Source organism: Nocardia asteroides (assembly GCF_021183625.1).
Taxonomy (GTDB): Bacteria; Actinomycetota; Actinomycetes; order Mycobacteriales; family Mycobacteriaceae; genus Nocardia; species Nocardia asteroides_A.
Genome location: NZ_CP089214.1, coordinates 4005840 through 4063510 on the forward strand (window position 1 = coordinate 4005840; position 57671 = coordinate 4063510).

At 71.3% G+C, this 57671-nt stretch carries 50 protein-coding genes and 1 tRNA gene (2 of these 51 cut by a window edge); 29 read left to right on the top strand and 22 right to left on the bottom strand.

Going from position 1 to position 57671, the window contains the following annotated elements:
- A protein-coding gene (locus LTT61_RS19005; RefSeq protein WP_233015438.1) for a histidine phosphatase family protein crosses the window boundary here: on the top strand, positions 1 to 19 show its 3' end. 644 nt of this gene lie to the left of the window's left edge; only the last 19 of its 663 coding nucleotides appear in the window; its start codon lies off the left edge, out of view; the stop codon is at positions 17 to 19.
- A 5-nt stretch (positions 20 to 24) separates the two neighbouring features.
- On the opposite strand, the gene LTT61_RS19010 is transcribed toward LTT61_RS19005, so the two are convergent.
- The 5 genes from LTT61_RS19010 to LTT61_RS19030 all read right to left on the bottom strand — a co-directional run bounded on the left by LTT61_RS19010 (position 25) and on the right by LTT61_RS19030 (position 3946).
- On the bottom strand, positions 25 to 843 hold the full coding sequence (locus LTT61_RS19010) for an ESX secretion-associated protein EspG (RefSeq protein WP_233015439.1): 819 nt from the start codon (positions 841 to 843) through the stop codon (positions 25 to 27).
- Entirely contained in the window at positions 840 to 2015 is a 1176-nt protein-coding gene (locus LTT61_RS19015) for a PPE domain-containing protein (RefSeq protein ID WP_233015440.1), read from the bottom strand. The genes LTT61_RS19010 and LTT61_RS19015 overlap by 4 nt, the downstream gene beginning before the upstream one ends.
- A gap of 34 nt (positions 2016 to 2049) precedes the next feature.
- Complete coding sequence (locus tag LTT61_RS19020) at positions 2050 to 2361, bottom strand: PE domain-containing protein (protein ID WP_233015441.1); 312 nt, start codon at positions 2359 to 2361, stop codon at positions 2050 to 2052.
- 146 nt (positions 2362 to 2507) lie between these two features.
- Complete coding sequence (locus LTT61_RS19025; protein ID WP_420094820.1) at positions 2508 to 2846, bottom strand: metallopeptidase family protein; 339 nt, start codon at positions 2844 to 2846, stop codon at positions 2508 to 2510.
- A gap of 8 nt (positions 2847 to 2854) precedes the next feature.
- A complete protein-coding gene (locus tag LTT61_RS19030) occupies positions 2855 to 3946 on the bottom strand; it encodes a septum formation family protein (protein ID WP_233015443.1) in 1092 nt (363 codons plus the stop codon).
- An 89-nt stretch (positions 3947 to 4035) separates the two neighbouring features.
- On the opposite strand from LTT61_RS19030, the gene serS reads away from it, so the two are divergent.
- From serS to LTT61_RS19060, 6 genes are all read left to right on the top strand, one after another.
- Positions 4036 to 5310, top strand: coding sequence for a serine--tRNA ligase (gene serS / locus LTT61_RS19035; RefSeq protein WP_233015444.1), 1275 nt, complete (start codon positions 4036 to 4038; stop codon positions 5308 to 5310).
- 121 nt (positions 5311 to 5431) lie between these two features.
- A complete protein-coding gene (locus LTT61_RS19040) occupies positions 5432 to 7249 on the top strand; it encodes a putative bifunctional diguanylate cyclase/phosphodiesterase (protein WP_233015445.1) in 1818 nt (605 codons plus the stop codon).
- Positions 7250 to 7326: 77 nt separating this feature from the next.
- Positions 7327 to 8682 (top strand): MFS transporter, encoded by a 1356-nt coding sequence (locus LTT61_RS19045; RefSeq protein WP_233015446.1) that lies wholly within the window; start codon positions 7327 to 7329, stop codon positions 8680 to 8682.
- Positions 8683 to 8691: 9 nt separating this feature from the next.
- Positions 8692 to 9642 (top strand): DMT family transporter, encoded by a 951-nt coding sequence (locus LTT61_RS19050; RefSeq protein WP_233015447.1) that lies wholly within the window; start codon positions 8692 to 8694, stop codon positions 9640 to 9642.
- Positions 9643 to 9695: 53 nt separating this feature from the next.
- Positions 9696 to 10688 (top strand): peroxiredoxin family protein, encoded by a 993-nt coding sequence (locus LTT61_RS19055; protein WP_233015448.1) that lies wholly within the window; start codon positions 9696 to 9698, stop codon positions 10686 to 10688.
- Between the two features lie 127 nt (positions 10689 to 10815).
- The gene (locus tag LTT61_RS19060; protein ID WP_233015449.1) at positions 10816 to 11166 is read left to right on the top strand and encodes a calmodulin; all 351 of its coding nucleotides are present in this window, start codon (positions 10816 to 10818) and stop codon (positions 11164 to 11166) included.
- Positions 11167 to 11217: 51 nt separating this feature from the next.
- Here LTT61_RS19060 and LTT61_RS19065 read toward each other — a convergent pair whose 3' ends face one another.
- Together LTT61_RS19065 and LTT61_RS19070 are read right to left on the bottom strand one after the other, a co-directional pair.
- Positions 11218 to 12774 carry a Rieske 2Fe-2S domain-containing protein gene (locus LTT61_RS19065; RefSeq protein WP_233015450.1) on the bottom strand — a complete coding sequence of 519 codons (1557 nt, stop codon included), beginning with the start codon at positions 12772 to 12774 and terminating at the stop codon, positions 11218 to 11220.
- A gap of 59 nt (positions 12775 to 12833) precedes the next feature.
- A complete protein-coding gene (locus tag LTT61_RS19070; RefSeq protein WP_233015451.1) occupies positions 12834 to 13685 on the bottom strand; it encodes a hypothetical protein in 852 nt (283 codons plus the stop codon).
- Between the two features lie 140 nt (positions 13686 to 13825).
- Between LTT61_RS19070 and LTT61_RS19075 the strand changes: the two genes are divergently transcribed.
- The 3 genes from LTT61_RS19075 (at position 13826) to LTT61_RS19085 (ending at position 16289) form a co-directional block, all read left to right on the top strand.
- Positions 13826 to 14614 (top strand): lysophospholipid acyltransferase family protein, encoded by a 789-nt coding sequence (locus LTT61_RS19075; protein ID WP_233015452.1) that lies wholly within the window; start codon positions 13826 to 13828, stop codon positions 14612 to 14614.
- A gap of 28 nt (positions 14615 to 14642) precedes the next feature.
- A tRNA-Gly gene (locus tag LTT61_RS19080) sits at positions 14643 to 14715 on the top strand.
- Positions 14716 to 15065: 350 nt separating this feature from the next.
- Complete coding sequence (locus tag LTT61_RS19085) at positions 15066 to 16289, top strand: hypothetical protein (RefSeq protein ID WP_233015453.1); 1224 nt, start codon at positions 15066 to 15068, stop codon at positions 16287 to 16289.
- Here LTT61_RS19085 and LTT61_RS19090 read toward each other — a convergent pair.
- From LTT61_RS19090 to LTT61_RS19130, 9 genes are read right to left on the bottom strand one after another with little or no spacing between them, the layout of a single operon-like run.
- Positions 16286 to 18514 carry a heavy metal translocating P-type ATPase gene (locus tag LTT61_RS19090; RefSeq protein ID WP_233015454.1) on the bottom strand — a complete coding sequence of 743 codons (2229 nt, stop codon included), beginning with the start codon at positions 18512 to 18514 and terminating at the stop codon, positions 16286 to 16288. The genes LTT61_RS19085 and LTT61_RS19090 overlap by 4 nt on opposite strands.
- A gap of 42 nt (positions 18515 to 18556) precedes the next feature.
- Entirely contained in the window at positions 18557 to 19228 is a 672-nt protein-coding gene (locus tag LTT61_RS19095; protein ID WP_233015455.1) for a sterol desaturase family protein, read from the bottom strand.
- Complete coding sequence (locus tag LTT61_RS19100) at positions 19225 to 20094, bottom strand: FadR/GntR family transcriptional regulator (protein ID WP_233015456.1); 870 nt, start codon at positions 20092 to 20094, stop codon at positions 19225 to 19227. The genes LTT61_RS19095 and LTT61_RS19100 overlap by 4 nt, the downstream gene beginning before the upstream one ends.
- Positions 20095 to 20142: 48 nt before the next feature.
- The gene (locus tag LTT61_RS19105) at positions 20143 to 20751 is read right to left on the bottom strand and encodes a hypothetical protein (RefSeq protein ID WP_420094662.1); all 609 of its coding nucleotides are present in this window, start codon (positions 20749 to 20751) and stop codon (positions 20143 to 20145) included.
- A 35-nt stretch (positions 20752 to 20786) separates the two neighbouring features.
- The gene (locus LTT61_RS19110) at positions 20787 to 22466 is read right to left on the bottom strand and encodes an ABC transporter family substrate-binding protein (RefSeq protein WP_233015457.1); all 1680 of its coding nucleotides are present in this window, start codon (positions 22464 to 22466) and stop codon (positions 20787 to 20789) included.
- Positions 22467 to 22495: 29 nt separating this feature from the next.
- Complete coding sequence (locus tag LTT61_RS19115) at positions 22496 to 24163, bottom strand: ABC transporter family substrate-binding protein (RefSeq protein ID WP_233015458.1); 1668 nt, start codon at positions 24161 to 24163, stop codon at positions 22496 to 22498.
- Between the two features lie 10 nt (positions 24164 to 24173).
- Positions 24174 to 26012 carry an ABC transporter ATP-binding protein gene (locus LTT61_RS19120; RefSeq protein ID WP_233015459.1) on the bottom strand — a complete coding sequence of 613 codons (1839 nt, stop codon included), beginning with the start codon at positions 26010 to 26012 and terminating at the stop codon, positions 24174 to 24176.
- Positions 26009 to 26935, bottom strand: coding sequence for an ABC transporter permease (locus LTT61_RS19125; RefSeq protein ID WP_233015460.1), 927 nt, complete (start codon positions 26933 to 26935; stop codon positions 26009 to 26011). Before LTT61_RS19125 ends, LTT61_RS19120 begins: the two co-directional genes overlap by 4 nt.
- A complete protein-coding gene (locus LTT61_RS19130) occupies positions 26932 to 27909 on the bottom strand; it encodes an ABC transporter permease (protein ID WP_233015461.1) in 978 nt (325 codons plus the stop codon). The genes LTT61_RS19125 and LTT61_RS19130 overlap by 4 nt, the downstream gene beginning before the upstream one ends.
- A 119-nt stretch (positions 27910 to 28028) precedes the next feature.
- Between LTT61_RS19130 and LTT61_RS19135 the strand changes: the two genes are divergently transcribed.
- Entirely contained in the window at positions 28029 to 28859 is an 831-nt protein-coding gene (locus tag LTT61_RS19135) for an HAD family hydrolase (protein ID WP_233015462.1), read from the top strand.
- A 37-nt stretch (positions 28860 to 28896) separates the two neighbouring features.
- On the opposite strand, the gene LTT61_RS19140 is transcribed toward LTT61_RS19135, so the two are convergent.
- Entirely contained in the window at positions 28897 to 30765 is a 1869-nt protein-coding gene (locus tag LTT61_RS19140; RefSeq protein ID WP_420094663.1) for an N-acetylmuramoyl-L-alanine amidase, read from the bottom strand.
- Positions 30766 to 31016: 251 nt separating this feature from the next.
- Here LTT61_RS19140 and LTT61_RS19145 point away from each other — a divergent pair, with 251 nt between their 5' ends.
- On the top strand, positions 31017 to 32246 hold the full coding sequence (locus LTT61_RS19145; RefSeq protein ID WP_233015464.1) for a SpoIID/LytB domain-containing protein: 1230 nt from the start codon (positions 31017 to 31019) through the stop codon (positions 32244 to 32246).
- A 76-nt stretch (positions 32247 to 32322) separates the two neighbouring features.
- A complete protein-coding gene (locus LTT61_RS19150) occupies positions 32323 to 32760 on the top strand; it encodes a hypothetical protein (protein ID WP_233015465.1) in 438 nt (145 codons plus the stop codon).
- Here the strand turns inward: LTT61_RS19150 and LTT61_RS32975 are convergent.
- From LTT61_RS32975 to LTT61_RS19160, 3 genes are all read right to left on the bottom strand, one after another.
- On the bottom strand, positions 32697 to 33023 hold the full coding sequence (locus tag LTT61_RS32975) for a hypothetical protein (protein ID WP_420094664.1): 327 nt from the start codon (positions 33021 to 33023) through the stop codon (positions 32697 to 32699). The two genes, LTT61_RS19150 and LTT61_RS32975, sit on opposite strands and share 64 nt — an antisense overlap.
- Positions 33024 to 33042: 19 nt before the next feature.
- On the bottom strand, positions 33043 to 33348 hold the full coding sequence (locus LTT61_RS19155) for a Mur ligase domain-containing protein (protein WP_420094665.1): 306 nt from the start codon (positions 33346 to 33348) through the stop codon (positions 33043 to 33045).
- 80 nt (positions 33349 to 33428) lie between these two features.
- On the bottom strand, positions 33429 to 33572 hold the full coding sequence (locus tag LTT61_RS19160; protein ID WP_233015466.1) for a hypothetical protein: 144 nt from the start codon (positions 33570 to 33572) through the stop codon (positions 33429 to 33431).
- A gap of 765 nt (positions 33573 to 34337) precedes the next feature.
- Here LTT61_RS19160 and LTT61_RS19165 point away from each other — a divergent pair.
- The gene (locus LTT61_RS19165) at positions 34338 to 35189 is read left to right on the top strand and encodes a hypothetical protein (protein WP_233015467.1); all 852 of its coding nucleotides are present in this window, start codon (positions 34338 to 34340) and stop codon (positions 35187 to 35189) included.
- Positions 35190 to 35530: 341 nt separating this feature from the next.
- On the opposite strand, the gene cutA is transcribed toward LTT61_RS19165, so the two are convergent.
- A complete protein-coding gene (gene cutA, locus LTT61_RS19170; RefSeq protein ID WP_233015468.1) occupies positions 35531 to 35863 on the bottom strand; it encodes a divalent-cation tolerance protein CutA in 333 nt (110 codons plus the stop codon).
- Between the two features lie 144 nt (positions 35864 to 36007).
- The gene (locus LTT61_RS19175; RefSeq protein WP_233015469.1) at positions 36008 to 36652 is read right to left on the bottom strand and encodes a TetR/AcrR family transcriptional regulator; all 645 of its coding nucleotides are present in this window, start codon (positions 36650 to 36652) and stop codon (positions 36008 to 36010) included.
- Between the two features lie 97 nt (positions 36653 to 36749).
- On the opposite strand from LTT61_RS19175, the gene LTT61_RS19180 reads away from it, so the two are divergent.
- The 15 genes from LTT61_RS19180 to pks13 form a co-directional block, all read left to right on the top strand.
- Positions 36750 to 37460, top strand: coding sequence for an SDR family NAD(P)-dependent oxidoreductase (locus LTT61_RS19180; protein WP_233015470.1), 711 nt, complete (start codon positions 36750 to 36752; stop codon positions 37458 to 37460).
- Positions 37461 to 37536: 76 nt separating this feature from the next.
- A complete protein-coding gene (glf, locus tag LTT61_RS19185) occupies positions 37537 to 38757 on the top strand; it encodes a UDP-galactopyranose mutase (RefSeq protein WP_233015471.1) in 1221 nt (406 codons plus the stop codon).
- Positions 38758 to 40686, top strand: a complete 1929-nt coding sequence (locus LTT61_RS19190) for a glycosyltransferase (protein WP_233015472.1) — start codon at positions 38758 to 38760, stop codon at positions 40684 to 40686.
- A 104-nt stretch (positions 40687 to 40790) separates the two neighbouring features.
- A complete protein-coding gene (locus tag LTT61_RS19195; RefSeq protein WP_233015473.1) occupies positions 40791 to 41315 on the top strand; it encodes a phosphatase PAP2 family protein in 525 nt (174 codons plus the stop codon).
- A gap of 16 nt (positions 41316 to 41331) precedes the next feature.
- Positions 41332 to 42258 carry a decaprenyl-phosphate phosphoribosyltransferase gene (locus tag LTT61_RS19200; RefSeq protein ID WP_233015474.1) on the top strand — a complete coding sequence of 309 codons (927 nt, stop codon included), beginning with the start codon at positions 41332 to 41334 and terminating at the stop codon, positions 42256 to 42258.
- A 7-nt stretch (positions 42259 to 42265) separates the two neighbouring features.
- Entirely contained in the window at positions 42266 to 44197 is a 1932-nt protein-coding gene (gene zomB / locus LTT61_RS19205; protein ID WP_269821761.1) for a flagellar motor control protein ZomB, read from the top strand.
- A 205-nt stretch (positions 44198 to 44402) separates the two neighbouring features.
- Positions 44403 to 45446, top strand: a complete 1044-nt coding sequence (locus tag LTT61_RS19210) for an alpha/beta hydrolase (protein ID WP_233015475.1) — start codon at positions 44403 to 44405, stop codon at positions 45444 to 45446.
- A 310-nt stretch (positions 45447 to 45756) separates the two neighbouring features.
- Complete coding sequence (locus tag LTT61_RS19215) at positions 45757 to 46815, top strand: alpha/beta hydrolase (protein ID WP_269821762.1); 1059 nt, start codon at positions 45757 to 45759, stop codon at positions 46813 to 46815.
- 451 nt (positions 46816 to 47266) lie between these two features.
- Positions 47267 to 48277, top strand: a complete 1011-nt coding sequence (locus LTT61_RS19220; RefSeq protein WP_233015476.1) for an alpha/beta hydrolase — start codon at positions 47267 to 47269, stop codon at positions 48275 to 48277.
- Positions 48278 to 48449: 172 nt separating this feature from the next.
- Positions 48450 to 50333 carry an alpha/beta hydrolase-fold protein gene (locus tag LTT61_RS19225; RefSeq protein ID WP_420094666.1) on the top strand — a complete coding sequence of 628 codons (1884 nt, stop codon included), beginning with the start codon at positions 48450 to 48452 and terminating at the stop codon, positions 50331 to 50333.
- 72 nt (positions 50334 to 50405) lie between these two features.
- Positions 50406 to 50936, top strand: a complete 531-nt coding sequence (locus tag LTT61_RS19230; RefSeq protein ID WP_233015477.1) for a DUF732 domain-containing protein — start codon at positions 50406 to 50408, stop codon at positions 50934 to 50936.
- On the top strand, positions 50933 to 51916 hold the full coding sequence (locus LTT61_RS19235; RefSeq protein WP_233015478.1) for a cutinase family protein: 984 nt from the start codon (positions 50933 to 50935) through the stop codon (positions 51914 to 51916). The genes LTT61_RS19230 and LTT61_RS19235 overlap by 4 nt, the downstream gene beginning before the upstream one ends.
- A 128-nt stretch (positions 51917 to 52044) precedes the next feature.
- On the top strand, positions 52045 to 53088 hold the full coding sequence (locus LTT61_RS19240; RefSeq protein WP_233015479.1) for an LLM class F420-dependent oxidoreductase: 1044 nt from the start codon (positions 52045 to 52047) through the stop codon (positions 53086 to 53088).
- 192 nt (positions 53089 to 53280) lie between these two features.
- The gene (gene fadD32, locus LTT61_RS19245; protein ID WP_233015480.1) at positions 53281 to 55194 is read left to right on the top strand and encodes a long-chain-fatty-acid--AMP ligase FadD32; all 1914 of its coding nucleotides are present in this window, start codon (positions 53281 to 53283) and stop codon (positions 55192 to 55194) included.
- 122 nt (positions 55195 to 55316) lie between these two features.
- A protein-coding gene (gene pks13 / locus LTT61_RS19250) for a polyketide synthase Pks13 (RefSeq protein WP_233015481.1) crosses the window boundary here: on the top strand, positions 55317 to 57671 show its 5' portion. The gene runs 3066 nt beyond the window's last position; 2355 of the gene's 5421 nt are visible here — the first part of the coding sequence; it begins with the start codon at positions 55317 to 55319; its stop codon lies off the right edge, out of view.

Genomic DNA, 57671 nt, shown 5'->3' on the forward strand with positions numbered 1-57671 from the left:
GGACGACCCGATGGGCTGACCACCCTACCGGACCGGGAACTCGTCGCGCTCGGGCAGACCGTTCACCAGGTCGAGCAGCGCGGCGCGCAGCCGGGCGGGCGTGCCGCTGCTCAGCGAGGTCCACTTGCTGCCGTCGTCGGCCCGGCTGGCGGTGGCGAGGAAGCGGCCGTTGCGGGTGTCGAAGACGGCGATGTGGTTGTCCGCGTACTCGCGGCTGCCGTCGCGGTAGGCGACCCCGACGATCTCCGCGTGCGCCTCCAGGTGCACCAGCGCCGAGGCCAGCGCCTGCGCGTCCCGATCCGGGGTGCCGACGGCGGCGAGCCGCCGCGCGGTGGCGGCGGCATCGCCGAGCTCGCCGAAGATCGGCACCAGGTCGTCGGTGTAGGCGTTCAGGCCGGTGAGGTCGAGCGGCTCGGCCGGGCCGAGCGCGGCGAGCAGCGGGGCGGGCAGGTCGTCGTCGACCTCGTCCAGGACGTAGGAGTTCGGCCCGCGGAGGGCGACGGTCACCAGGTCGTCGCCCTTCGCGAGGCAGAGCCTGCTCACCCGGCCGTCGACCACCAGCCGCAGCGCGACCACCCAGTGCGGGCGGTTCAGCGTGCGCAGGCGGTCGGCGAGCGCGGGGTGCACCTCGCCGCCGGCCAGCAGGGCGCGCTCGGTGAGCGACCCGGCGGCCGCGGCGAGCGCGGCGTCGTGCTCGGCGACGTTGTCGTACCGGCCGATCGCGTCAAGCACGACCGGGACGTCATCGATCTGCAGCTCCTCCAGGAGGAACTGCATCTCGTCGAGGGAGAGCACCACCGACTCGAGGGCCGCGGGACCGCGGCCCGCACCGAGCACGGTCACCGAGTGGTGCCGGCGTCCGCGCCGATCACGCCGTCGGTGGCCCAGCGGCCGTCGTGGAATGGCTCGTCGCTGCGCAGGTAGTCGGCAGCGTCGTGCTCGCCCTCGTCGTCCTGGCCGGTGCCGCGGGCGTTGCCGAGCAGCGGGCTCTGGCCGCTGCCGGTGGTGCGCACCGGAGCGGCGTCCACCCGGGCGACCACGGAGTCACCGACCGCGGCGGCGGCGGGCATGCCCGCGCCGAGCGCAGCGCCCGCGCCCCAGCCCTCGGGGAGCGTGAGCTTGCCGTTGCCGTTCGCCGAGCCGCCCGCGCCGACGCCGGAGAGCGCCGCCGACCGGGTGCTCGCGGCCGCCGCGCCTGCCGCGCCAGCCACCCCGAGCCCCATCGGCGCGACCGCGGCGGGGGCCGTGGTGCCTGCGGAGGTGAGCGCGGAGATGGCGGCGCCACCGAGGTTGCCCGCGGTGGTGACGCCGGTGCCGACCACCGAGCCGGCCACGTTGGCGGCCTGGGTCGCGGCGCTGACCACCGCCGGGTTCTGCACGAAGGCGGCGGCCGCGGCGACCGCGCTCTGGACCGGGTCGCCCTGGAAGGCCGTCTCGGCCGACTGCTCCGACGCGCCCTCCGCCGTGCCCGCGCCGTTGGCGATGGCCGGCGGCCGGGCGAACTCACCGGGCGTGGTGACGAGCGCGCTGGTCGCGGCCTCGTAGGTCTCCATGACGAGGGCGGCGCGGATATCCATCGCGTTCTTGGCGACTTCGGCCACCTCGAAGGCGCCGGAGAGCGCGCCGGGCGGGTTCGCCGAGGCGACGACGGCCGCGTTCACGGCGACGATCTCCGGCAGGCTCGGCATGGCCAGCGAGGCGACGGTGTACGCCGTCGCGTTGGCCGCCGTTTTGGTGGCCATGGCGGCCGCCATCACGCCCTGCTGCTCGGCCCAGCCCATGAAGCCGGTGAGCCGGGAGAGCGCGGCGATGCCGTTGATGCCCTGCATGCCGACGCCGAGCTCGGCCATCACCCGCGCGACGGTGGCGGTCGCGTCCACCCACACCCCGGTGAGCGCACCCCACGCGGTCGCCGCGGCGGAGATGGGAACGGCGTGCGCGCCCGAGTTCAGCGCGACCGAATTCACCTCGGCCATGCGCGGCAGCCAGAAAACCCCGGTGATCCCTGCGGTCATTCTCGTTTCTCCCCTGTTCGAATTCGCTCGCGGATCAGGCGCCGATCGCGCCGAGCGCGGCGGCCTGGACGACGTCCTGGCCGAGCTGTGCGGCCAGCTGGCTGCGCAACACGGCGGCGGCGTGGTGCAGCTCGAGGATCCCCTGCGCGACCGCGTGGTCGTGCGTGCCCGCCGCGCTGTTGAAGTGGTTCGCCGCGAGCAGCGAGACCTCTTCGGTGCCGGACGGCAGCACGTGCGTGGCGGGCGCGGTGACGGTGGCGGCGGTGGCGAGCCGCTCGGCGAGCAGATCGAGCTCGGCCGCGGCCAGAAGCACGGCCTCCGGCGACATGAGTACGTGGCCAACCATGACTCGACTCCTTCTAGTGGCTATGGGGCGGAACCACGAGAATTCCCCCTACGAGTTCTAGGACGCGACGGCGACACCATCGGTTCCCTCGAGTCCTCGAGTTCCCTGAGACTAACGCACTTCCGGCCGTTGGCCGCAGGGAAAACTCAACCCCAGCCGAGCTCGTGCAGCCGTTCGTCGTCGATGCCGAAGTAGTGCGCGATCTCGTGGATCACGGTGACCGCCACCTCCTCGACCACCTGGGCCTCGTCCCCGCAGATGTCGAGGATGGCGTCCCGATAGACGGTGATGGTGTCCGGCAGCGAGCCGCCGTAGTGGCTGTCCCGCTCGGTCAGCGCGATGCCGTGGTAGAGCCCGAGCAGATGTGGGTCTTCCGGATTGCGTGGCTCGATCAGCACGACCACGTTGTCGATGGCCCGCGCCAGCTCCGCCGGGACGAGATCCAGTGCGTCGCCGACCAATTCCTCGAACCGGGCGGCGGGCATCGCGACGGTCACCGGGGCGCGGGCTGCGGCGGCAGCGGGGCCGCGCCGGGCAGCGGGGCCGGGGTGGAGCGGCCGCTGTTCGGCGGCGGCACCGGGGCCTGCCCGTTGATCAGGATGTCACCGCGCGCCGAGCCCTGGATCGGCGCGAAACCCTCGCGGTCGGCGCCCTTTCCGACCATGCAGTCCAGCCTGCGGCTGCCCGCCAGCCAGCTGCGCGCGTCCAGGTAGTCGAAGAAGAGCGTGAGCGTCTTGTTCCGGATGGCGTCCGGGCTGCCCAGGTAGTCCGTCGAGGTGCGGGTGCACTCCTGCTCCATGAACTTGTCCTGGTCGTCCTTGGTCGGCAGGCCGCTGGTGAAGTGCGAGCCGAGGTCGATCGTGGAGACGATCTCGACCGCGTGCTGCTGGGCGCACTCCACCGGGTCCGACGGCAGGTTCTGGTTGATGCCGAGGCAGACGCCGGGCTCGTAGACCCGGGACTGGTCCTGCTTCGCGGCGCTGCCGACGGTGCTCGGGGTCCCGGTCGCGGCGGCGACCTGCAGCCCGCAGCGCAGCGTGCGGTCGCCCGCCTGCCAGCCGTCCGCGCTCGGGTACATCAGCCCGACCACGTAGCGGCCGCGCGGATCGAACCGCCCGTCCATGTACTTCTGCACCGCGGGAACGCAGTGCTCCTCCTTGAGCTCGGTGAGCCGCAGCGAGTCCGGGAAGCGCGAGCCGGGGGCGAACTCGCGGCCAGGGTAGCGGCTCATGTCCACCTCGGCGGCGACCTCGAACAGGTGCTTGCCGTCGCAGCTCACCTTCACCAGGTCGCTGCGGTCGGTGGTGCTCCAGGTCAGGCAGTCGCCCGCGGCCGCGGTGCCGAAGGCGGCGTCGCGCACGCCGGCCGGGGCGGCGGGGTTGTGCGCCTCCAGCCCGGTCTCGTTGTCGAATCCGGTAACGAAGAGCGTCACCATGGCGGCCGCGACCGCGCCGACCGCGACCGCGAGCAGGGAAAGGCGCAGCGTGCGGGCGGACAGGTGCAGCCCGCGCTTGGCGGCGCGCGGCTCGCCGTCGCCCTTTTTTCCTCGGGCGCGGTCGCGGGGGTTCGGCTCGTCGGGAGACATCGCGATCCATCATGGCAGCGCCACTGCCCGGCGTGCCACGTTCGGGTGTATCGGCGGGGGTTCAGCGGGGTCGATTACGCTGGTCGCCCATGATCGACCTCCGATTCCTGCGGGAGAATTCCGACGCCGTCCGGGCCTCCCAGCGCGCCCGCGGCGAGGACCCGGCGCTCGTCGACGCGCTGCTGGAGGCCGACTCCGCGCGCCGCTCCGCGGTGGCGAAGGCGGACAACCTGCGCGCCGAGCACAAGGCCATGGGCAAGCGGGTCGGCAAGGCCGGCCCGGACGAGCGCCCCGAGCTGCTCGCCCGCGCCCAGGAGATGTCCGCGCAGGTGAAGGCGGCCGAGGTGGACGAGCACGCCGCCGACGCCGCGCTGGACACCGCGCAGCGGGCGATCTCCAATGTGGTCCAGGATGGTGTGCCCGCCGGCGGCGAGGACGACTACGTGGTGCTGGAGACCGTCGGCACCCCGCCGGAGTTCGACTTCGAGCCGAAGGACCACCTTGAGCTCGGCGAGGCGCTCGGGCTGATCGACATGGAGCGCGGGGCGAAGGTCTCCGGCGCACGCTTCTACTTCCTCACCGGGTACGGCGCGCTGCTGCAGCTCGGGCTGCTGCAGCTGGCCACCCAGCGGGCGGTGGCGAACGGCTTCACCATGATGATCCCGCCGGTGCTCGTCCGGCCGGAGATCATGGCAGGCACCGGCTTCCTCGGGCAGCACGCGGCCGAGGTGTACCACCTGGAGGAGGACGACCTCTACCTGGTCGGCACCTCCGAGGTGCCGCTGGCCGGCTACCACTCCGGCGAGATCATCGACCTGAGCGCCGGGCCGAAGCGGTACGCGGGCTGGTCGTCCTGCTTCCGCCGGGAGGCGGGCAGCTACGGCAAGGACACCAGGGGCATCATCCGGGTGCACCAGTTCGACAAGATCGAGATGTTCGTCTACTGCGACCCGGCCGAGGCGGACGCCGAGCACCGGCGGCTGCTGGCCTGGGAGCGCGAGATGCTGGCCGCCATCGAGGTGCCCTACCGGATCATCGACGTCGCCGCGGGCGACCTGGGCAGCTCGGCCGCGCGGAAGTTCGACTGCGAGGCGTGGGTGCCGACCCAGGGCGCCTACCGGGAGCTCACCTCCACCTCGAACTGCACCACCTTCCAGGGCCGCAGGCTCTCCACGCGATTCCGCGACGCGGACGGGAAACCGCAGATCGCGGCCACCCTGAACGGCACGCTGGCGACCACCCGCTGGATCGTCGCGATCCTGGAGAACAACCAGCGGGCCGACGGCTCGGTGCGGGTGCCGGCGGCGCTGGTCCCGTTCGTCGGTACCGACGTGCTGCCGCCGCAAACCAGGACAACGGCCTGACGTCGCGATAGCCGGGAGTTCGCCGGGGATCGAAAACAGGGATCGGGCTGCCGTCCGGGTGGGTTGCCTCTACCCTGTTGTCGTGCGAGGAATCGGGTCTCGCGGCGATACCCGAACCCGGGTGCGGGCCGCGTCAGCGCTGGCGACGGCCATGGTCATGTCCAGGACCACCGGCGCCTTCTATGTCATGGGCGGTGCCCTCGGGCTGCTGCTCACCGCGATCGCGCCGGGCGACGAGGGCAACCGGATGCTGGTCGGCAGCGCGGCGGCGGTCGCGCTGCTGCTCGGGTTGAGCCTGCTCGGCTGGGGTCCGCGGATGCCGCACAACGTGCACCACGGCTACGTCGCCCTCGCGACCGTGCTGGTGACGGTGGCGGTGCACTCCTTCCCGAACACCGTCGGCGCGATCAGCCTCGCCGCCTTCTACGTCTTCGTCGCCTGTGACGCCGCGCTCTTCTTCGCCTGGCCGCTCGCGGTCGCGCACATCGGCTTCGCCATGGTGATGTGCCTGTGGGCGCTGCCGACCCGGGATCTGCCCGGCTGGTCCGGCGTGATCCCGGCCGGCGTGACGTTCGGCGTCGGCGTCGTGGTCGGGATCCTGACCAGGATGGCCTCCGAGGCCGATATCGACACCCTGACCGGGCTGCTCAACCGGCGCGGCTTCGACCGGTTGCTGAACGCCGCGATCGAGCAGGCCGGGCGCACCGGCCAGGGGCTCGCCCTGGTCCTGGTCGACCTGGACCGCTTCCGCAAGATCAACGACCACCTCGGGCACCGGGCAGGCGACGCCGTGCTGCAGCGGGTCGCCGATGCCTGGACCGAGCTGCTCGCGCCGGACCAGCGACTGGCCCGCTACGGCGGCGACGCCTTCGCGCTGCTGCTGCCGAACACCACCGAGCAGGCCGCGATCCTGCTCACCGAGCGGCTGCGCGCCGCCGTCACCACCGGCTGCTCGGCGGGCGTCACCTCGTGGCAGCAGGGCGAGTCCGGCTCGCTGCTGGTCAGCCGCGCCGACGTCGGACTGTACCGGGCCAAGCAGGGCGGCCGGAACCGGACGGTGCTCGAGTCCTCGCGGCAGCAGCCGCTGGCGGTGGAGCTGCGCGACGCCATCGACCGCGGCGCGCTCGACGTGCACTACCAGCCGATCGTCAGCCTGACCGAGGGCGGCGGCAAGGCGGTCGGCGTCGAGGCGCTGCTGCGCTGGTCGCCCGCGGCCCAGCCGGACGTCACCACCGAGGGGCTGATCCGGGTCGCCGAGGAGTACGACCTCATCTCCGACCTGGACGAGCTGGTGCTGCGCAAGGCCTGCGCCGACGCGGCCCGGCTGCAGGAGACCTTCGCCCAGCTCGACCTGACGCTGAACGTCAATGTCAGCGGCCTCGAGCTGGCCGAGACCGAGTACGCGGACCGGGTGGCAGGCATCCTGGAGAACACCGGCTGGCCCGCCGACCAGCTGGTGCTCGAGGTGACAGAGAGCGAGCTCGCGGCGGAGTCGCAGACCGCCATCGCGAACCTGCACACGCTGCGCGAGCGCGGGGTCCGGATCGCCATCGACGACTTCGGCACCGGCTACTCCTCGCTGAGCAGGCTGGCCACGCTGCCGAGCGACATCATCAAGGTCGACCAGTCCTTCGTCGCCGCCATCCGCTCGGATTCGCCCGCCCCGCCGCTGCTCGGCGTGATCGCGGCGCTGAGCAACGCGCTCGACCTGCAGGTGATCGCGGAGGGGGTGGAGACCGAGTACCAGGCCGCCGTCCTCACCGAGCTCGGCTTCGCGCTGGCGCAGGGGTACCACTACAGCGACTCGCACCCGGTCGCCGAGCTGATCACCGACCTGAACGGCGGGCGAGGGGAGCTCACCGCCGAGCCGGTCGCGCCGCCGCGCACCGGGGACGACGACACGCACGAGACCGCCGACGGGTGGCTCCCGCTCGGCTGAGCGGAAATCCCGTTGACCGGCCGACGGCACGGGCGCAGGATGGGCGCATGCACCTGCTGATCTACGCCTGTTGAGTTGTGCTCGGCCGCGCTGAGCGCGGCCGCACCGAGGCGGGGCTCGCGCTCCGCGCGGTGCTCTACGTCGGCACGCGCGAATTCGTGCCGTACTACGCGCTGTACGCGGTCTTCTTCGCCGATCACGGGCTGAGCACCGCGCAGATCTCGTCGCTGCTCGCGCTCTGGTCGGGGACGGCGTTCCTGCTCGAGGTGCCATCCGGCGCCTGGGCCGACGCCTACTCGCGGCGGGCGCTGCTGATCCTGAGCGGGCTGCTGCTGGTCACCGGGTTCGGGGTCTGGACGGTGTGGCCGGGGTACCTCGGCTTCGCCGTCGGGTTCGTGGTGTGGGGTGCGGCGGGGGCGCTCTCCTCCGGGACCTTCGAGGCGCTGCTCTACGACGAGCTCACCGCGCTCGGGGCGGCCGGGCGGTACCCGGTCGTCCTCGGCCGGACCAGGGCGGCCGGTGAGTTCGCCGTCGTCCTGGCGATCCTCGCGGCCGCGCCGCTGTACGCCTGGGGTGGGTACGCGCTGGTCGGGTGGGTGAGCGCCGGGCTCGCCGCGGTGCACACGCTGGCCGCCTGCGCGCTGCCGGCGGCGCCGCGGGTGGTCGGGGTCGGTGCTGTCCCCGAGGACGGGGACGAGATCGAGCCCGTCGGGCCGGGCGTGCCCGCTACGGACACACCCGGTGCCGATCGGGAGCCGCTCGGCACGCGGGGCGCTGCGGCCGAGTCCGCCCTGGGTACCGATGGCACGCCCGAGTCGACGGGTCTGCGGCGCTGGCTCGCCATGCTGCGCAGCGGGCTCGGCGAGGCGCTCAGGCATCGGAAGGTGCGGCGCGGCGTGCTGCTGGGGGCGGCGCTGTACGGCATCACCTCCTACGACGAGTACTTCGGGCTGCTGGCCGAGGCGGGCGGCGCGGCGACCGCGGTGGTTCCGCTGCTGGTCGGGGTGACGGTGGTCGGCTCGCTGCTCGGCGCACTGGCCGCAGGCCGCACCGAGAACCTCTCCGGCCGGGTGCTCGGCGCGCTGGTCGGCGCGGGCGCGCTGCTGCTCGCGGCCGGCTCGGTGCTGGCGGGCAGCGTCGGCGGCGGGGCGGCGGTGCTCGGCGGGTTCCTCGCCATCGCCGTCGGGTACGGCGTCGGGGTGAACGCGGAGGTGGTCGCCGACGCCAGGCTGCAGGAGGCGATCGACGGCCCGGCCCGCGCCACCGTCACCTCGGTCTCCGGCCTGCTCTCCGAGGTGGTGGCGCTCGCGGTGTTCGGCTTCGTGGCACTGGCGACGGCGGTGCTCTCGCTGGCCGCCACCATGGCGCTGCTCGGGCTCGCGGTGCTCGCCATCGCGGCGGTCACCCCGCGCTGGCTGCCGCCCCGGCGGTAACGTGCCGGGGTGACCGGACGCACGCGCATGGGGGTGCTGCTCGGCTTCGGGATCGGCGCCGGGGTCGCCGTGCAGGCCAGGATCAACGGCGCGCTCGGCGCCCGGCTGCAGGACGGCATCGCCGCCGCGACGGTGAGCTTCCTGGTCGGGCTGGTGGCGCTGCTGCTCGCGGCGCTGCTCGACCGCCGGGTGCGCGCCGGGGTGCGCCGGGTGCGCGCCGGCGTCGCCGACCGGTCGCTGCGGCCCTGGCAGCTGCTCGGGGGCCTCTGTGGCGCCTTCTTCGTCGCCGGGCAGGGGCTCACCGTGGCGGCCATCGGGGTCACCGCCTTCACCACGGCGGCGGTTGCGGGGCAACTCGTCAGCAGCCTGGTGGTGGACCGGCTCGGGCTCGCGCCGAGCGGCCACACCCCGGTGACCCCGCGGCGGTTGGCGGGCGCGGTGCTCGGCATCGGCGCGGTCGCGCTCGCCGCCTTCGGCCAGCACGGCACACCTGCGGGCGCGGTGCCGCTGCTGCCTGCCGTCCCGCCGGTGCTGCTGGTGCTGCTGCCCGCGCTGGCCGGGGTCGGGCTGGCCTGGCAGCAGGCCGTGAACGGGCGGGTCGCCGCGGTCGGCGGCCCGCCCGCCGCCGCCCTGGTGAACTTCGTCGTCGGGCTGGTACTGCTGGTCCCGCTCGCGGCGCTGGTCGCGGCGGTGCGCGGCCTGCCTGCCGCACCGCCCACCGAGCCCTGGCTCTACCTCGGCGGGCTGATCGGCGTCGTCTTCATCGCGGTCGCCGCGCTCGCCGTCCGCTGGATCGGCGTCCTGCTCCTCGGCCTCACCTCGGTGGCGGGCCAGCTCACCGCAGCCGTCCTGCTCGACCTCTGCACCCCCACCGGCCCCGGCCTCTCCGCCCCCGCCGTGGCCGGTTGTCTGCTGACGCTCGCCGCAGTCCTCGCCGCCACCCGAAACCCGCAATCCTGACCGGTTCTCCGCAACCGACCAGCGAACGCGGGGCTGTGTGGTTGGGTGCCAGCATGCTGATCGAATACGGGGTGTGGGTGTCGCGGTTGCTGCTCGGCATGGTGTTCGGGCTCGCCGCGGCGGGGAAGTTGCTGGACGCGCCGGCGACGCGGAAGGCGGTGGGGGAGTTCGGGGTACCGGTCCGCGCGGTGCCCGCCGTCGCCGCCGCACTTCCCTGGCTGGAGGCGGTGATCGCGGCCGGGGTGCTGGTCCGGCCGGTGGCCGGGCTCGCGGCGGGCGCCGCGGTGCTGACGCTGCTGATCTTCACCGGCGCGGTGCTGCGGCTGCTGCGCGCGGGCAAACACCCGGCCTGCGCCTGCTTCGGCGCGAGCGAGCGGCCCATCGGCGGAACAACGCTCGCGCGCAATGGAATCCTGCTGGCGCTGGCCGCGATCGTGCTGGCGGGCGCGCTGCGCTACCCCGAGGTCCCCGGGATCCTCCCCGCGGACAACACCTTCGGGCTCACCCTCTTCGCGCTCCTCGCCGCGGTGCTGCTGTGGCTGGCGGGCGAGCTGCTCGCGGTGCGCCGCAGGCTGGACCAGCAGGCGCTGACCACGCTCGGTGCCGAGGGTTTGCCCGCCGGTGCCGTGGCACCGGAATTCGAGCTGCGCCCGGCCGATCCCGGTGCGACCCCGGTGACGCTGGCCGACCTGCTGGCCGACGGCCGCGGCGTGCTGCTCGTCTTCGTGCACCCGGGCTGCGAGATGTGCGCGGCGCTGGCCAGGGAGCTGCCGCGCTGGCAGCGCCGGGTCGCGGAGACGCTCACCATCGTCACGGTCGGCAACGGCGACCCGGCGGAACATGCCGCGTGGGGGGCGGAGCAGCGGCTCGGCGATATCCCGGTCCTGGTGCAGCAGGGAAACGAGGCGGCGCTGCGCTATCGGGTCCGCGGAACCCCGTCGGCGGTCCTGATCGACCGGGAAGGCCGGATCGCCGCCCCGGTCGGCCGCGGTGCGATGGCCATCAGGGACCTGATCGTGCACCCGAAGGTGGCCGCGCCTCGGTAACGCGGACGGTTCCGGGGAGTGTGCCCGAAATTTGCTGCAACTCAATCATTTTCGCGCGATGAAATGTCAAGCCCTATTACGATCAGCTCCGCAAGGCTCCATCGCCCGACGACTCTCGAGGTGACATATGGCTGACTTCGCGTTCACGGACTACTCCGGCAAGGAATTCATCATCCGGCTCGACAACGACCAGCGGATCGAGGAGGCCAGGCGCATCCTGTCCGGGGAGGAGACGATGTCGGTCCACGTCATGGGCCGCATCCGGAAGCAGCGGGTGGACTACAACCCGCACTGGAGCTTCCACCTGGACCCGGACACCATCACCTTCTTCACCATGGCGATCGAGGTGTGCGACTCCTCCATCACCTACACCGAGGACCACCTGGACGAGGCCTGCGGCGCCTTCCTGCCCGGCTGCTTCTGGTGCCCCTGGTCCTCCAAGCTGACCAGGGAGGTCGGCGCGCGCGTCAGCGCCTGACCGCTGCGCTCCGCCGGTCGGCCCGCTGCGGGGCAGGCCGGCGGAGCACCGTCAGTGCGTCTCCAGCTTCTTCGACCGCAGCTCGTGGCCCTTGGAGGTCTTGCAGCGCCCGCTCGTTAGATCCCACTGCCAGCCGTGCAGGTTGCAGGTCAGCGTGCTGCCCTCGATCACCCCGAACCGGGAGAGGTCGGCCTTGAGGTGCGGGCAGCGGCGCTGGATCTCCCAGCCGGCCAGCTCGACCGAGGCGGAATCGTCGTGTGCCTCGGAGAACCAGCCGTCGGCGTAGGCGATCCGCTCGTCGGTGAGGCACTTGAAGAAGGTGTAGAGGAACTCGTTGTAGCCGCCGATGCGCCAGGTCTGGAACCGGGTGGAGAGGAAGATGGTGTTCACCCAGTCCGGCTCGTCGTCGCGCAGCACGGTGCGGACCAGCTCGGGCGCGATGCGGAAGCCGTAGCGGTACTTGCCCTCGCCCTCGATGGGCGCGCGGACCACCCGCTTGGGGAAGTCGAGCACCACCGTCTCGTCGCCCATGACCAGCCCGACCGCGTACCCGATGCCGTCGCAGATGAGGTCGCTCTGGGCCATGATCGGCTCGAACTTGGCGCGCAGCGGCTCCAGCAGCGGGCCGTCGCCGTAGGCCCAGGTGGCCTTCTGCGCGGCGATGACCGGGGCCAGCCGGGTGGCCATCTCCTCGATGTAGGCGGCCTTGTCGCCGTAGATGGTCGCCGGGTCGACCGGGTGGGTGAGCTCGAGCTCCTTGCCGTGCAGCTCGGCCACCGAGCCGGGGATCATCAGGATCCCGCCGGAGTTGCCGTTGATCCGCATCTGCTCCAGGAAGGTCTCCTGGTCGGGGAAGATATTGCTGTTCTCCGGGGAGAAGCGGTCCTCGGTGTCGTTGAGGTAGCGCAGCTCGTCGTCGAGGAAGACCGGCGGCCCGGCCGACGGCACCACCCAGGTCGCGCCGACCTGCTCGATGTAGGAGCGGGCCCGGTCCATCCCGCGCTGCCGCTTCTGCCTGGCGAAGTTGGCCTTGGTGCGCGCGGGGATGTCGTAGACCATCGGGTACCAGATGGCGCCGGAGTACTGCAGCAGGTGGATGTCGATGTGGCCGAACGCCTGGTCGAGCAGCTCCATGTCGACCGGGCGGGCATCGTTCATGTTGAAGCAGGTGGTCTCGCCGTCGGAGACGACGATGCCGGAGTCGCCGATCGGGCCGTCGGCGGGCGCGCGCAGCGCGATGATCATGATCTCCAGCGCACCGCCGGGGCCGGTGACGGTGTGCTTGACCGAGTCCTCGGTCTCGAAGAACTTCTCGAAGCCCAGCTTCTCCAGTTCGCGGCGCAGCTCCGGTACCGGGTAGTCCGGCAGCAGCACGGTCGCGTTCTTGTTGACGTGCTCGAGCAGGTTCTTCGCGTCGAAGTGGTCGCGGTGCAGGTGTGAGACGTAGAGGAAGTCGACGTCGCCGATGGCGTCCCAGTCCAGCCCGGTGTTGTCCGGGAACGGCACCCACGAGGCGAAGTAGGCCGGGTTCACCCAGGGATCGCAGAGAATCGTCCCGGCCGTGGTGCGGATGTGGAAACCGGCGTGTCCGACGCTGGTGATCTGCACGGAATACTCCTCCTGACCGTTGCCAGATGCCAAGGGTAATCCGTCGGAACGGCGCCTGCTCAGGGGGTGACGTCGCCGATGCAGTAGCCCTGCGCAGCGGCCTCGGCGGTCGCGGAGCCGTCGGTGAGGGTGAAGGTGCGGGTCTGGGTGGCGCCGGTCGCCTGGGTCACCGGCGCCTGCACGGTGATGTAGCCGGCGCCGAGCCAGGCCGAGGTGAGCTCGGTGTCGTCGAAGGCGGTGACGCCGGTGAGCGCGCCCGGCTTGTTCGCCAGCGGCGCGGGCAGCGGGGCGCCGGTGCCGCGCGGATCCCAGGTGGCCGGGGTGGCGGCGCAGACCAGCGGGTGCTCGCCCTCGGTGTCGGCGGGGTCGAGCGGCTGCCCGACGAAGCGGGAGAGGTAGCGGCGCACCACGTGCCTGGCGTCGGCGTCGTCGAACTGCGGGGTGGTTCCGGTGGCGAAGACCCGGGGGCAGGCGTAGCCGGACTCGATGTCACGCAGCTCGGCGCGGACCGTCACCGCGGGGCCCTGCCAGCTGACGGCGGTCGCGGTGGCCGTGCCCGGCCTGGCCAGCGCGGCGAGCACCGGCGCGGCGTCGGCGTACATCTCCGCGACGTGCGCGGGCGCCAGCGTCCAGCAGGATTCCTGCAGCTCATCGATCGGCCGCGTGGTGAGGTCGGCGGCCCAGCGGCGCAGCGCGGGTGCGGCCTCCGGAGCGCCAGGCACCGCGCCGACCGGCGGGGCGTCCGCGGGCACCGGCGGCACCTCCGGCGGGGGCGGCGCGGCCGGAATGCTGCTGCTCGGCACGGCGGCGGACGTCGTGACCTGCGCCGCGGGCTGTTCCGGCTCGTCGCCGGGGATGCCGGAGACGGAGTCGCAGCCCGCGATCAGCGCCACCGCGAGGCCACCGAGCACCAGTCTCCGCGCTTGCCGCCGCGGGCGGAGCGGGGGAGCGGGGTGCTGGGCTCGCGGATCGCGGTGCACGTCGACGTACCTCTTCTCTCGTGATGCCTGGTGCCGGAGCGGAAGGATGCGGCGACTACGCTAGCGGAACTGTGGAACCCGTCTACCGCACGATCATCGGCCTTGCCCGGACCGTCTTCTTCGTGCAGGGCCTGAAATTCACCGTCACCGGCGCGGAGAACATCCCCGCCACCGGGGGCGGCGTCGTCGCCATCAACCACACCGGCTACCTGGACTTCACCTACGCCGGGCTCCCCGCGCGCACGCCGAAGCGGTACATCCGGTTCATGGCGAAGAAGGAGGTCTTCGACAACAAGATCTCCGGCCCGATCATGCGCGCGCTCAAGCACATTCCGGTGGATCGCGGCGCGGGCGCCGACTCCTACCAGGCCGCCGTGCAGTACCTGAGCCGCGGCGAGCTGGTCGGGGTGTACCCCGAGGCCACCATCAGCCGCAGCTTCGAGATCAAGGACTTCAAGTCCGGCGCGGCCAGAATGGCGCTAGAGGCCCAGGTGCCGATCATCCCGGTGGCGATCTGGGGCGCGCAGCGGGTCTGGACCAAGGGCCACCCCAAGCGTCTCGGCCGCACGAATACGCCGATCCACATCGTCGTCGGCGAGCCGATCCAGCCGTACGAGCCCGCCGCCGAGCTGACGGCCGAGCTGCGCACGACCATGCAGCGACTGCTGCTGGACGCCCAGCGCGACTACCCGCACGAGGAGGGCGCGTACTGGGTGCCGTCCCGCCTCGGCGGTTCGGCGCCCACCCTGGAGCAGGCGAACGAGCTGGACGCCGCCGATGTGGCCGAGCGGGCCGCGAAGCGCGCCGCCCGGAGCGATCCCGACCAGCGCGATTTCCGGAATCCGGACGCGGACGGATAAAATTTCTCCAGCGCCTCGCGGGGCGCGCGCGGATGTAGCGCAGCTGGTAGCGCATCACCTTGCCAAGGTGAGGGTCGCGGGTTCGAATCCCGTCATCCGCTCTTCACCTGATTCGGCCGGAGGATTCCGGCAACCCCACGGCCATGTTCGTTCGCCCGCACACCGTCGTCCCGGGTGCAGACTCAGCCCCCGGGGACGAAATCCGGATGTGCCGTGCGGTAACGGCCTGTCACCTGGCACGATCTCCCCTGTGGTCGCGTCGTGCAGATGCACACGACGACGCGATCCGGCGCCGCGCGCGGCGACGTTGCAGAGAATTCACCAGGGAATTTCTGGATACCGACCAATCGGTAGCCGCAGTCGTGTCGAATCGCCGAGGAGAGTGTGTTGTGCAAGAGCTCGAGGTGTGAACCCAATGGCCACAGCTGGTGTGTCCGCAGAACGGACAGTGGTGAGCGGGGTGCTGCTCTCGCGGTCGTCGACCGACGGCGCGAGCCCAACCGTGCTGCGCACGGCGGAGCGGGATGTCGCCGACGGCGCGACCGTCGAAACGATCGTCACGGTCCTGGACGAGGTGGGCACGGCGCCCGGCTCCGACGTGACGATCGATGACATCGCGGTCGCCTACCGCTCCCCGGCGCAGCGCCGGGAGATCCTGGCCGCGCTGGCCGACGGCCCGTGGCGCACGGCGTCGCTGGTGTCGACCAGGTCGGCGCTCGCGGCCTTCGTCGCGCACCTGCCCGAGGTAGCCGGGCACGACACCGTGCTGGTGCTGGAGGCCGCGGATTTCCACACCACCTGCGCGGTGGTCGGCCCCGGCCGCAACCAGGCGCCGGTCGGCGACTCCTGGCAGACCGTCGTCGCCGACGCCGAGGGCATCGAGCGCACGCTGGCCCGGGTCCGCTCGGTGCTCACCGCGGTGAACGGCACGCCGGACGCGGTGGTGCTCTGCGGCTCGGCCGCCGACGACGCCGCCCTGGCCGAGGCGCTGCGCTCGGCCTTCGGGGTGCCGGTCGTGCACCCCGCCGCGCCGGGCCAGGCCGTCGCCAAGGGCGCCGCGCTCGCCGCGGCGAGCAGCAAGGCGGCTCCGGTCGCCGCCGCCGCGCGCCGCCGGGGGGTGCGGCCGCTGCTGGTCGCGGCCGCCGCCGTGCTGGTACTCGGCGCGACCGGCTTCGCCGCCGCCCAGGTGCTCGACAGCGGCCACACCGAGCAGCAGCCGTCGCCCGCCGCCGTCGCCAGCTCGGCGCCCGCGCCGTCCGCGGCCGCGCCGGAGCCGTCCCAGCCGCCCGTCGAGCCCCCGCCGCCGGTCGAGCCGCCCCCGCCGCCTGCCGAGGTACCGCCGCCCCCGCCCGTGGAGATCACCGCCGAGGTGGCCGAGTCGGCCCCGCCGCCGCCTGCGCCCCGGCCCGCGCCGCAGCGCCCCGCGCCCCCGCGGACGACGCAGGCCCCGCCGCCGCCACCCGCGCCGGAGCCGGCCCCGGAGCCGGCGCCCGAGCCCGCTCCCGAGCCGCCCCCGGCCCCCGCACCCGCCTCGCCGATCGCGCCGCTGCCGAGCGGGCTCTTCCCCGGCGAGGCGATGCCGCCCGCCGCGGACGCCGACCCGGAGGTGCAGCGGCGGTGGTGGGAGAACCACCTGAACATGAAGGAGCAGTGGCTGAACAGCGGCGGCGGTTAGCGGAAGGCGCGCAGCCGCAGGCTGTTGCTGACCACGAACACCGAGCTCAGCGCCATCGCGGCGCCGGCGAGCATGGGGTTCAGCAGCCCCGCGACGGCGAGCGGGATGGCGGCGACGTTGTAGGCGAAGGCCCAGAACAGGTTCCCGTGGATGGTGCGCAGGGTGTGCCGCGCGAGCCGGATGGCATCCGCGGCCACCCGCAGGTCGCCGCGGACCAGGGTGAGATCGCTCGCCTCGATGGCGACGTCGGTGCCGGTGCCCATGGCGATCCCGAGGTCGGCGGTGGCCAGCGCGGCGGCGTCGTTCACGCCGTCGCCGACCATGGCGACCGCCCGGCCCCGCCGCTGCAGTTCGCGCACGGTGTCGGCCTTCTCCTCGGGCAGGACGTCGGCGATCACCTCGTCGATCCCGAGCTGCGCGGCGACGGCCCGCGCCGCGGCGGCGTTGTCGCCGGTGAGCATGACCGGGGTGAGCCCGAGCCCGCGCAGCCTGCCGACCGCCTCGGCCGAGGTCGCCCGGACCGCGTCGGCGACGACGAGCACGCCGCGGGCCCTGCCGTCCCAGCCGGCCAGCACCGCGGTGCGGCCGGCGCGCTGCGCCCGCTCGACCGCGGCCGCCAGCTCGGCGCCGACCTCGAGGCCCTGCTCGGTGAGCAGCCGTACCCGCCCGACCAGCAGCTCGTTGCCGTCGACGGTGCCGCGCACGCCGAGCCCCTCCCGATTGGCGAAGCCGGTGACCGCGGCGAGCGCGCCGGTGCGCTCCTCGGCGGCGGCGGCGATCGCGCGGGCGATCGGGTGCTCGGAGCCGTGCTCCAGCGCGCCGGCCAGCGCGAGCACCCGGTCGGCGTCCTCGCCGTCGGCCGGGACGACCTCGAGCAGCGTCATGACGCCGGTGGTGAGGGTGCCGGTCTTGTCCAGCACGACGGTGTCGACCCGGCGGGTCTGCTCCAGCACCTCCGGCCCCTTGATCAGGATGCCGAGCTGCGCGCCGCGCCCGGTGCCGACCAGCAGCGCCGTCGGCGTGGCCAGGCCGAGAGCGCACGGGCAGGCGATGATCAGCACCGCCACCGCGGCGGTGAAGGCGGCGGCCACCGAGCCGCCGGTGCCGAGCCAGAAGCCGAGCGTGCCGACCGCGAGCGCGATCACCACCGGGACGAAGACGCCGGAGATCCGGTCCGCCAGCCGCTGCGCGCGGGCCTTGCCTGCCTGCGCCTCCTCGACCAGCTTCGCCATCCTGGCCAGCTGGGTGTCGGCGCCGACCCGGGTCGCCCTGACCACCAGCCGCCCGCCGACGTCGACGGTGCCGCCGGTCACCGCGGCGCCGGGCCCGACCTCGATCGGCACCGACTCGCCGGTGAGCATGGCGGCGTCCACCGCCGACGAGCCGTCGACCACGACCCCGTCGGCGGCGATCTTCTCGCCAGGCCGGACCACGAACTCGTCGCCGACCAGCAGCTCGCGCACCGGGATCCGGCGCTCGACCCCGTCCCGGCGCACCGCGACGTCCTTGGCGCCGAGCTCGAGCAGCGCCCGCAGCGCCGCCCCAGCCTGCCGCTTGGAGCGTGCCTCGAAGTACCGCCCGGCCAGGATGAAGGTGGTGACGCCCGCCGCCGCCTCCAGGTAGATCGCGCCGGTGCCGTCCATCCTGGCGATGGTGAACTCGAACGGGTGCGTCATCCCCGGCGTGCCCGCGGTGCCGAGGAACAGCGCGTAGAGCGACCAGCCGAAGGCGGCGAGCACGCCCATCGACACCAGGGTGTCCATGGTGGCGGCGCCGTGCCGCAGGTTGGTCAGCGCCGCGCGGTGGAAGGGGAGCGCACCCCAGACCACCACCGGCGCGGCCAGCGTCAGCGAGAGCCACTGCCAGTTGCCGAACTGCAGCGCCGGGATCATCGCCATGGCGATCACCGGGACGGTGAGCAGCGCCGAGATCGTCAGCCGGTTCCCGGCTTCGTCCGCCGGGTCGGTCGCGGCCGGTGCCTCCGCCTCCGGGGGCGCGGGCAGCGCGGCGGTGTACCCCGCCTGCTCGACCACCTCGATCAGCTGATCGGTGTGCACCGCCCCGGTGACCTCGACGTTCGCCTTCTCGGTGGCGTAGTTGACCGTCGCGCTGACGCCGTCGAGCCGGTTCAGCTTCTTCTCGATCCGGTTCGCGCAGGAGGCGCAGGTCATGCCGCCGATCACCAGCTCGATCTGCCCGGCGGGCTGCTGCGTGGCCGTGGTCATCGGGCGCTCCTTCCTCGGTGGGTCCGCCCCTACCATACCCCCCTAGGGTAATTTGTCGAGGCCGTGCAGGTGCCGCGCGGTCGGCGACGCGGCGACGGCCTCCGGATCCGGGTAGGTGCCGAAGAGCCGGTCGGCGGTGCCCGCGCTTGTCACCGTGAACCAGTAGTGCTCGTTCCGGTAGTGGTGGTGCCGGTGGTTGCGCCACACCGCGCGGTAGAGCGCGCGCTTCGGCCGGTAGTCGGTGTGGATCAGGTAGTGCGTCCATTCGTACGCGGTGCCGAGCACGGTGATGGTCAGCAGGAAGGTGAGCCCGAGCTCGATCCGGGGGAAGGCGAGCAGGGCGATCGCGGTCAGCACCGCGATGGTGACCAGCAGTGAGCGCGGCGGGATGAAGATCAGCGGGATGTCGCGCGGGTCGGCGTGGTGCTCGCGGTGCTTGCGGGCCAGCTCGGAGTCGATCGAGACCGGTCCGAGCCGGCGCGGGCGCCAGTGCAGCACGGTCACGTGGATCACCCACTCGACGGCGGGGAAGGCGGCGAGCGCGAGCAGCGGCACCAGGGCGTCGGTCGGCCGCCAGTCGCCGAGCGCTAGCCGGGCGGTGAGCGCCGCGACCAGCGTCGCGGCGATCATCCAGGGCGAGGGGTGGCGCAGGAACTCCGTGAACGCGGCGCGCAGGGAGAGGCCGCGCCGGACCGGGCGGGCTCTGGTGCTCATCGCTGCTCCTCCGGGGTGAGGATCTCGATCAGGGCGGTGGTTGCGGGCTCCAGCAGGGCGCGGGCCAGCGCGGCTGCCTCGTCGGGGTCGCCGTCCGCGACGGCGGCGGCGAGGGCGCGGTACGCCTCGGCATTGCCCACCTCGGCGGACATGACCGGGGCCAGCGCCGCCAGCGCGGGTTCGTAGGCGGCGCGCAGCATGGTGAACATGAGCCGGAAGACGATGGAATCGGCGGCGTCGACCACGTGGTCCCAGAAGGTGAGGGCGGCTCGCTGCGCGGCAATGGGGTCGCCTGCCTCGGCGGCGACGGCCTCCGCGGCGGCGACGATATCGGCCGCGATGTCGCTGCGGCGGGCGACGGCAGCCGCGCCGGCGGCGTGAGGGGAGGCCGTGCCGGCAGCACCCCGGGGAGCCGCGTCGGTAGCGCTGTTGGGTGCTGCGCCGGCAGCGCTGAGTGCTGCGCTGGGATCGTCGCCGACGGCAGCGCGCAGGCGGCCAAGGCGGGCTGCGGCCAGCTCGGCCACCTTGGGGCCGTTGTGCAGCCGGACCTCGAGGATGCTGCGGGCCACCGCGGGCTCCAGCACGCCGTCCCGGATCAAGAGCCGGGGCAGGATCTCCAGCCCGGAGCCGTGCCGGTAGTCGAGCACGGTGGTCGCGTCGCCCTGCCGGACCGCGACCAGCCCGGCCCCGGCCAGCCGCTGCAGCGCCTCCCGCACGGCGGGCCGGGAGACGCCGAGCGCCTCGGCCAGCTGCCGCTCGCTCGGCAGCGTCGAACCGGGCGGGAGCTCGCCGCTGAGGACATCGGCCGCGATCTGTTCGAAGACGTCGGCCGAGACCGAGCGCCTGACCACCGGTTGCAAAGGCATGCCGGAAGTCTGCGCCGAAGTTGGTCAGAGGTCAAGTGGTCATACCAGTCAGCTGGGGTCGGAGCCCCTGACCGCGGCCAGCCACAGCGCCGCCGCCACTCCCACCGAGCAGGCCGCCGCGAAGGCGTCGAGCCCGCCGCCGGCGATATACACCCAGAACAGCGCGGCGAACGGCGCGGCGACCGCGGACTGCGCGTCCAGCACCAGCCGCCGCCGAACCCCGCCCCGCGCCCCGGCGCCCGGATCCGGCCGGGACGGATTGTCGACCAGCTGCCCCGGCGGCTCGGTGCGCCGCACCCGCCCCGAGGGGAACAGCCGCCCGTCGGCGACCAACAGCGCCTCCCCGGCCGGAACGTCCCGCTCCACCAGCGTGAGCAGCGCCGGATCGAAGAAGACCGGAACCCAGGCCGATCCACCCCCCGACTCCGGAACCACCTCGATCCACGACCGGCTGACCAGCCGGTGCTGCTGCCGCACCCGGCGCACCCGCACCCGCCCGCCCGCGGGCACCCCGCCCCCGATCCAGCCCAGCGCGAACGCCAGCTGCACCCCGCTGTACCCGAGAATCCCGAGCGCGACCGCCGCGAGCCCGCCGAGCTGGTCCGGATCGGCGAACGGCGCCCACGCGGCACATACCGCGAGGGCGCCGATCGTCACGGACACCGGGTAGGCCGCCACTCGACGGCCCGCGCTCACTTCACGAAACCGATGGTGGTGTAGTCCAGCGAGGCCAGCCCGGCCGCGCCGAAGTTGGCCAGGTCGGCGCGGACGGCGACATTGCCCGGCGACTGCAGCAGCGGCAGCGAGTGCCCCTCCTCGAAGACCTTGCGGTCGATCTCGTTCGCCTTCTGCACCGCCTTCGCCGGGTCGAGCTCGGAGATGGTCTCCTCGATCAGCGCGTTCAGCTCGGGCGAGCCGATCCGGCCGTAGTTGCCCTGCAGGTCGTTCGGGTTGTACCCGTAGATCTGGTTCAGGCTGCCGAGCGGGAACGGGTCGCCGACCCAGGTCCACTGCGCGACGTCGAAGTTGCCCGGCTGGATCACGTCGGTGAAGTAGCCGCGGCCCGGCTTGGTCTCGATGTTCAGCTTGACCCCGACCGCGCTCAGGTTCTGCTGGATGATCTGCGCGATCTGCACCCAGGTGTCCGCGTCGTACATGATGTCGCGGATCTCCAGCCTGCGGCCGTCCTTGACCCGGACGTCGCCGTCCAGCTTCCAGCCGAGCGCGTCCAGCTCGGCGGCTGCCGCGGCCGGGTCGAAGGGCGGGCTGTTGTCCTGGTAGCCCTCCTGGCCCTGCAGGTAGATGTGGTTGTTCAGCGGCTTCGGCTCCTGCACCAGCCCGTTGTGGATGGCGGTGGCGATGCCCTGCCGGTCGATCGCCTTGAAGATCGCCACCCGCAGCGCCGGGTCGGCCAGGATCGAGCCGGGCGCGCCGTTGAAGGTCAGGTGGCTCCAGCTGTTGCCGGGCGCGCGGCGGATCGCGATGCCCGGCGTGGCCTGCGCGGTGCGCAGGTCGTCGCGGGAGCCGATGCCGACGGCGTCGATCTCGTTGTTCTGCAGCGCCGGGATCTGCGCGGCGCTGTCGAGCACGCTGTAGGTGATGGTGTCCAGCTTGGGCTTGTTCCCCCACCAGAGCGGGTTGTGGCCGAGCACGACCCGGCCCTGCGCCCGGTCCACCGACTGCACCAGGAACGGCCCCGCGGTCTGCCCGATGCCGTCCACCAGGCTCTTGTTGAACGCCTCCGGATTCTGCATCACCGCCTTGGGGAAGAGGAACGAGTTCCCGGCGAACTGCCCGCGCCAATCGGCGAAGTGCTTGTCGAAGGTGAGGATCGCCTGCTTGTCGTCGACGCCGCGCTCGACCTTCGCGACCCGGTCGAAGCCGCTGGTGTTGGCGATCAGGAAGGCCGGGTCGCGCCCGCTCAGCGCGTTGGCCTGGGCCGCGATGTCCTCCCAGGTGATCGGGGTTCCGTCGGACCACACCGCGGCCGGGTTGATGGTGTAGGTCACCTGCTGCGGCTCGGTGCCGGTGAGCTCGATGCTGGTGAAGTAGTCGGTGTTGATCGAGAGCGCGCCCGCGGCGTCGGTGCGGTAGGCGCGCGGCATGGCAGGCCGCAGCAGGCCGGTCAGCTCGGCGTCGTTGCCGTCGTTGGAGAGCGCGTTCCAGTTGGCGGGCAGCGCGGAGAGCGAGAGCCGCAGGTTGCCGCCGTCCTTCAGCTCGGCCGGGTCGCGCGGGTTGATGTCGCTGCTGCTGCCGATCGCGGCCACCGCGCCGTCCGGTGCGCCGGAGTCGTCGGTGCTACACCCGGTCGCGATCAGGCTCAGCGCGATCAGGGGTATCGCGAGACGGGCCACCGTGGTTCTGGCACGCATGGCACTCCTTCCGGTCCGGTTCGGCGGGGTCACTTCAGGAACCCGATCCTGGTGTAGTCGTAGGATGCGAGCCCGGGCGCGCCGTAGTTCGCCAGCTCGGCCCGCACGGCGACGTTACCCGTGGACTGCACCAGCGGAACCGAGAAGCCGATCTCGAAGAGTCTCCGGTCGACCTCGTTGGCGAGTTCGATCGCCTTCGCCTGGTCCAGCTCGGCCAGCGTGCGCTCGATCAGGGCGTTGATCTCCGGGGTGCCGATCCGGCCGTAGTTGCCCTGCAGGTCGTCCGGGTTGTAGGCGTACACCTGCGGCAGGCTGCTCAGCGGGAAGGCGTCGCCGGACCAGACCCAGTGCGCCACGTCGAAATCGCCCGGCTTGATCACGTTCGTGAAGTACCCCGAGCCGGACTTGGTGTCGATGCTCATCCGCACCCCGATCGCGGCCAGGTTCTGCTGGATGATCTGCGCGATCTGCACCCAGGACTGGGCGTTGTACATGACGTCGCGGAACTCCAGCCTGCGGCCGTCCTTGACCCGGACGTCGCCGTCCAGCTTCCAGCCGAGCGCGTCCAGCTCGGCGGCGGCCGCGGCCGGGTCGAAGGGCAGGCTGTTGTCCACGTACCCGAGCTGGCCCTCCACGTAGACGTGGTTGCCGAGCGGCCGCGGCTGCTGCACCAGCCCGTTCTGCACCGCGTTCGCGATGCCGGCCCGGTCGATGGCCTTCGAGATCGCCACCCGCAGCGCCGGGTCGGCGAAGATCGAGCCGGGCGCGCCGTTGAAGGTCAGGTGGCTCCAGCTGTTGCCGGGCGCGCGCCGGATCGCCACCCCCGGCGTCGCGCGCGCGGTGCGCATGTCGTCGATGGAGGCGATGCCGATGGCGTCGATCTCGTTGTTCTGCAGCGCGGGCATGGTCGCGTCGTCGGTGAGCACCGAGAAGGTGATGGTGTCCAGCTTCGGCCGGTTCCCCCACCAGCGCGGGTTGTGGCCGAGCACGACCCGGCCCTGGGCCCGGTCCACCGACTGCACCAGGAATGGCCCCGCGGTCAGGCCGATGCCGTCCACCTGGCTGTCGTTGAACGCCTCCGGTGTCGCCGTCACCGACTCCGGCACCAGGAAGGTGTTCCCGGCGAACTGGCCGCGCCAGTCGGCGTAGTGCTTGTCGAAGGTGAGGATCGCCTGCTTGTCGTCGACGCCGCGCTCGACCTTCGCGACCCGGTCGAAGCCGTTGGTCATCTTGATCAGGTAGCGCGGGTCGCGGCCGCTCAGCGCGTTGGCCTGGGCGGCGAGGTCGCGGTAGGTGATCGGGGTGCCGTCGGACCAGACCGCGCTCGGGTTGATCGTGTAGGTCACCCGCTGCGGCTGCTCGCCGGTCAGTTCCACGCTGGTGAAGAAGTCGGTGTTGACGCTGAGCGCGCCTGCCGCGTCGGTGTTGAAGGCGCGCGGCAGGGTGGGGCGCACGATGCCGCTCACCCCGCCGTCGGCGTCGGTGTGCAGCGGGTTCCAGTTCTGCGGCAGCGCGGTGGCGGCGAGCCGCAGGTTGCCGCCGTCGCGCAGCTCGGCGACGTCGCGCGGGTTGATGTCGCTGGTGCTGCCGAGGGTCGCGTCGCCGTCGGCGGCCGGGTCGTCGGGGCTCGCACACCCGCCGAGCACCAGCCCCGCGGCCAGCAGCGGAATCACCCAGCGTGTCGTGCGCCTGCCCACCGTCGTTCTCCTATCCGCTGACGACCGGAATCGGTACCGCGTCGATCAGCGCGCGGGTGTACTCGTGCTTCGGGTCAGCGAAGATCTGTTCCGCGGGCCCGGCTTCGACGATCTTGCCGCGGTACATGACCGCGATGTCGTGCGCCAGATTGCGGACGACCGAGAGGTCGTGCGAGACGAAGAGGTAGGAGAGCCGGTGCTCGGCCTGCAGCGCGCGCAGCAGGTTCAGCACGCCCGCCTGGATGGAGACGTCCAGCGAGGAGACCGGCTCGTCCAGTACCAGGAGCTTGGGCGCGAGCGCGAGCGCCCGCGCGATGCTGATCCGCTGCTTCTGCCCGCCGGAGAAGTCGGCCGGGTAGCGCTCCGCGTGCTCCGGTCGCAGCCCGACCTGGGCGAGCAGCTCCGGCACCCGGCGGGCGATCTCGGCGCGCGGCCGCCGGTCGATGCGCAGCGGCTCGGCGATGGCGTCGAAGACCGGGAGCCGCGGGTCCAGCGACGCGGTTGGGTCCTGGAACACGATCTGCATGGCCCGGCGCAGCTCCCGCCTGCGCTCGCCGGTGAGCGCCGCGACATCGGTGCCGAGGATCTCGATCCGGCCCTCCTGCGGCCTGGCCAGATCCAGGATCTGGGTCAGCGTCGTCGACTTGCCCGACCCGGACTCGCCGACCAGCGCCAGCGTGCGGCCCTCGCGCACCTCCAGGTCGATCCCGTCGACCGCGCGGACCTCGCCCTTCTTCCGTTTGAAGACCAGCCCCGAGGTCAGCGGGAAGGTCTTGACCAGCCCCGAGACCCGCAGCACCACATCCGGTTTCGTGACTGCGACGGGCTCCGGCGGCGCCTCGATCTCGGCCCGGTAGGCGCCGAAGAGGTCGCCGGAGCCGACCTCGCCGGTGCGGATGCAGGCGGCGCGGTGCGCGGGCGCGACCTCGGCCAGCGGCGGCTCGGCGGCCAGGCACCCGTCCACCGCGACCGGGCAGCGCGGGGCGAACGAGCAGCCGGGTGGCAGCGCGTGCATGGCGGGCGGGGCGCCGACGATCGGGATGAGCGGCCTGCGTGCCGGGCCGTCCATGCGCGGGATGGAGCCGAGCAGCCCCACCGTGTACGGCATCCGCGGCACGCCGAAGAGCTCGCCCGCGCTCGCCGTCTCCACGATCCGGCCCGCGTACATGACCGCGACCCGGTCGGCGAGGGTGGCGGCGATCCCCATGTCGTGGGTGATCATCACGACGCCGGCGCCGGTGATGTCGCGCGCCTTGCGCAGCAGCCCGAGGATCTGCTGCTGCACCGTGACGTCGAGCGCGGTGGTCGGCTCGTCGCAGATGATCAGCGCCGGGTCGTTGGCGATGGCCATGGCGATCACCACGCGCTGCCGCATGCCGCCGGAGAACTCGTGCGGGAAGGCCTTGGCGCGCAGCTCCGGCTCCGGGATGCCGACCAGGTCGAGCAGCTCGACCGCGCGCTTCGCCGCCGCGGCCTTGCCCATCTTCCCGTGCGCGAGCAGCGCCTCCGCGATCTGCTCGCCCACCCGGTAGACCGGGGTGAGCGCGGAGAGCGGGTCCTGGAAGACCATGCTCACGGTGCTGCCGCGCAGCTTGGAGAGTTCGCGGTCGCCGAGGCCGAGCAGCTCCCTGCCGCGCAGCCGGATCGAGCCGCTCACCCGCGCCTGGTCCGGCAGCAGCCCCATGACGGCCAGCGACGAGACCGACTTGCCCGAGCCGGATTCGCCGACGATGGCGAGGACTTCGCCGTCGGAGACGGTGTAATCCACCCCCCGCACCGCATCGATGCGCCCCTCTTCGCCCGGGAAAGAAACCCGCAGGTCACGAACTTCCAACAGCGGATCGGTCACGACTTCTTCTCCGACTTCTTGGACCGAGCCCGCGCGGCACCGGGATCGAAGGCATCGCGCAGACCGTCGCCGACCAGGTTGGCGCAGAGCACGACGAGGATCAGCAGCCCGCCTGCGAAGAGGAACAGCCACGGGAAGGTGAGCGCGGAGCGGGTGCCGTCGGCGATCAGCGAGCCGAGCGAGACGTCCGGCTTCTGCACGCCGAAGCCGAGGAAGCTGAGCCCGGTCTCGGCCATGATCGCCGCGCCGACGCTGAGCGTGGTGTCGATGATCAGGATCGAGGCGATGTTCGGCACGATGTGGCTGATGATCACGGTCCAGGTCGATGCCCCCATGTACCGTGCGGCCCTGACGAATTCGCGATCACGCAGGCTCAGCGTGAGCCCGCGCACGATGCGCGCGCTGATCATCCAGCTGAAGACCGCGAGCAACACGATGAGCAGCGCGATCGAGCCGCTGCCCTTGGTGCGCGGCGCGAAGATCGCGATGATGATGAAGCTCGGCACCACGAGCAGCAGGTCGACGAACCACATGATGGCCCGGTCGGTCCAGCCGCCGAGCAGCCCGGCCATCGCCCCCGCGATGGCCGCGATGGCGGTGCTGAAGAGGGCGACGCAGATGCCGATGATGAGCGATTTCTGCAGCCCGCGCATGGTCTGCGCGAGCACGTCCTGGCCGATCGCGTTGGTGCCGAAGGGATGGCTCGGGCTCGGCGGCTTCTGCAGCGCGGTGTAATCCAGCTGCTGGTAGTCCCACTTCAGCAGCGGTGGCAGCGCGAAACTCGCGATCACCATGAGGATCAGCACGACCCCGCCGACAACGGCGGGCTTGTTCCGCAGGAAGCGCCGCAGCACCAGCTTCTTGCGCCCGGCCGCGGCGGTCGGCTCCGGCGCGCCCTGGACGATGAGCTCGGCTTCGGTCATCCCACACGCACCCTTGGATCGAGAACGGCGTACACGACGTCGGAGAGCAGCCCGGAGATCAGCACGACCAGCCCGGCGAAGGCGGTCACCGTCACCACCACGTAGAGATCCTGGGCATTGATCGAATCGATCAGCCACTCGCCCATGCCGTGCCAGCCGAAGATCTTCTCGGTGAAGGCGGCGCCGGTGATGAGCCCGCCGAAGCTGTAGGCGAAGAGCGTCGCCATCGGGATCAGCGCGGTGCGCAGCCCGTGTTTGTAGAGCGCGTGGCTGCGCGTGAGCCCCTTGGCCCGCGCGGTCCTGATGAAATCGCTCTGCAGCACGTCGAGCATGGCATTGCGCTGGTAGCGGCTGTATCCGGCCATGCCGCCGAGTGCCAGCGCGAGCGTCGGCAGCACCAGGTGCTGTACCCGGTCGAGCAGCTGCGGGCCGAACCCGACGATGGCGTTCGCCGAGGTCTCGCCGGTGTAGAGGAAGATCTGCGTGCCGGTGACGCTATTGACCTGCAGCGCACCGTACTTCAGCAGCGTCGCGAGCAGGAAGATCGGCGTGCTGAGGATGAGCAGCGAGACGATCGTGGTGAAGTAGTCGCTGAACCGGTACTGCCGGATCGCCCCCGCCGCGCCGATCAGCACGCCGAGCACGGTGCCGATGATCGAGCCGATAATCAGCAGCCGCAGGCTGACCAGCACCCGGCGGCCCAGCTCCGCGCTCACCGGCTGCCCGGTCAGGGTGGTGCCGAAATCGCCGTGCGCCACACCTGCCACCCAGACGAGGTAGCGCTCCGGAATCGGGTCGTTCAGGTGGAGTTCCTCGGCCTTGGCGTCGATCACCGACTGTGGCGGCCGCGGATTGCGCTGCTCCAGGCTGTCCAGCGGGCGGAAGGTCAGCGAGGCGAGGCTGAAGGTGAGGAACGACGCGAGCAGCAGCAGCACGACGTAGTTCAGCGCGCGGCGGAGCAGAAAGCCCGTCATCGGTCCCCTGGGTCACTCGTCGGCCGGATGTTGATCCCCGCATCATAGGGACGGCGGTACCGGTACCGCATGCCGTGTATCGGCGACCCCGGCTCCGCGCGATCCGGCAGGATGGGTGGGTGACCCGTCTGCACCTACCCAAGCCCGAGCTGGTGGCCTCCGATGTGGACGGCACGCTGATCGACCGCGACGAGCGGGTGACGCCGCGGACGAAGGCGGCCGTCGGCGCCGTCGTCGCCGACGGCGTGCCGTTCGTGCTCGCCACCGGCCGCCCGCCGCGCTGGGTGCACCCGGTGCTCGACGGCCTCGGCTTCGCGCCGCTCTGCGTCTGCGGCAACGGCGCCGTCGTCTACGACAGCGCCGCCGACCGGGTGCTGATCAGCCGCACCCTCGACGTCGAGACGCTGGCCTGGCTCGCCGACGTCGCGGAGCGGGCGCTGCCCGGCTGCGGCCTCGCCACCGAGCGGGTCGGGGAGAGCGCGCACGACGCGGTGACCCCGCAGTTCGTCAGCACCCCGTCGTACGAGCACGCCTGGCTCAACCCGGACGACACCGCGGTGGCGCGCACCGAGGTGATCGACACCCCCGCCATCAAGATGCTGATCCGGCTGGTCGGCGCGCGCAGCGGGGATATGCGGGCGGCGCTCGCCGCCGAGGTCGGCGCCGCCGTCGACATCACCTACTCCACCGACAACGGGCTGATCGAGCTCTCCGCGCCCGGCGTGACGAAGGCGTCCGGGCTGGCCGCGGTGGCCGAGCTGCTCGGCGTGGCGGCGGCGTCGGCGATCGCCTTCGGCGACATGCCCAACGACGTCCCGATGCTGAGCATGGTCGGGCACGGCGTCGCCATGGGGAACGCGCACCCCGAGGCGCTGGCCGCCGCCGACGAGGTCACCGGGACCAACTCCGACGACGGCGTCGCCCGCGTGCTCGAGCGCTGGTGGAGCTGACCCCGGCCGGGTCCCTCGACCGGCCGGGGCCAGGTTCTCAGCCCGCCGGAGCGGGGGCGGGCGCGGGGATCGGCGCGGCGGCCGGGTTCTTCCGCATCTCTTCCTGGTACGTGTCGTTGTAGGTCTTCCAGATCGTGGTCACGATCCCGGTGATCTGGTTCAGGATCAGCGACCCGTGCTGGAAGTCGGCGCGCAGCCCGTCCGGCACCGGGTAGGAGTTGGCCAGCGGCAGCCCGAGCACCCCGGCGTCGGCCCCGAGCTGCAGGAACCGGTCCAGGATCGCGCCGAGCACCTCGACCACCCGGCCGTTCGGCGCGGTGTAGACGTAGCCGTTGGTGAAGCGGGCGAACTGCTGGCCCTGGGACGCGGGCAGCGGCTCGGAGACGGCGTCGCCGAGCGGGCTCGCCGCCCCGCCCTTCTCCGCGTAGTACCTGGCGATGATGTTGTCGTTCACCCGCTGCAGCAGCCGCCCGGTCAGGGTGGCGAGCGCGTTGAGATCGGCACTGCCACCGCCGGGCGGCGCGCTCATCCCCGGCCCGCCCGCGGCGATGTCGCGGATCCGGTCCATCAGCGCGTAGGCGGCGTCGCCCGGGCAGGTGGTGTTGCCGACGTCGCGGTGCGCGAAGACGATCGGCAGCGCGACCTCCTCGCCCTCGGCGTACGGGGTGTACTCGGTGCCCTCGGAGTACATGAGGGTCTCGCCCAACGGGTCGAGCCCGGCGATCCTGGTGCGCCAGCCCACGTACTGCCCGACGGCGTTGATCGCCACGCTGGTCGGCGCCTCCGCCTCGTGGTTGCCCATCAGCGCGACCCCGGCGGTGTTCTCGTTGAACCCGCCCGCGTGCGCGCCCTGCACCGGCCGGTCCAGCCCGCCGAACCGGCCCTCGAAGATCTGCCCGTACTTGTCGACCAGGGCGTTGTAGCCGATGTCGCACCAGTCCAGCGTCTGCGCGTGGTAGGCGTAGATCGCCCGCACGATGCCTGCCGACTCCGCCTTCGTGTAGTCGTTGCGGCCCGCCGTGTGGTGCACGGTGACGCCGCCGAGCGAATCGTCGTAGGTGGGCTCCAGGCAGCGGATGGACTCGTCCGCGCCCCACTGCGCCCGGCTGATCACCCGCGGCCCGCCGTCCGGCAGCGCGCCGGCGATCTCGCTCAGCTCGCCGTCGATATCGGCGCGGCCCGGGTCGATGAGCACGGCGGTGAGGTCGGGGACGCCGTGCGCGGGGTCGACCTGCTCGGCGATCGGGGCGATCGACGGGCCAGGCGCAGCCGCCCTGGTGACCAGCACCTGCACCGCGTTGGTGCTGCCGACGTAGACCGGCTCGGTGCCGTCGACCCGGGGCGGGGCGCTGTGGTCGGAGGCGCCGGTATCCACCGGCTCGGCGGTGAACCACGGGCCCCAGCTGCCGTCCGGCGCCGCGGCGCGGACCAGGGCGTCGGTGCCTGCCAGGTCGGCGGCGGTCAGCGCGACCATGCTGAACGGCTGGTCCCTGGTGATCTGCTTGACGCCGGCGCCGACCAGGTCCGCGTACTGGGCGGGCAGCGCGCCCGGGGTGAGCGCGGGGGTGGCCGGGGTGGTGCCCGGCTCCAGCCGGGCGGGGTCGGCGATGAATCGGGTGCTGCCCAGCCTCGGCAGCGGGACCTGCGAGGGCAGCGCGACCCCAGGCGGCGCCGGGATGCCGGGGGGGACCGGGACCGATTCCGGCAGCGGGAGCATGCGCAGGTCGGACAGCCGCAGATCGGGCAGGTCGAGCCCGGTCAGCTCGTCCAGCGGGAGGATCACGTCGGGGACGGCGCTGAGCGCCGCCTCGGCCAGCCGGGCGGGGATCGCGGCGAGCTCGCTCTCGTTCGCTGCGTCGTAGCGGGTGGAATCACTCTGGGTGAACGTCGCGAGGGGAGCTGCCACCGCCAGGATCGCCACAACCGGGAGAACGTAGGAGCGTTTCGGTTTGCGAGAGGGCACGAGCGTCTCCAATCAGGTGGAACGGTGGATCAAGCTGCGCGATTCGGGGGCTTGCGTGTCAGACGGTTCTGCTATCACACTAGTCACTATTGTCACATATCTAAACCTCTGGTCGAGGTTGAGGTGATTGCTCGAATGTAGCCTCCGTCTTGCTCGTACGGAAGCTACGACATGCCGTTCGAAGGGAGTTCGTCGTGCAGCGAATCCATCGGCGCCGGGGGCGGCGCGGCAGCCGAACCCCGGACCCGGCGCTAGCCCCGCGGCGGCTGCTGCTCGCCTGCGGCGCGCTCGCCGCCTGCGCGCTCGCGGTCGCCTTCGCCTGGCCGGGCGCCCCCTACCGCCCGACCACCGGCGACGGCCACGGCCGCGGCCTGAGCCAGCACGGCGCCTTCGAGAGCGCGCAGGACGGCTGGGACGCCGAGCGGATCCTAGCGCACTACTACCCGGGCGCCGAACTCGGCCGAATCGGTCCGACCCTGCTCCGGGTCCGGCTGCAGACGCAGGACGACTCCTCGCTCGACGCCTATGCCGACGCAGGCGCCATCGTGGCGGGCCGCGCCCTCGAGCCCGGGCAGGTCGCGCACCTCACCCCGCTGCCGGACGGCGGCGCGAACGTCCTGGTCACGCTCGGCTGCGACGGCGAGGTGGTCTGGCAGGGCGCCACCGACGACCCGTGGGTCTACCCCATCGATCTGGGCCCGAACCGGCCGCCCGCCGAGCACCTGAAGCTCTGCGGCGGCACCGGGTACCGCGGCGCGCTCGGCGTCGCGCTGGAGGAGGGCTCGGCGCGCACCGTCAACGAGGTGGACGTCGAGGACTACCTGCTCGGCGTCGTCCCGACCGAGATGCAGGCCAACTGGGCGGACAAGGGCGCGGGCGAGGCGCTGCGCGCGCAGGCCGTCGCGGCGCGGTCGTACGCGCTCGCCGAGCAGCGCTACGACTACGCGCAGACCTGCGACAGCACCGACTGCCAGGTGTACCCCGGCACCGAGCGGGAGGACCCGCGCACCACGGCCGCCGTCGCCGCCACCGCCGGAACCGTCCTGCTGCGCGACGGCCACCTGCTGCGCTCGGAGTACTCCGCCGCCCCCGACGGCGGCGAGCCCGCCGACATCGACACCTTCGAGATCGGTCCGCTCCCCGCCGACCTACCCCCCAACCCGTACCTGCGCCCCGAGCCGGTCCCGCAGGACCAGCGGGTGGACACCGGCACCGAGGGTCCGACCGTCATCCAGGTCGAGTACCAGCGGATCGGCGGCCCCCACAGCGCCGTCGGCACCCCCGTCGGCCCCGAACTCGACCTCCCCCTCGGCGCCGGCACCTACCAGCTCTTCGCCAACGGCGTGATCGTCGCGACCGACACCCTCGGCGCCCAGGTGGTCGACTTCGACACCCTGCTCTCGATGATCCCCGAGAACCCCTGAGCTCGACGCCGCGTCACCGTTCGACAAGCACCCGGGCCAGGCCCTGCTGGTTCGCCGCAGGGACGCGGAGGACCTGGTGCTCACCACGGCCGCCAGGGCCGAGCTGGAACAGACCGCGGCGTCGGTGACCACTCGGATGTTCGTCGCGCTCATGCAGCGGGATGCGGGCGTCCGTGAACTGGTCACCGACGTGCTGCCCGAGGTGTTCCCCTGGGTCGCGTTCCTGTCCACCGACGAGGTGCTCGAGTTCGTGCTCGAGCTGGTCACGACCATGCGTGCGGCCGATTCGCTGCACAACCCGGCCCCGGTCGTGCAGGTCATCCAGAGCTGGCGGCACACCGCCGAAGTGCTGGCCGACCCCGAACTGGCCGCCGTCCTCACCGCCGATTCCGACCTCGACCTATCCACCAGCCTGGCTCCTCGTGAGACTCAGGCTCGGGAGTCTTCCTTTCAGGGCGCAACCCACTTCCATGGCCGCAGGCCCCGGTGCCCACGTAGGCAGGCCAGCCGGTAGTCCGCCTGGTGGCGGGCGTGTTCGGAAACAGCGGCGTGCCGTGACGCGAACAGACACAGCTCGAAGGATCGGACGTCGCGGACTACCGGATAGCCCTCCCAGTCGGTGACGTCGGAGCCATAGGCAGCGGCGAACTGTTCCCACCGTGCGGGTGAGTCCGAGAGGGTGTCGGACTGAAAGGCGACGGTGGCCTGATCCCACTCCGGGGGTCCGATGCAGCAGCGTTCGAGGTCCACGACGTGTCCTCCGCTGGCTGCGGCCATGGTGTTGGCTGGAGATGGGTCACCGTGGATGACACGCCACGGGCTCGGCGAGATAGCTCATGGCCGCCACCACGTCATCAACGATGATCGATGGGCTGCCGGTCGGCCGGGAGGCCAGGACCGCGACTGCGCCCTCAGCTATCGCGGCACCTGCGAAGTCGTGGCCGTCGACACGGCTGCCGCTCAGCGCGGCGAACAGTCCGCCCGCCTCTACCTGCCGGGAGTCGAACGCGGTCGCTGCGGTGACGGTCGCTCGGTCGTCGTTGACGGCGTCGAGCCGACCGCCGACCGCGTGCGCGATCTCGGCGAGGGTCATGGGGATCATGGGTTCCAACCTTTCGATTTCTCCGTTACGCCAGGAGTCCGGGACAGGAGGGTCGGCCGGGAACATGCGGTGCCCCATCTTCAGGGCTGGAGGTAGAGCCGCTCGTTTGGAAGCCGCGAGAGGCCCGCGCAGTGGCTGAGATCGACGGTGACGGTGACGCGTCGGCTGGCGGTCACCTCGCAGACGAACACCAGCGCGGCCGTCAGGCATGCGACGAAATCCATTCGCATACTGGTGAAGTGGATAGTGAGGTGGACGTCGGGTTCGTCGGGGCGGGGTGAGTGACGGCTGTGGTTCATGACGGTTCGGTGCCGGCGAGGGCTTGCCCATCGGAGGCAGAAATGGAGTTGCTCATCTCGTGGCCTGCCCTACCTCGCGGCGCTGCCCGACCGCGATCTGCCACTCTGCCCGCCGGTTCTGGAAGGCCTCGCCGTCGTTCGTCGGTCAGCATCCCACCGGGCCTGAGCAGGGCAAGAATTTCGGCTTCGAGGGTGTGCGTCGACGGGAGCCGCCTGGCCCGTAGCATTGTCCGCGCTATCGGGCCCCATGTGGGCAAAAGCATAGATTTCTCCCCCTGGTCCGGCTAAAAGGCCTGGCAATACGCGCGCCGATCTTGCGTAGTGGTCTTCAAGTAGTGCTCCAGGAGCAAGGGAACCACCGCGAACAGGTGCGCCGTCCCGGTGCAGCTACCGAATCCAAATGGGATGAGGCTGACCGGCTGCTTACCGACCACCAGCCTCAACATCGCCGAGTGCGATGCCGTCGGTCGCCACGGCTGGTTTCGATATGCTTGCTCATTGCAAGCGCCTTTCTGCTCGTCCTGCGCCCCTGGTGGAACCCGCCGCCGAGGACTCTGGTCGTCAACCCGGCGGCGGGTCATACCATTGAGCGTCGCGCTTGCCGAAGCGGGAAAACAGCGCAAAACTGTAGGCAAACGACGGTCTGTCGGTTCTGCATGGGGAGCAGTCACGAACACGCACATTCGGTCGATGAGACTGGCAAAGGGCCTGACGCAGGCGGAACTCGCCGCGCAGGTCCGAGACGAGATCGAGCGGGTGACCGGAAAACCGTCACCGGTCGACGCGCAAGCCATCAGCAGGATCGAGTGTGGTGAGATCAGTTGGCCCAGGCGCAGCACCCGGCTGGCTCTCGTGGCAGTGTTGGGTGCGGAGTCGGAGTCAGCACTCGGCCTGTTCGCCAAACGAACTCGACGCGAATCCGAGAGGAGTGACGCCACGAAACGCAGGAATTTCCTTGCCCTCACAGGCTCGGCAGTATCCGAGCTCGCTGATAGCGCTCCTCGACGTGTCGGAGTTGCCGATGCGACGGCGATGCGCAGTAAGTTCGCGCGATTGGTGGAGTTGGACAGCTATTTGGGCGGGGCTGACACATTTCACCTGTACTTCTCCGAGCTCAGCCGGACGGAGCAGATTCTGACCCGCTCGAATCAGACCCTGAAACTCCGCCGAGAATTAACTATATTGGCCGCCGAGCAGGCCCAGCAAGCCGGATGGGCAGCGTTCGATGCGGGGCGCGCGGACATGGCTGTTCGATTCTTCGATTATGGCCGTCGAGTGGCTGAAGAAGTGGACAGTATGGATCTTGTCGCGAACTCTTTTCTGCATGTATCTTACGTGACCGGAGCGGCGGAATCCGTTCGGTCCGCCGAATTGGCGCGTGCAGCAATAAGTCCAGGCGCACGAGGGAAGAGAATGGCGCTACTCGACTCGCGGCGGGCGTGGTCCTACGCCGTCAGCGGCAACCGAGACCAGGCTGCGCGCGCTCGACACCGCACGCCACGCAGTCGACAGTGCCGACGATTCGGCCCCGCCTTGGTGTAGTTGGGTCGACCATGCCGAAATAGACATCATGACCGGGAGGGTGTGGTCGGTGCTGAGAGACCCGGATGCCGCCATCGAACCACTCACGAGAGCGCTGGAGAACTACCCGGATTCGTGGTCACGGGACAAGTCGCTGTATCTGACGTGGCTGGCCGATGCCTGCCTCGACGCCGGTGACATCGATCGGGCGATCACTGCCGGTGAGCAGGCGTTGTCACTCGCGACCCGCGCCGCGTCGGTACGTCCCCTGTCGAGAGTGCGGGAGGTGGCACGTCGTTGTGCGGCAACCAACAGTCCGCACGGTGTGGACCTTGCGCAACGCGCACAGGCAACCCGACTCACTACGATGAGTTCGCTGTAACGCGATCTACCCACGCGGCGTAGCTGTCGGTACACCAGTCGATCGGCACGGCGGTGACTTCTGGGCTCTCCCACTGATGCAATACGGCAACCTGTGATGCCAAACGGTCGCGGACGCGATCCGAAGTGCGGAGAGTGACGCGCCACTCCTGCCCTTCGCCGAGTTCACCGAGATGCCAGAAAACCGAGGTAGATGGACCTGCGATTTCGGCGCTTGCCGCTAGCTTCTCCGCAACCAGCGCGCGGGCGAGGGATTTCGCCTCGGCTTCCGTCGGCGTGGTGGTGGTGACCGACCAAACTCGTGCCGTTGTCATGCGACGACAGTATCGCTCGCCGTGTGCCGTTCACTGTTCCGCTTCGTGCGCCCGCCTCCACCACCACGGCTGGGGCCGATGACCGCGACCTGGTCCAAGCTCGATTGTGATCGGTGCCCAGTCGGCTCGATCGGATGCCCGAGATCACCGAGTGAGCTTTCCGGTGGCTAGCAGAGCCGCGTCGAGCTGACCCGGGGTGAGGGGGGGAGTGGGGAGGGGGTGGGCGGCGCTTGCGCGCAGACCGTCGAGGAGGAGGCCGAGGTTGCGGCGCCAGGCGTCGGGGGCGACGCCGGCGGTGACGGCGACTACGCGGGTGTGCGACCACATGACGAAGGCCAGGTCTTCGAGGGTCCAGTCGGTGCGCAGCACCCCCGCCTCCTGCGCGCGCTCGACGATGGCGCGCATGACGGCGTGCCCGGCGTCGCGGGCGGCGGCGATCTCCGAGCTCGGCGCGGCGCGCACGGCGAGATCGCCGAGCAGCCGGTCGTGCGCCTGCAACCGGCAGACGCCTTCGACCAGCGCGACGAAGGAGTCCCACGGGTCGGCGACCTCGGCCGCCGCCCGCGCCACCTCCAGCCCGAGCTCCATGCGGTCCGCGACCGCGGCGGCGATCAGGGCGTCGCGGGTGGGGAAGCGGTTGTAGAGCGTGCCGATGGCGACCCCGGCGCGCGCGGCGATCTCCTTGAGCGGCGCGTCCAGCCCCTTCTCGTCGAAGACCGCGCGCGCGGCGACCACGAGGGCGTCCCGATTGCGCACGGCATCGCGGCGGAGCGGCTTCTCGGTGGGCATCCCGCGATTCTACGAACCCCCGATAAGTTGAGCATGGGTTCAACTTGGCGTAGCGTCGGACAAGTTGAACCACGGCTCAATTTAACCGGAGGACGCGATGACGCTGGCGATTTTCGGATACGGCCCCGGCCTCGGCCGCGGCGTGGCCCACCGCTTCGGCCGCGAGGGGTTTCCGGTGGCGGTCATCGGCCGCGACGCGGAGCGGGCCGCCACCAACGCCCGCGAGCTGGAAGCGAACGGCATCGAAGCCCGCCCCTTCACCGCCGACATCACCGACGAACAGCGCTTCCCCACCCTGATCGAGGAGATCGAGCAGCAGCTCGGCCCGATCGAGGTCGCCCTGCACGCCGCCGCCGCGGACATGTCCGAACGCAGCGCCTCCACCCTCGCCACCACCACCGCGGACCTGGCCGTCCCGCTCGCACTCAAGCTCCACTCCCCGATGCTCCTGGCCAGGACCCTGATCCCGCGCTTCCGCGACAGCGGGACGCTGCTCTTCACCTCCGGCGCCTCCGAGCGGCACCCCGCCGCCTACCTGGCCAACTTCGGCATCGCCCTGGCCGCCCAGCGCGCCTACATCCGGCAGCTGGAACAGGAGCTCAGGGAAACCCCGGTGAACGTCGGGCTGCTCAATATCGGCTCGCTGATCGAGGGCAGCGCGGCCCAGCGGATCGTCGACGCGCACCCGGAGGCGATCCCGCCGGGGCTGGAACTCACCCGGATCAGCGGAGCCGAGCTGGGCGAACACTGCTGGCGGCTGCACACCGAGCGGGACACCGTCGAACTCGACGCCGGATTCCCGGCCTGATCGCACCCACCCGCGCTCCGGCGCGAGTCTCGACTGCGCCGAAAGCCCGGGATGGCGTCCGATACGCTGGGCCACCGTGACCGTCGCATCGTCCCCCGGTAACGCAGCTGCCCCCTTCGATCTCATCGTCGTCGGCTCCGGTTTCTACGGGCTGACCATCGCCGAACGCACCGCGAACCTGCTCGGTAAGCGTGTGCTCGTGCTCGATCGCCGCCCGCACATCGGCGGCAACGCCTATTCGGAACCGGAACCGGAAACCGGGATCGAGATCCACAAGTACGGTGCGCACCTCTTCCACACCTCGAACCAGCGGGTGTGGGATTACGTCACGCAGTTCACCGAGTTCACCGGCTACCAGCACCGCGTCTTCGCGCTGCACAAGGGGCAGGCGTACCAGTTCCCGATGGGCCTCGGGCTCATCTCGCAGTTCTTCGGCCGCTACTTCACCCCCGAGGAGGCGCGCGAGCTCATCGCCGAGCAGTCGGCGGAGATCGAGACCGGCGCCGCGCAGAACCTGGAGGAGAAGGCGATCTCGCTGATCGGGCGCCCGCTCTACGAGGCGTTCATCCGCGATTACACCGCCAAGCAGTGGCAGACCGACCCGCGGGAGCTGCCCGCGGGCAATATCGCCCGGCTGCCGGTGCGCTACACCTTCGACAACCGCTACTTCAACGACACCTACGAGGGGCTCCCCAAGCAGGGGTACACGAAGTGGCTGGAGAACATGGCCGCCTCCGACCTCATCGAGGTGCGGCTGGACACCGACTGGTTCGACGTGCGCGAGCAGCTCCGCGCCGAGAACCCGGACGCCCCGGTGATCTACACCGGCCCGCTGGACCGCTACTTCGACTTCGCCGAGGGCGAGCTGGGCTGGCGCACCATCGATTTCGAGACCGAGGTGCTGGAGACCGGTGATTTTCAGGGCACCTCGGTAATGAACTACAACGACGGCGACGTCTCCTACACCCGGATCATCGAGCCGAGGCATTTCCACCCGGAGCGCGATTACCCCACCGACAAGACCGTCATCATGCGCGAGTACTCCCGCTTCGCGCAGACCGGTGACGAGCCGTACTACCCGATCAACACCCCGGAGGACCGGGCCAAGGTCAAGGCCTACCGGGACCGCGCGAAGCGGGAGACCGCCGAGGCCAAGGTGGTCTTCGGCGGCCGCCTCGGCACCTACCAGTACCTCGATATGCACATGGCGATCGGCAGCGCGCTGAGCAAGTTCGACAACGTGCTGCGCCCGCACCTGGAGAACGGCGCGCCGCTCGCCGACGACCAGGAGTCCTGAATGAGTCTGCTGCACAACGATTCACACGCGCTGCTTGCGCGCGTCATCCTGCCGCGGCCCGGTGAGCCGCTCGACGTCCGCACCCTCTACCTGGAGGAGTCGGCCACCAACGCGCGCCGCGCGCACGCGACCACCCGCACCTCGCTCGCGGTCGGCGCCGAGTCCGAGGTGTCCTTCTGCACCTACTTCAACGCGCTGCCCGCCAGCTACTGGCGGCGCTGGAGCGTGCTCGACTCGGTGCTGCTGAAACTGGAGCTCACCGGCCACGGCCGGGTCGACCTCTACCGCTCGAAGGCCGACGGCTCGCGCATCCACGTGCACGGCGAGGAGTTCTCCGGCGGCGAGCCGGTTGCGGTCACCTTCGAGGCCGACCTCGGCCCGTTCGAGGACGGCGGCTGGCTCTGGTTCGACATCACCACCGACACCGCGGTCGAGCTGCACGCGGGCGGCTGGTACGCGCCGATCGAACCGCCCGGCCAGGGCACCATCGCCATCGGCATGCCCACCTTCAACCGCCCCACCGACGCGGTGAAGACGCTGGCGGCGCTCGGCTCCGACCCGCTGGTGCTGGAGCGCACCCGCGCGATCATCATCCCGGACCAGGGCACCCGCAAGGTGGTGGACGAGCCGGGCTTCGCCGCGGCCGCCGCCGTGCTCGGCGACCGGCTCGCCATCCACGACCAGCCCAACCTCGGCGGCTCCGGCGGCTACAGCCGGGTGATGTACGAGGCGCTGAAGACCACCGACGCCGAGTTCATCGTCTACATGGACGACGACATCGAGATCGAGCCGGACTCCATCCTGCGCGCGCTGGCCTTCAGCCGCTTCGCCAAGTCGCCGGTGCTGACCGGCGGGCACATGCTGAACCTGCAGGAGCGCTCGCACCTGCACGTCATGGGCGAGGTCATCGACCGCGGCGTCTTCATGTGGACCGCGGCGCAGAACGTCGAGTACGACCACGACTTCGCGAAGTACCCGCTGCGCGACCGGGACAACTCCAAGCTGCTGCACCGGCGCATCGACGTCGACTTCAACGGCTGGTGGACCTGCGTCATCCCGCGGCAGGTCGCCGAGGAGATCGGCCAGCCGCTCCCGCTCTTCCTGAAGTGGGACGACGCCGAGTACGGGCTGCGCGCCCGGGCCGCCGGCTACCCCACGGTCACGCTGCCCGGCGCGGCGGTGTGGCACATGGCCTGGAGCGACAAGGACGACGCCATCGACTGGCAGGCCTACTTCCACCTGCGCAACCGGCTCGTCGTCGCCTCGCTGTACCTGCCCGGCAACGCCCGCGCCCTGGTGGCGAACACGGTCAAGGCGACGCTCAAGCACCTGCTCTGCCTGGAGTACTCCACCGTCGCCATCCAGAACCAGGCGATCCGCGACTTCCTCGCCGGGCCGGACAAGCTCTTCGAGCTGCTGCCGAGCGCGCTCGGCGCGGTGCACGCCATGCGCAGGAGCTACCCGGACGCGGTGGTCCTCCCCTCCTCGACGGCGCTGCCGCTGGCCAGCCACGCCGACGTCGGCGCGGTCGGCGAGCCGGCCAACCCGCTCGCCAAGGTGGTCCGGCTGGCGCGCGGGCTGGTGCACAGCACCCGCCCGGCGCGTACCGAGCACCACGAGACCCCGCAGCTGAACGTCCCGACGCTGGACGCCCGCTGGTTCCTGCTCTCCCAGGTGGACGGCGTCACCGTCACCACCGCGGACGGGCGCGGCGTCGTCTACCGCAAGCGCGACCCGCGCCAGGCGCTCGGGCTGTTCAAGGAGGCCATGCGGTTGCGCAGGGAGCTGCTCGCCCGCTTCCCGGAGATGCGGCAGCGCTACCGGGCCGCGCACCCGCGGCTCACCAGCACCGCCGCCTGGGAGCAGATCTTCGGGATCGGCGATGCCCCGAGCACCGTGCCCACCGTCGAGACCAGCGAGGTCGGGTGAGCGCCCTGAATCCGGCCGGTCGGACGCTGTCCGGTGATCCGGCGAACCGGGGAGGCTCCGCGGAGCCCGCCGGGCCGGCGCAGGCAGGCTCGCCGAATCCGGAAGTGGCGATCATCACCGCGGTGCAGTCGGCGATCGGCGGCAACCCCGCCGTGATCTCCGCCGCGCGCGGCATGTCGCACTTCGGCGAGCACGCGCTTGGCTGGGTCGGCATCGCCGCGGCCGGCTGGCTGGTGGACAGGCCCCGGCGCAGGCAGTGGGCCGGAGTCGCGGTCGGCGCGGTCGGCGCGCACGCGGCGTCGATCGTGATCAAGCGGGTCGTCCGCAGGCCCCGCCCGCACGACCCGGCCGTCCGGATCAACGTGAGCACGCCGAGCAAGCTGAGTTTCCCCTCCTCGCACGCGACCTCCACCGCGGCGGCTGCGGTGTTGCTCGGAAAACTGACCGGGCTACCCTTGCCTGCGGTGCTGGTCCCCCCGATGGTGCTCTCGCGAGTCGTCCTCGGGGTGCACTACCCCTCCGACGTGCTCGCCGGGTCCGCGCTGGGCGCCGCGTCCGCCGCCGCCCTGCTCGCCGTCGAGAAGAGACTCGACAGCGACCGCACGAGAAAGAGCAGTGATTCAAAGTGATGAAGCCGGGGCCGAGATGAGCGAAGAGCCGACGGGCACCGATCTCGCGGAAGGCGTGACCAAGGGTCCGCCGAAGACGCTCGCCGGTGGCCTGATCAAGACCATGCGCCCGCGCCAGTGGGTGAAGAACGTCCTGGTCCTGGCGGCGCCGCTGGCGGCGGGGTCGGCGACCGACATCGACGTGCTCATCCACGTCGCCATCGCCTTCGCGGTGTTCTGCCTCGCGGCCTCCGGCATCTACCTGGTGAACGACGCGCTTGACGTCGAGGCCGACCGGGCGCACCCGACCAAGCGGTTCCGGCCGATCGCCGCGGGCGTCGTCCCGGTGAACCTGGCCTACGCGCTCTCGGTGGTGCTGCTGATCGCCTCGATCGCGATCTCCTTCCTGGCCGCGTGGCAGCTGGCCGTGGTGATGGCGGTCTACATCGGCATCCAGCTGGCCTACTGCTTCGGGCTCAAGCACCAGGCCGTGCTCGACATCTGCATCGTCTCCTCCGGCTTCCTGCTGCGCGCGGTGGCGGGCGGCGCGGCGGCGAACATCCCGCTCTCCCAGTGGTTCCTGCTGATCATGGCGTTCGGCTCGCTGTTCATGGCGGCGGGCAAGCGGTACGCGGAGCTACAGATCGCGCTCGGCACCGGCGCCAAGATCCGCAAGTCGCTGGAGTACTACACGCCGACCTACCTGCGGTTCATCTGGACCCTGGCGGCGACGGCCGTCGTGGTGTTCTACGGCCTCTGGGCCTTCGAGCAGGGTGACGCGAACGACACGAACTGGTTCGCGATCTCCATGATCCCGTTTACCATCGCAATCCTGCGTTACGCGGTCGACGTCGACGGTGGCGAGGCCGGTGAGCCCGAAGAGATCGCGCTGGGGGACCGCGTGTTGCAGTTCCTCGCCATCGCCTGGATCGGAGCGGTAGGTGTCGCTGTCTATCTCGCCTGACGAGAGAGTGGCCGAGGGGGCCGGGAGTACCGAAGCGGAGCGCGAGCGGGCCGAGGACTCGGCCCGCTCCGCGCCGCGGTACACCCGGCTCTCGCGTGCCCTCTTCGTCGGCGGGATCGCGGTGACCGTCGCGCTCTTCGCGATCGGCGGCTGGCAGCGCCGCTGGATCGCCGACGACGGCCTGATCGTGCTGCGCACCGTCCGCAACCTGCTGGCGGGCAACGGCCCGGTCTTCAACGCGGGCGAGCGCGTCGAGGCCAACACCAGCACCGCGTGGACCTACCTGGTCTGGTTCTTCAGCTGGATCACCGGCGCGCGGCTGGAGTACGTGGCGCTCGCGCTCGCGCTGACGCTCTCGCTGGGCGCCGTCGTCTTCGCCATGCTCGGCACCGCCCGGCTCTGGGGCGGCCCGCGCGCCGCCTTCCTGCTGCCGGCGGGCGTGCTGGTCTACATCGCGGTGCCACCCGCCCGCGACTACGTGACCTCCGGCCTGGAGAGCGGGCTGGTGATCTTCTGGCTCGGGCTGCTCTGGTGGGCCATGATCGGCTGGGCCAAGGCCGAGCGGGTCCGGGTGCCCGCGCTGCTCGGGCTGGTGTTCCTGGCCGGGCTGGCCCCGCTGATCCGCCCCGAGATGGCGGTGCTCGGCGCCGCCGCGCTCGGCATGATCTTCCTCGCGCCGCTGCCGACCGGGCGCCCGGTGCTGCTCCGGCTGCTGATCGTCGCCGTGGCGGGGCTGCTCCCGCTCGGCTACCAGATCTGGCGGATGGGCTACTACGGCCTGCCCTACCCGAACACCGCGGTCGCCAAGGACGCGGGCGGCGCCAAGTGGAGCCAGGGCTTCACCTACCTCTGGGACCTGGTCGGGCCGTACTGGCTCTGGCTGCCGCTGCTCCTGCTGCTGCTCGCCGGGCTCGGCGCGCTGCGGCTGGCGAGCGAGTCCACCGCGCGCGGCGAGCGGGAGCAGGCGCAGCGGCCGCACCTCGGCACCCGGTTCCGGTGCTGGCTGCGCTCGCCGAGCGCGGTCGTCACGCTGGTGCTCGGCGGCGCGCTGCTGCTGACGGTCTACGCGCTGCGGGTCGGCGGCGACTTCATGCACGGCCGCATGCTGCTGCCGCAGCTCTTCCTCTTCCTGCTGCCGATCGCGGTGCTTCCGGTCTGGGTGCCGCGCGGCGCCTTCCGGCCGTTCTCCCTGCGCGACGTGCGCTACCTGCTGGTCCCGGCGCTCTGGCTGGCCGTCGTCGGCTGGGCGCTGTTCGCCGCGGGCACCACCGCCATCACCACCGGCACCAAGATCAGCTCGTCCGGCATCGTGGACGAGCGGGTGTACTACGTGCTCAACACCGGGCGCGACCACCCGATCCTGGCCGAGGACTACCTGGACTACCCGCGCATGCGGGCCATGGTCGACGGCATCGCCAACACCCCCGAAGGCGGGCTGCTGCTGAACTCGCCGTCCTTCATGTTCTGGTACATCGCCCCGCCCCCGCAGCCCATCCCCGAAGGCGGAGCCGGGCACACCGTCTTCTTCCTGAACCTCGGCATGACCAGCATGAACGTCCCGCTGGATGTCAAGGTGGTCGACCCGATGGGGCTGGCCTACCCGCTCGCCGCGCACACCGACCGGCTGGCCGACGGCCGCATCGGGCACGACAAGAGCCTCTACCCGGACTGGGTGGTCGTCGACGCGGGCATGGTGGACAAGAAGCCGTGGATGCCCTGGTACCTGGACGAGAAGTGGGTGAGCCAGGCCCGGGTCGCCCTGTCCTGCCCGGACACCTACGCGCTCATGCTGGCGCACCGCGACCCGCTCACCCTCGACCGGTTCAAGCACAACCTGCGCAACGCGCTGAATTTCGCGGCGTACCGGATCGAGCGGGTGCCGAGGTACGAGATCGAGCGCTGCGGCCTGGTCGACCCCTTCCCGCAGCCGCCGCGCTGATTCTTGACCTTTTCCGACAGTCGCCGCCCGGTCTCGACCGGGCGGCGTCGCTGTCTCCGGCGCGTTGTACCGAGGCGCGCCGAACCGGTCGTGATCGGGCACAATCCGGCCGCCGAATCTCTATCACATTTCGATAACGGGCGCTCCGCGCTGCGCCGTTAGGCTCGGTGCGATTTTTCGTGTGACGAGGAAGGCCCCTGATCAGATGCGAGGCGTGAACATCCGAAGGCGAGCGGGTTCCCGGATCCGGATCGCACTGCTGGCGTTGGCGGTGGTGCTGCCGGTCGGCACCGCGCTCGGCACGGCGGCGCCTGCCTCGGCGGCATACGACCCGGCCGGGATCGACGTCTGGGTCGACTCCCCGATGGGCCCGATCAAGTCGCGGATCTTCCGCGCGGCCGACGGCAACACCGACCGGGTCGTCTACGCCCTCGACGGCATGCGCGCCAGGGAGGACCTGAGCGGCTGGGAGCTGCACACCGAGGTGCCGAGGCAGCTCGCCGCGGCGAACATCAACGTCGTGCTCCCGATCGGCGGGCAATCCAGCTTCTACGCCGACTGGGCCGCGCCGAGCTCGCTGGCCGGGCTGCCGCCGGGGAGCGGCTCGGCCGGGTCGGCCACCGGCTCCGGCGGGTTGCAGGCGATCGACCCGGGCCCGGGGAAGAGCTACCGCTACCAGTGGGAGACATTTCTCACCGGCGCGCTGCCCGAGGCGCTGCGCGACCGCTACGGCTTCGCCACCGCGCGCAACGGCGTCATCGGGCTCTCCATGGGCGCGAGCGCGGCACTGGCGCTGGCGGCGTTCCACCCGGAGCGCTACTCCTACGCCGCCGCCTACAGCGGCATGCTGAACGTCAATGCCCCCGGCATGCGCGAGGCCATCCGGCTCGCCATGGTCGACGCGGGCGGCTACAACATCGAATCCATGGCTCCGGCGGCCAGCGCGCTGTGGCAGCGGCTGGATCCCTTTTCGTTCGCTCCGCTGTTGCGGGAGAATGGCACCCGGCTCTGGATCGCGGCCGCCGACGGCCGTCCGGTCCCCGCCGACGGCGCCGATTTCGACACCCTGAACGCGATCGCGCTGGAGAACCTGGCGGCCGCGAACACCAGGGCGTTCCAGGGCAGGCTGGATTCGGTCGGGGTCACCAACGTCACCTACGACTTCGCGAACGTCGGGGTGCACACCTGGCGCAATTGGGAGTCCGAAGTGGGCCGGATGCTGCCCGACCTCGCCGCGGGCATCGGGTGATCGCGGCGCTGCCCCAGATAGAGCCGGGTAGGCACGGCCGCGCCCGGCCGGGTACCGTCGGCGATTGTGTCCCGAGGGCGTCCGCGGGACGGTCGGCAACGAATCGGTAGCGCCAGGGTGCGTCGGTTGTGGCTCGGATCACTATCCAGCAACATGGAGGCATGCGCTTCCGATGGAGACAGCGGGAGCTTGCGCCGAGGTCGCACATGTCCGTTATGCGAGACAATGACGTGTCCCGGTGCCCGATGAGGGGCCGGTTTCGATAGCTTTCGATTTGCCAACCGGTCGCCAGAGCGAAAGGTTTCGACGAATGCGAAGTGCGCGATGGAAACGTGGGGCCGGTGCGGGAGCGCGCGGCTCCCGGCTCGGACGGTGGAGCGTGGCGCTGGCAGTGGCCCTGCTCGCACCCATGGGGATCGCGGTCACCGATACCGCCGCGCCTGCTCAGGCGGCGTTCAACCCGGCTGCCTTCGACTTCTGGGTCGACTCCGGGATGGGCCCGATCAAGTCGCGCGTGCTGCGCGCGGCCGACGGCAACACCAACCGCGTCGCCTACCTGCTCGACGGAATGCGCGCACCCGAGAATCTGAACGGCTGGGAAATCGAGACCCCCGTCGCGGAGATGCTGGCGGGCGCGAACATCAACGTCGTGATGCCGGTCGGCGGCATGTCCAGCTTCTACGCCGACTGGAATGCGCCGAGCACCTTCGTCGGCATTCCGGCCGGCACCGGTTCCAGCTCCGGCTCCGGCGCGCTGAACGCCTTCGCGGCCGGGCCGGGCAAGAGCTACCGCTACCAGTGGGAAACCTTCCTCACCAACGACCTGCGCAACGCGCTGCGCGATCGGCTCGGTTTCCGCTCGACCCGCAACGGCGTCTTCGGGCTCTCCATGGGCGGCAGCGCCGCGCTCACCCTCGCGGCCTACCACCCCGACCAGTTCAGCTTCGCCGGCTCGTACTCCGGCTACCTGAACATCTCGGCGCCAGGCATGCGCGAGGCCATCCGGGTCGCCATGCTGGACGCGGGCGGCTACAACGTCGACGCCATGGCGCCGCCGTGGGGCCCGCAGTGGCTGCGCATGGACCCCTTCGTCTTCGCGCCGCAGCTGGTCCGCAACGGCACCCGGCTCTACATCGCCGCCGGTAGCGGCCTGCCGACCGCGGTCGACGGCCCCAGCTTCAACACCCTGAACGCGATGGGGCTGGAGGCGCTCGCGCTCGCCAACACCAGGGCCTTCCAGGTACGGATGGCGACGCTCGGCGGCGGGAACGCGACCTACTCGTTCCCCACGTTCGGCGTGCACAACTGGGTGAACTGGACGGAGGAGGCGAAGCGAATGCTGCCCGACCTCTCCGCGAATATCGGCTGACACCGCCGCTCCCGGACCGCCCGGCACCGATCACGGTGCCGGGCGGTCCGTCTTTTTCCGCCGTCCCGGAATTCGGAAACATGCGGGGTTCGTCACAGTGAAACCCCCGCATCCGCCCCCGGATAACCGCGAAATTCGCTGTGGCGTGGCCGTTCTTGTGGATAACGGAAACGAATCGGAACCAAGCGACGACATCAACCGGAGAACGCGATATGGTCTCCGCACGATCACAGCGCCAACCGGTGGGTAAACGACCTCGCCATCTTGCGAAGGATTCCGAGGTCGAATATCGTCCAGCGAGCGCGAGTGTGACCAGATCGTTGTAGTGCGCTCCGCAGGGCCGGTGGTCGGGATCCGGTCCCGCGGGGCCACGCGTCTCGTAGGCAACACTGGTGCGGTCCCCGCCCGGGGCGGGGAGCCGTGCCACGACAGCAGGAAGAGAGCAGAATTCATGCGTTTCGGCAGGGCGGCCGCGCCGAAGAAGATCAAAACGGGATGGCGTGCGCGAATTCTGGCTGTTGGCGCTGCGGCGCTAGCACTGCCGGTCGCCGCCGGCATTGCGGCCCCGACCGCCGCCGTGGCGGCTCCCGCCCCGGCGCTTCGGGCGCCGGCGGGCGGGGTCGAGGACCTCATGGTCCCGTCCGGGATGGGCCCGATCAAGGTGCAGGTGCAGTGGGCGGCTCGCGGCGGTAACGCGGCGCTCTACCTGCTCGACGGCCTCCGGGCGCGGGACGACCGCAACGCCTGGTCGTTCGAGACCAATGCGCTGGAGCAGTTCAAGAACGACAACATCAGCCTGATCATGCCGGTCGGCGGGCAGTCGAGCTTCTACACCGACTGGTACGCGCCGAGCAACACCAACGGTCAGAAGACCACCTACAAGTGGGAATCCTTCCTGACCAAGGAGCTGCCGGACTTCCTGGCGGGTTACGGCGTCTCCAAGACCAACAACGCGGTCGCCGGGCTCTCCATGGGTGGCAGCGCCGCCCTCGCGCTGGCCGCCTACCACCGGGATCAGTTCAAGTACGCCGCGTCCTACTCCGGCTACCTGAACATCTCGGCGCCGGGCATGCGCGAGGCCATCCGCGTCGCCATGCTGGACGCGGGCCGCTTCAACGTCGACTCGATGGCGGCCCCGTGGAGCCCGGCTTGGCTGCGCATGGACCCCTTCGTCTTCGCGCCGCAGCTGAAGGGGCTGCCGATGTACATCTCGGCCGCCTCCGGCCTGCCGGGTCAGTTCGATCGCCCGAACTCGGCGGTCGGCGTCTTCAACACCGGTAACGCGATGGCGCTCGAGGCGCTCTCGCTGGTGAACACCCGCGCGTTCCAGGTCCGCCTGAGCTCGCTGAAGATCCCGGCCGCGTTCAACTTCCCGGCCGCGGGCACGCACTCGTGGAAGTACTGGGAGGGCGAGCTCTTCAACTCCCGCCAGGGCATCCTCGATGCCACCGGCGGTTGGTGACACCACCCCCGTTCGACGCCGCGGCGCCGTCAGCTTCCTCCGGGAAGCGGCGGCGCCGCTGCCGTTCACGGAGTCTGCGATCTCTCCGCATAATGCTGGCAAATCTTGAGCATCGGTCTGCGGCTGGCGCGTCGTCCCGGGAAAAGCCCTGTATGAGGGGTACAAACGATGGGTGGCAGGGAAAGTTGGGGGCGCCAGGGGACGAAAATGGGAGCGTGCGCGCTCTCTGGCAACTGGCGCGCGACCGCAGGGTATCCGCCTGCTGGCAGCTGCCGCCGTCGCGGCGCTGACGCTGCTCCCCGCCGCCACCCCGGTGAGCACGGCCCAGCCCGCCGCCGCGGCGGGCGCGGCCGCGGTGAGCAAGGTGGTCTGGCTGGACGACCGGCGGGTCGCGCTGTGGATCGACTCGCCGTCCATGGGCGCGCCGACCCAGGTGCAGCTGCTGCTGGCCAGGGACTGGAACGCCCGCCCGGACGCCACCTTCCCCGTCCTCTTCATGCTGGACGGGCTGCGCGCCACCGACAGCGAGTCCGGCTGGACCAAGGACGCGGGCGCGGAGAGCTTCTACGCCGACAAGAACGTCACCGTCGTGCTGCCGGTCGGCGGCCAGTCCAGCTTCTACGCCGACTGGGTGCGCCCGGACAACGGGCACAACTACCAGTGGGAGACCTTCCTGACCAGGGAGCTGCCGCCGATCCTGGAGCAGCAGTGGCGAGCGACGAACGCGCGCGCCATCGCCGGGCTCTCCATGGGCGGCACCGCGGCCATGTTCCTCACCGGCCGCAACCCCGGCTTCGCGAAGTTCGCCGCCTCCTACTCCGGCTTCCTGACCACCACCACGCTCGGCATGCCGCAGGCGATCCAGTTCGCCATGCGGGACGCGGGCGGCTTCGATTCCAACGCCATGTGGGGGCCGCCGAACGACCCCGGATGGCAGGAGCACGACCCGTACCTGCTCGCCGAGCAGCTGCGCGGGGTCAGCCTCTACGTCTCCAGTGGCAGCGGCGCCGTCGGCCCGCACGACCTGGTCTCCACCATCCCCGGCATCAGCACCAACTACGCGGGCACCGGGCTGGAGATCCTCTCCCGGCTCACCACACAGAACTTCGTCGACAAGCTCGGCAGGCTGAACATCCCGGTGCAGGCCAACTACCGGGCCTCCGGCACGCACTCCTGGCCGTACTGGGACTTCGAGATGCGGCAGTCCTGGCCGCAGGTGGCGGGCGCGGTCGGGGTCGAGGCCGACAAGCCCGGCTGCGCGCCCGGCGGCGCGATCCAGCCGGTGGCCGCGGTCAACCCCTGGCTCGGCGACTGCCTGACCGGCGAGTACCCGGTGCCGGGCGGGGTCGCGCAGGACTTCCGCTCCGGCCGGGTCCTCTTCGCCGCCGACACCGGGGCGCACCCGGTGGCCGGCGCGCTGGCGGGCGGGTACATGGCGGCCGCGGCCGGGCCGCAGCCGCTCGGGCTGCCCACCGGCGACGAGCAGCTGCTCATCGACGGCCGCGGCCGGTTCCAGAGCTTCCAGAACGGTTCGCTGTACTGGACGCGGGAGACCGGCGCCCAGGTGGTGCGCGGCGCCATCCTCGGCGCCTGGAGCGAGCAGGGCTTCGAGCGCGGCCCCGCGGGCTACCCGGCCGGGCCGGAGGTGCGGCTGCCGAGCCGGGACGGAGTGGTGCAGAGCTTCGAGAACGGGGCCTTCTACTACAGCGCGGCGACCGGCCCGCACCGGGTGCAGGGGCTGATCCTCGGCAAGTACGCGCAGCTCGGCTTCGAGAACAGCCCGGTCGGGCTGCCCGTCGACGGGGAGCAGCCCGCGAAGGATCTCGGCAGGTACGCCCGGTTCGAGGGCGGCAACCTGTACTGGAGCCCGCTCTCCGGCGCCTGGGCCGTACGCAACGGCCCGATCATGGACGCCTGGCGGGACGCGGGGTACGAGAACGGCAGGCTCGGCTACCCGATCAGCGACGAGTTCCCGGTGCCCGGCGGGGTCCAGCAGAACTTCCAGGCCGGCTTCGTCACGCTGCGCGATGGGAGGCCCGAGATCCACGGCATCTGAACGGCGTCCGGGCGCGGCCCGCTAGCCTGGTGGGCGACCGACCCCCGAACGCCGACCAGAGGACAAGAATTCATGCATCGGACCCGTGGAAAGGTGATGGGCGTCGCCGTGGCGCTCGCCGCCACCGGCTTGCTCGCGGCCTGCGGTGACAACGACTCGACGGCGTCGAGCACCCCGTCCCTGACCGGCACCACCACGTCGGCGGCCACCAAGGCGCCCACCTCCGCCGCCCCGGCACCGGACCAGGGCGCGACGCCCTCGGCCGAGGTCTCGGCCCCGCCCGCCGCGGAATCCCCGGAGCGCCCCGAGCCGGTGCCGACCGATGCCGTCCCGCCCGCGAACACCGCGACGCTCGGCGACAAGGACAAGAAGTTCCTCGACTCGCTGGCCGCCAAGGGCATCACCCCGTCCACCCCGGACATCGCGCTCAGCATCGGCGCCTACGTCTGCCAGGGCAGCGCGGCAGGCGCCTCGGATCAGGATTTGATGACCTTCGTCTCCGCGATGGCAGGCTCCGACCCGTCCTTCGATCCGGCCAAGATGCCGGTCGAGCAGGCCGGGAAGATCTACCTCGACACCGCCAAGCAGACCTACTGCTCGTGAGCGCACGCCGCGGTTCGTCGCCCCGCCGGTCCAGGCCGGCGGGGTGCCTGGTGTTCCTGCTCGTCGTCGCGCTGATCGTCATCGCGGCGCTGCTGCTCTGGTACCTGCTCGCCGGCCGGCTGAAGGTGCCCGGCCCCGGGCCGACCCCGCCGGAGCCGCCCGCTTCGCAGCCCGCGGACTGCCCGGATGTGCAGTTCCTCTCGATCCCGGGCACCTGGGAGTCGAACAGCAACGACGACCCGCACAACCCGACGGCGAACCCGGTGTCGCTCATGATCAACGTCTCCGGCCCGATCGCGGAGCGGTTCCCGGCCGAGCGGGTCGACGTCTACACCGTCCCGTACGTCGCGCAGTTCTCGAACCCCATCGCGCTCCCGCCGGACGGCCAGCAGTCCTACAACAACAGCCGCTCCGAGGGCACGACGCGCGCGATCGACCTGCTCACCTCGGTGCACGAGCGCTGCCCGCTCACCTCCTACGTGATCGCCGGGTTCTCCCAGGGCGCGGTGATCGCGGGCGACATCGCCGCGCAGATCGGCGCGGGCGACGGCCCGGTCCCGGCGAAGCTGGTGCTCGGCGTGACGCTGATCGCGGACGGCAGGCGGGCCCCCGACACCGAGGGCGCGGCCATCACGATCGGCGCCGAGCCGCCCGGCGTCGGCGCCGAGGTGGCGTTGAAGGGGCTGAACGTGCCCGGAATCACCATGACCGGCCCGCGGGAAGGCGGATTCGGTGAACTGGCGGGCCGCGTCTACACCATGTGCTCGCCCGGCGACCTCATCTGCGACGCCCCGCGCGACGCGCTGAGCCCGGTGAACATCATGGGCAGCGTGCTCACGCTGACCAGGGCCGTCGGCAATCCGGTACACAGCCTCTACAACGGGTACGTCGTCGACGGTTCCGGGACCACCGCCACCGGGTGGACCGTGAACTGGGCGGCGGGGCTCATCGACGGAGCTCCGCGACCACCCCATTCGTGAGGTCTCACAGCAGCACGCCGTGCTCGTTCGCGTGCGGGCCAGCGGTGTGGCCGCAGCCGTTCTCGGGGCTTGCGGGACGCTGTAAAGTGCGCTGGTGATCGCACCTGGCCCCAGAGGAGCATGAGTTCATGACACAAGCCGGAGCACCGGCCACCGCCGAGCCCCGTGCCGCGGAAGCCGAGCTGACCGCGCTGGGCACGCCGCTGCGGAAATTCCGGTTCGCGGCCGCGGGCGAGGGCAACAAGCAGGAGGGCGGCGCGCGCAAGTTCGTGCAGACCGCGCAGCAGGCCGAGGAGTACGGCTACGACACCTTCGTCGTGCCGGACCACCTCGGTGACCAGATCGGCCCGATCGCCGCGCTCGGCGCGCTGAGCCAGGCCACCGAGCGCATCCGGCTCGGCACCTCGGTGCTGGCCAACGGTTTCCGCCACCCGGTCGTGCTGGCCAAGGACCTGGCCACCATCGACGTGCTCTCCAAGGGCAGGCTCGAGGTCGGGCTCGGGGCCGGCTGGAAGCAGGACGAATTCCTGGCCGCGGGGCTGGAGTACGACTCTCCCGGCGTGCGGCTGGCGAAGCTCGACGAGGCGCTCACCATCCTCGACGTGCTGCTGCGCGGAAGGGAGTGCACCTTCGAGGGCAAGTATTACCAGGTCAAGGGCATCAAGGGCACGCCGCGACCGCGGCAGGGTCCGCGCCCGCCGATCTGCACCGGCGGCGGTGGACCGAAGATGCTCCGCCTGGCCGCCAAGCACGCCGACATCGTCTCGGTCGTTCCGGTCACCACCAAGAACGGCAAGGGTCTGCTCTCCGGGATCACCCTGGAGAAGACCATCGAGAAGGTCGAGCTCATCCGGGAGGCGGCCGGTGACCGGTTCGGCGACATCGAGCTGAACTGGGCCATCACCGCCATCGTCATCACCGACGATCGGGAGAAGACCGCCGAGATGGCGCTGTCCGCCATCGAGCGGGGGCTGCACCCCGACCTCGAGGTGGACACCAAGCTCTCGGTGGCGGACATCCTGAACTCCCCGTACGTCGCCATCGGCACGTTCGAGGAGATCGCGGAGCAGATTCGCCGGGTCAGGAAGCTCACCGCCCTGTCCTACGTCGGCATCTTCCCCACCCAGATGGATGCCTTCGCACCGGTGATTCCGCTGCTGCGGGAAGAGTGATCCGGTCTTCTCTGTAACATGACTCTGGTTTGAGTACATCTAGCCTTTAGCGGTCACCGCGCAGACCGCGACGAAATCTGCCACGCCGGTGCTCGGACACGGAGTGCCCGCCGGGCGAAAGCGAGTCGGGGCCTCACAGGTATCAACGGCATCTCGCCGTCGGGCTGTTTGTGCCTCGGAGGAGAAGAAGGAATGGAAACGACTTTCGACGAGTACCTGGACGAGACCGGGAACATCCGTATTCCCCTGGATCACACCCTGGTCGACCACGTCGAGAAGCACACGCGGAACGACGCGAACACGCTCGCGTACCGCTACATCGACTACTCGCGCGAGCGAGACGGTGAGGCACTCGAGCTGACGTGGCGTGAGTTCGGCGTCCGGTTGCGCGCGGTGGCCGGCCGACTCCAGCAGGTGACCAACCCGGGCGACCGGGTGGCGATCCTGGCCCCGCAGGGGCTGGATTACGTGATCTCCTTCTTCGCCGCGATCTTCGCGGGGAACATCTCGGTGCCGCTGTTCGACCCGGACGAGCCGGGTCACACCGACCGGCTGCACGCCGTGCTCGGGGACTGCAAGCCGTCGGCGATCCTCACCGCGAGTTCGTCGGCCGCGGGCGTGCGCCAGTTCTTCCGGTCGCTGCCCGCCGCCCAGCGGCCCCGGATCATCGCGGTCGACGCGATCCCGGACAGCGTCGGCGACAGCTGGGTGCGGCCGGAACTGGACATCGACGACATCGCGTACCTGCAGTACACCTCCGGCTCCACCCGGACCCCGGCGGGCGTGGAGATCACGCACCGCGCGGTCGGCACCAATGTGCTGCAGATGGTGGACGCGCTGAAGCTCGACATGAGCTCGCGCGGCGTCACCTGGCTGCCGCTCTTCCACGACATGGGGCTGCTGACGGTGATCCTGCCCGCGGTGGGCGGCAAGTTCATCACCATCATGTCGCCGAGCGCGTTCGTCCGGCGCCCGTACCGCTGGATCAAGGAGCTGGCCGCGGTCTCGGACGGGGCGGGCACCTTCGCCGCCGCCCCGAACTTCGCCTTCGAGCACGCCGCCGCCCGCGGCCTGCCGAAGAGCGGCGAAACGCTCGACCTCTCCAACGTGATCGGGCTGATCAACGGCAGCGAGCCGGTGACCACCTCCTCGATGAAGAAGTTCAACGAGGCGTTCGCGCCCTACGGCCTGCCGAAGACGGCGATCAAGCCCTGCTACGGCATGGCCGAGGCCACGCTCTTCGTCTCGGCCACCAAGCACGAGGACGAGGCCAAGGTCAGCTACGTCGACCGCACCGAGCTGAACGCGGGCCGCATGGTCCGCGTCGAGCCCGCCAACGAGAACGCCATCGCCCAGGTGAGCTGCGGCTACGTCGCGCGCTCGCAGTGGGCCGTGATCGTGGACCCGGACACCGTGGAGAGCGGTGTCGGCACCGAGCTGCCGGACGGCCGGGTCGGCGAGATCTGGCTGCACGGCGAGAACATGGGCATCGGGTACTGGGGTCGCGAGGAGGAGACGACCAAGACCTTCCGCAACCGGGTCGGCGAGCGGCAGCCGGGTGACAGCAGGGCCGACGGCACCGAGAAGGACGCCGACTGGATGCGCACCGGCGACTACGGCGTCTACTTCGACGGCGAGCTCTACATCACCGGCCGGGTCAAGGACCTGGTGATCGTGGACGGCCGCAACCACTACCCGCAGGATCTGGAGCACTCGGCGCAGGAGGCGAGCACCCAGCTGCGCCCCGGCTTCGTCGCCGCCTTCTCGGTGCCGGCGAACCAGCTGCCCGCCGTGGTCTTCGAACAGAACTCCTCCGGGCTGAAGTTCGACGCCGACGACGGCTCCGAGCAGCTGGTGATCGTCGGCGAGCGCGGTCCCGGCGCGGGCAAGGCCGATCCGCAGCCGATCGCCGACGCGGTGCGCGCGGCGGTCGCGCAGCGGCACGGCGTCACCGTGCGCGATGTCCTGCTCGTGCCTGCGGGATCGATCCCGCGCACCTCGAGCGGCAAGATCGCGCGGCGCGCCTGCAAGGCCGCCTACCTGGAGGGAACGCTGCGGGGTGGCTACACCCAGCAGGCCTTCCCCGACGCGCCAGACGAAGAGTGAGCACGGATTCCCGGCGCCCGAGCGGCGCCGGGAATCGTCCCCGTATGCCGGAGCCTCGGTGCACTGCTCGATTCCGGCGTTCGCCCGGTGCGACGCACGCACCCGAGTAGCTTGAGGAATTGATGGCTGACAACGAGGGCAACACCGACCCGCAGGCAGGCAATGCGGAGCGGCCCGACATCTCCGTCACCGAACTGCGGGAATGGTTGCGCAACTGGGTCGCCGAGGCCACCGGCCAGCCGGTCGAGCAGATCACGGTCGACCGCCCGATGGAGGAGTTCGGCCTCGCCTCGCGCGACGCGCTCGCCCTCGGCGGCGACATCGAGGAACTCACCGGCGTGCTGCTCACCGCCACCGTGGTCTACCAGCACCCGACCATCGCCTCGCTGGCCGAGCGGATCGTCAACGGCGAGCAGGAGGCGCCCGCCGAGACCACCGACGACGCCTTCTACACCTCGTACCGCCCCGGCGCGGCGCACGACGTCGCGATCGTCGGGCTCGCCACCCGGCTGCCCGGCGCCGGCGACACCCCGGAGTCGACCTGGGACTTCATCATCAACCGCGGCGACGCCATCCGCGAGCTGCCCGATGGCCGCTGGTCCGAGTTCCTCGGCGAGCCCGAGGTGGCGCAGGCCGTCGCAGAGAGCAACAGCCTCGGCGGCTACCTGGACCAGGAGGTGGTGAAGGGCTTCGACGCGGAGTTCTTCGCCATGTCGCCGATCGAGGTCGAGCGGGTCGACCCGCAGCAGCGGCTCATGATGGAGCTCACCTGGGAGGCGCTCGAGCACGCCAGGATCCCGGCCAGCGACCTGCGCGGCACCCCGGTCGGGGTGTTCGTCGGCTCCTCCAGCAACGACTTCCAGCTCATCGCGGCGCTCGGGCTCGGCGGCGAGCGGGACCCGAACGTCCCGGCCTCGGCCGACGCCTACGCCATCATGGGCAGCGTCAGCAGCATCATCGCGAACCGGGTTTCGTACTTCTTCGACTTCACCGGGCCGTCGGTGGCCATCGACACCGCCTGCTCGTCCACGCTGGTAGCGGTGCACCAGGCGGTGCGCGCGCTGCGCGACGGCGACGCCGACCTGGCGCTGGCGGGCGGCGTGAACATGATCCTCGCGCCCTTCGCCAACCTCGGTTTCGACCGGAACGGCGCGGTCGCCAAGGACGGCCACATCAAGGCGTTCTCCTCGGACGCCGACGGCATGGTCCGCTCCGAGGGCGGCGGCCTCGTGGTGCTCAAGCGCCTCGCCGACGCCGAGCGCGACGGCGACCGCATCCTCGCCGTGGTCAAGGGAACGGCCACCAACAACGACGGCCGCTCCAACGGCCTGCTCGCGCCGAACCCGGACGCGCAGGCCGAGGTGCTGCGCCGCGCCTACCGGGACGCGGGCATCGTGCCCTCCTCGGTCGACTACATCGAGGCGCACGGCACCGGCACCCTGCTCGGCGACCCGATCGAGGCGGACGCGCTCGGCCGGGTGGTCGGCCGCGGCCGGGACGACGACAAGCCCGCGCTGCTCGGCTCGGCCAAGACCAACTTCGGGCACCTGGAGTCGGGGGCGGGCGCGGCCAGCCTGGCCAAGGTGCTGATGGCGTTCCAGAACGATGTGCTCCCGCCGAACATCGGCTACGCCGGGCCCAACCCGTACATCCCGTTCGAGCAGGCGCACCTGAAGGTCGTCGACGAGCCGACGCCGTTCCCGCGCTACAGCGGCGTCGCCACCGTCGGCGTCTCCGGCTTCGGCTTCGGCGGCACCAACGCGCACGTCGTGCTGCAGGAGTACACCTCCCCGGAGGGCGTGCCCGCCGCCGGGGCCGCGACGCAGGCACAGGCCGCGGATTCCGGCGCGGTGGCCGCGCGGCCGCTCGTCGCGGTCGGCGCCGCCGATGCCGCGGACGACCTGACCGCCGATGCGACCGGCAATGCCGCGGACGACGACGCCGCGGTGCCGTCGGGTGCCGATGCCCCGGTGCCGTCCGGGAACGGCGCCGCCGCTCCCGGTGGCGATGACGCGCCGGAGCCGTCGGGATTCGATGCCGCTGTCGCCGCCGCGACCGGCGACGACGTCATCGCCGCCGCCACCGAGATCCTGGTCGAGTCGGCCGAGCCCGCCGAGTGGACCGGCGAGCGCGACGAGCCGCTGCCGGTCATCCTCCCGGTCTCCGCCTACCTCCCCTCGCGCCGCCGCCGCGCCGCCACCGAGCTCGCGGACTGGCTGGAGACCGAGGCCGGGCAGGCCACCCCGCTCGCCGACGTGGCGCGCGCGCTCGCCAAGCGGAGCCACTGGCGCTCGCGCGGCGTCGTGCTGGCCAAGACGCACGAGGAGGCCGTCGCCGGGCTGCGGCAGCTGGCCGCGAACAAGCCGGGCCCCGGCGTGTTCAGCGCCGACGCCCCCGCCGCGCAGGGCCCCGTCTGGGTGTTCTCCGGCTTCGGCGCCCAGCACCGCAAGATGGGCAAGCAGCTCTACGCCGAGAAC

Excerpts from the sequence above, each read along its gene's own strand:
- LTT61_RS19015 (WP_233015440.1), bottom strand. The coding sequence starts at position 2,015 with ATGACCGCAGGGATCACCGGGGTTTTCTGGCTGCCGCGCATGGCCGAG.
- LTT61_RS19020 (WP_233015441.1), bottom strand. The coding sequence starts at position 2,361 with ATGGTTGGCCACGTACTCATGTCGCCGGAGGCCGTGCTTCTGGCCGCG.
- LTT61_RS19025 (WP_420094820.1), bottom strand. The coding sequence starts at position 2,846 with ATGCCCGCCGCCCGGTTCGAGGAATTGGTCGGCGACGCACTGGATCTC.
- LTT61_RS19030 (WP_233015443.1), bottom strand. The coding sequence starts at position 3,946 with ATGTCTCCCGACGAGCCGAACCCCCGCGACCGCGCCCGAGGAAAAAAG.
- serS (WP_233015444.1), top strand. The coding sequence starts at position 4,036 with ATGATCGACCTCCGATTCCTGCGGGAGAATTCCGACGCCGTCCGGGCC.
- LTT61_RS19055 (WP_233015448.1), top strand. The coding sequence starts at position 9,696 with ATGCTGATCGAATACGGGGTGTGGGTGTCGCGGTTGCTGCTCGGCATG.
- LTT61_RS19060 (WP_233015449.1), top strand. The coding sequence starts at position 10,816 with ATGGCTGACTTCGCGTTCACGGACTACTCCGGCAAGGAATTCATCATC.
- LTT61_RS19090 (WP_233015454.1), bottom strand. The coding sequence starts at position 18,514 with ATGACCACGGCCACGCAGCAGCCCGCCGGGCAGATCGAGCTGGTGATC.
- LTT61_RS19095 (WP_233015455.1), bottom strand. The coding sequence starts at position 19,228 with ATGAGCACCAGAGCCCGCCCGGTCCGGCGCGGCCTCTCCCTGCGCGCC.
- LTT61_RS19100 (WP_233015456.1), bottom strand. The coding sequence starts at position 20,094 with ATGCCTTTGCAACCGGTGGTCAGGCGCTCGGTCTCGGCCGACGTCTTC.
- LTT61_RS19110 (WP_233015457.1), bottom strand. The coding sequence starts at position 22,466 with ATGCGTGCCAGAACCACGGTGGCCCGTCTCGCGATACCCCTGATCGCG.
- LTT61_RS19125 (WP_233015460.1), bottom strand. The coding sequence starts at position 26,935 with ATGACCGAAGCCGAGCTCATCGTCCAGGGCGCGCCGGAGCCGACCGCC.
- LTT61_RS19130 (WP_233015461.1), bottom strand. The coding sequence starts at position 27,909 with ATGACGGGCTTTCTGCTCCGCCGCGCGCTGAACTACGTCGTGCTGCTG.
- LTT61_RS32975 (WP_420094664.1), bottom strand. The coding sequence starts at position 33,023 with ATGGCCGCAGCCAGCGGAGGACACGTCGTGGACCTCGAACGCTGCTGC.
- LTT61_RS19155 (WP_420094665.1), bottom strand. The coding sequence starts at position 33,348 with ATGATCCCCATGACCCTCGCCGAGATCGCGCACGCGGTCGGCGGTCGG.
- LTT61_RS19160 (WP_233015466.1), bottom strand. The coding sequence starts at position 33,572 with ATGGATTTCGTCGCATGCCTGACGGCCGCGCTGGTGTTCGTCTGCGAG.
- LTT61_RS19165 (WP_233015467.1), top strand. The coding sequence starts at position 34,338 with ATGAGACTGGCAAAGGGCCTGACGCAGGCGGAACTCGCCGCGCAGGTC.
- cutA (WP_233015468.1), bottom strand. The coding sequence starts at position 35,863 with ATGACAACGGCACGAGTTTGGTCGGTCACCACCACCACGCCGACGGAA.
- LTT61_RS19175 (WP_233015469.1), bottom strand. The coding sequence starts at position 36,652 with ATGCCCACCGAGAAGCCGCTCCGCCGCGATGCCGTGCGCAATCGGGAC.
- LTT61_RS19180 (WP_233015470.1), top strand. The coding sequence starts at position 36,750 with ATGACGCTGGCGATTTTCGGATACGGCCCCGGCCTCGGCCGCGGCGTG.
- LTT61_RS19190 (WP_233015472.1), top strand. The coding sequence starts at position 38,758 with ATGAGTCTGCTGCACAACGATTCACACGCGCTGCTTGCGCGCGTCATC.
- LTT61_RS19200 (WP_233015474.1), top strand. The coding sequence starts at position 41,332 with ATGAGCGAAGAGCCGACGGGCACCGATCTCGCGGAAGGCGTGACCAAG.
- LTT61_RS19210 (WP_233015475.1), top strand. The coding sequence starts at position 44,403 with ATGCGAGGCGTGAACATCCGAAGGCGAGCGGGTTCCCGGATCCGGATC.
- LTT61_RS19215 (WP_269821762.1), top strand. The coding sequence starts at position 45,757 with ATGCGAAGTGCGCGATGGAAACGTGGGGCCGGTGCGGGAGCGCGCGGC.
- LTT61_RS19220 (WP_233015476.1), top strand. The coding sequence starts at position 47,267 with ATGCGTTTCGGCAGGGCGGCCGCGCCGAAGAAGATCAAAACGGGATGG.
- LTT61_RS19230 (WP_233015477.1), top strand. The coding sequence starts at position 50,406 with ATGCATCGGACCCGTGGAAAGGTGATGGGCGTCGCCGTGGCGCTCGCC.
- LTT61_RS19240 (WP_233015479.1), top strand. The coding sequence starts at position 52,045 with ATGACACAAGCCGGAGCACCGGCCACCGCCGAGCCCCGTGCCGCGGAA.
- fadD32 (WP_233015480.1), top strand. The coding sequence starts at position 53,281 with ATGGAAACGACTTTCGACGAGTACCTGGACGAGACCGGGAACATCCGT.